This is a genomic window from Leptospira interrogans (assembly GCF_900156205.1).
Classification (GTDB): Bacteria; Spirochaetota; Leptospiria; order Leptospirales; family Leptospiraceae; genus Leptospira; species Leptospira interrogans.
In genome coordinates, this window is sequence record NZ_FTNA01000035.1 from 1 (window position 1) to 41147 (window position 41147).

Annotated in this window: 37 protein-coding genes and 1 pseudogene; 12 read left to right on the forward strand and 26 right to left on the reverse strand. The window is 37.1% G+C overall.

Annotated elements, in window-relative coordinates; translation table 11 throughout:
- Positions 1 to 203: 203 nt before the first annotated feature.
- From BW942_RS18600 to asd, 18 genes are all read right to left on the reverse strand, one after another.
- Complete coding sequence (locus BW942_RS18600) at positions 204 to 785, reverse strand: guanylate kinase (protein ID WP_080010664.1); 582 nt, start codon at positions 783 to 785, stop codon at positions 204 to 206.
- Entirely contained in the window at positions 782 to 1063 is a 282-nt protein-coding gene (locus tag BW942_RS18605; protein WP_000077420.1) for a DUF370 domain-containing protein, read from the reverse strand. Before BW942_RS18605 ends, BW942_RS18600 begins: the two co-directional genes overlap by 4 nt.
- Positions 1063 to 2115, reverse strand: coding sequence for a hypothetical protein (locus BW942_RS18610; RefSeq protein WP_000418455.1), 1053 nt, complete (start codon positions 2113 to 2115; stop codon positions 1063 to 1065). The genes BW942_RS18605 and BW942_RS18610 overlap by 1 nt, the downstream gene beginning before the upstream one ends.
- Positions 2116 to 2160: 45 nt before the next feature.
- On the reverse strand, positions 2161 to 2514 hold the full coding sequence (locus BW942_RS18615; RefSeq protein WP_001239630.1) for a hypothetical protein: 354 nt from the start codon (positions 2512 to 2514) through the stop codon (positions 2161 to 2163).
- A gap of 8 nt (positions 2515 to 2522) precedes the next feature.
- Positions 2523 to 4508 carry a FapA family protein gene (locus BW942_RS18620; protein ID WP_000535110.1) on the reverse strand — a complete coding sequence of 662 codons (1986 nt, stop codon included), beginning with the start codon at positions 4506 to 4508 and terminating at the stop codon, positions 2523 to 2525.
- Positions 4509 to 4533: 25 nt separating this feature from the next.
- Positions 4534 to 5334, reverse strand: coding sequence for an RNA polymerase sigma factor WhiG (gene whiG / locus BW942_RS18625; RefSeq protein ID WP_000039671.1), 801 nt, complete (start codon positions 5332 to 5334; stop codon positions 4534 to 4536).
- Between the two features lie 127 nt (positions 5335 to 5461).
- Positions 5462 to 5938 (reverse strand): hypothetical protein, encoded by a 477-nt coding sequence (locus BW942_RS18630; RefSeq protein WP_001053201.1) that lies wholly within the window; start codon positions 5936 to 5938, stop codon positions 5462 to 5464.
- Positions 5939 to 5941: 3 nt separating this feature from the next.
- Positions 5942 to 6856, reverse strand: coding sequence for a MinD/ParA family protein (locus BW942_RS18635; protein WP_002971107.1), 915 nt, complete (start codon positions 6854 to 6856; stop codon positions 5942 to 5944).
- 27 nt (positions 6857 to 6883) lie between these two features.
- Complete coding sequence (gene flhF, locus BW942_RS18640) at positions 6884 to 8164, reverse strand: flagellar biosynthesis GTPase FlhF (RefSeq protein WP_000393533.1); 1281 nt, start codon at positions 8162 to 8164, stop codon at positions 6884 to 6886.
- A gap of 52 nt (positions 8165 to 8216) precedes the next feature.
- Positions 8217 to 10334 carry a flagellar biosynthesis protein FlhA gene (gene flhA / locus BW942_RS18645; RefSeq protein WP_000412863.1) on the reverse strand — a complete coding sequence of 706 codons (2118 nt, stop codon included), beginning with the start codon at positions 10332 to 10334 and terminating at the stop codon, positions 8217 to 8219.
- 9 nt (positions 10335 to 10343) lie between these two features.
- Positions 10344 to 12284, reverse strand: coding sequence for an EscU/YscU/HrcU family type III secretion system export apparatus switch protein (locus BW942_RS18650; RefSeq protein WP_000709350.1), 1941 nt, complete (start codon positions 12282 to 12284; stop codon positions 10344 to 10346).
- On the reverse strand, positions 12281 to 13060 hold the full coding sequence (gene fliR / locus BW942_RS18655) for a flagellar biosynthetic protein FliR (protein WP_000455609.1): 780 nt from the start codon (positions 13058 to 13060) through the stop codon (positions 12281 to 12283). Before fliR ends, BW942_RS18650 begins: the two co-directional genes overlap by 4 nt.
- Before the next feature lie 6 nt (positions 13061 to 13066).
- Positions 13067 to 13330 carry a flagellar biosynthesis protein FliQ gene (gene fliQ, locus BW942_RS18660; protein WP_000137385.1) on the reverse strand — a complete coding sequence of 88 codons (264 nt, stop codon included), beginning with the start codon at positions 13328 to 13330 and terminating at the stop codon, positions 13067 to 13069.
- Entirely contained in the window at positions 13327 to 14130 is an 804-nt protein-coding gene (fliP, locus tag BW942_RS18665) for a flagellar type III secretion system pore protein FliP (protein ID WP_000783972.1), read from the reverse strand. The genes fliQ and fliP overlap by 4 nt, the downstream gene beginning before the upstream one ends.
- A gap of 32 nt (positions 14131 to 14162) precedes the next feature.
- Positions 14163 to 14984, reverse strand: a complete 822-nt coding sequence (gene fliO / locus BW942_RS18670; protein WP_001211503.1) for a flagellar biosynthetic protein FliO — start codon at positions 14982 to 14984, stop codon at positions 14163 to 14165.
- On the reverse strand, positions 14981 to 16045 hold the full coding sequence (gene fliN / locus BW942_RS18675) for a flagellar motor switch protein FliN (RefSeq protein ID WP_000503780.1): 1065 nt from the start codon (positions 16043 to 16045) through the stop codon (positions 14981 to 14983). Before fliN ends, fliO begins: the two co-directional genes overlap by 4 nt.
- Before the next feature lie 567 nt (positions 16046 to 16612).
- Positions 16613 to 16939: a DUF971 domain-containing protein gene (locus BW942_RS18680; protein ID WP_000057945.1), complete on the reverse strand. Its 327-nt coding sequence runs from the start codon at positions 16937 to 16939 to the stop codon at positions 16613 to 16615.
- Between the two features lie 362 nt (positions 16940 to 17301).
- A complete protein-coding gene (asd, locus tag BW942_RS18685) occupies positions 17302 to 19527 on the reverse strand; it encodes an archaetidylserine decarboxylase (RefSeq protein ID WP_000938817.1) in 2226 nt (741 codons plus the stop codon).
- Between the two features lie 62 nt (positions 19528 to 19589).
- On the opposite strand from asd, the gene BW942_RS18690 reads away from it, so the two are divergent.
- On the forward strand, positions 19590 to 20456 hold the full coding sequence (locus tag BW942_RS18690) for an LIC_11366 family protein (RefSeq protein ID WP_001202901.1): 867 nt from the start codon (positions 19590 to 19592) through the stop codon (positions 20454 to 20456).
- A 348-nt stretch (positions 20457 to 20804) separates the two neighbouring features.
- Here the strand turns inward: BW942_RS18690 and BW942_RS18695 are convergent, their stop codons facing one another.
- Entirely contained in the window at positions 20805 to 22001 is a 1197-nt protein-coding gene (locus tag BW942_RS18695) for a sterol desaturase family protein (RefSeq protein WP_001162079.1), read from the reverse strand.
- Positions 22002 to 22007: 6 nt separating this feature from the next.
- Positions 22008 to 22793: an SDR family NAD(P)-dependent oxidoreductase gene (locus tag BW942_RS18700; RefSeq protein WP_000167663.1), complete on the reverse strand. Its 786-nt coding sequence runs from the start codon at positions 22791 to 22793 to the stop codon at positions 22008 to 22010.
- Between the two features lie 186 nt (positions 22794 to 22979).
- On the opposite strand from BW942_RS18700, the gene BW942_RS18705 reads away from it, so the two are divergent.
- Together BW942_RS18705 and BW942_RS18710 are read left to right on the forward strand one after the other, a co-directional pair.
- The gene (locus tag BW942_RS18705) at positions 22980 to 23636 is read left to right on the forward strand and encodes a glutathione S-transferase (RefSeq protein WP_000593328.1); all 657 of its coding nucleotides are present in this window, start codon (positions 22980 to 22982) and stop codon (positions 23634 to 23636) included.
- Positions 23637 to 23709: 73 nt separating this feature from the next.
- Positions 23710 to 23946 (forward strand): hypothetical protein, encoded by a 237-nt coding sequence (locus BW942_RS18710; RefSeq protein WP_000433088.1) that lies wholly within the window; start codon positions 23710 to 23712, stop codon positions 23944 to 23946.
- 7 nt (positions 23947 to 23953) lie between these two features.
- Here the strand turns inward: BW942_RS18710 and BW942_RS18715 are convergent, their stop codons facing one another.
- A complete protein-coding gene (locus tag BW942_RS18715; RefSeq protein WP_000483795.1) occupies positions 23954 to 25909 on the reverse strand; it encodes a M3 family metallopeptidase in 1956 nt (651 codons plus the stop codon).
- 845 nt (positions 25910 to 26754) lie between these two features.
- Here BW942_RS18715 and lsa23 point away from each other — a divergent pair.
- Positions 26755 to 27366, forward strand: coding sequence for a surface adhesion protein Lsa23 (lsa23, locus tag BW942_RS18730; protein WP_000108058.1), 612 nt, complete (start codon positions 26755 to 26757; stop codon positions 27364 to 27366).
- Between the two features lie 227 nt (positions 27367 to 27593).
- Positions 27594 to 28772, forward strand: coding sequence for a MaoC family dehydratase (locus BW942_RS18735; protein WP_000161597.1), 1179 nt, complete (start codon positions 27594 to 27596; stop codon positions 28770 to 28772).
- Positions 28773 to 28912: 140 nt separating this feature from the next.
- On the opposite strand, the gene BW942_RS18740 is transcribed toward BW942_RS18735, so the two are convergent.
- Positions 28913 to 30829 carry a DUF1561 domain-containing protein gene (locus BW942_RS18740; RefSeq protein ID WP_001233606.1) on the reverse strand — a complete coding sequence of 639 codons (1917 nt, stop codon included), beginning with the start codon at positions 30827 to 30829 and terminating at the stop codon, positions 28913 to 28915.
- Between the two features lie 249 nt (positions 30830 to 31078).
- Here BW942_RS18740 and BW942_RS18745 point away from each other — a divergent pair, with 249 nt between their 5' ends.
- A complete protein-coding gene (locus BW942_RS18745) occupies positions 31079 to 32107 on the forward strand; it encodes a zinc-dependent alcohol dehydrogenase (protein ID WP_000822886.1) in 1029 nt (342 codons plus the stop codon).
- A gap of 554 nt (positions 32108 to 32661) precedes the next feature.
- Here the strand turns inward: BW942_RS18745 and BW942_RS18750 are convergent.
- From BW942_RS18750 to metK, 3 genes are all read right to left on the reverse strand, one after another.
- Entirely contained in the window at positions 32662 to 32982 is a 321-nt protein-coding gene (locus tag BW942_RS18750; protein ID WP_000168949.1) for an ATP-dependent Clp protease adaptor ClpS, read from the reverse strand.
- 118 nt (positions 32983 to 33100) lie between these two features.
- Entirely contained in the window at positions 33101 to 34063 is a 963-nt protein-coding gene (locus BW942_RS18755; protein ID WP_000501205.1) for a transketolase family protein, read from the reverse strand.
- 7 nt (positions 34064 to 34070) lie between these two features.
- Positions 34071 to 35231 (reverse strand): methionine adenosyltransferase, encoded by a 1161-nt coding sequence (gene metK, locus BW942_RS18760; RefSeq protein WP_000053346.1) that lies wholly within the window; start codon positions 35229 to 35231, stop codon positions 34071 to 34073.
- A gap of 170 nt (positions 35232 to 35401) precedes the next feature.
- Here metK and BW942_RS18765 point away from each other — a divergent pair, with 170 nt between their 5' ends.
- Together BW942_RS18765 and lipL32 are read left to right on the forward strand one after the other, a co-directional pair.
- Positions 35402 to 35800, forward strand: a complete 399-nt coding sequence (locus BW942_RS18765) for a ParB N-terminal domain-containing protein (protein WP_000702765.1) — start codon at positions 35402 to 35404, stop codon at positions 35798 to 35800.
- 231 nt (positions 35801 to 36031) lie between these two features.
- Positions 36032 to 36850, forward strand: coding sequence for a major surface lipoprotein LipL32 (lipL32, locus tag BW942_RS18770; RefSeq protein WP_000736494.1), 819 nt, complete (start codon positions 36032 to 36034; stop codon positions 36848 to 36850).
- Between the two features lie 1011 nt (positions 36851 to 37861).
- Here the strand turns inward: lipL32 and BW942_RS21595 are convergent.
- Positions 37862 to 38128 (reverse strand): hypothetical protein, encoded by a 267-nt coding sequence (locus BW942_RS21595; RefSeq protein WP_000933232.1) that lies wholly within the window; start codon positions 38126 to 38128, stop codon positions 37862 to 37864.
- Here BW942_RS21595 and BW942_RS18785 point away from each other — a divergent pair.
- The 4 genes and pseudogenes from BW942_RS18785 to BW942_RS18800 all read left to right on the forward strand — a co-directional run.
- On the forward strand, positions 38127 to 39887 hold the full coding sequence (locus tag BW942_RS18785; RefSeq protein ID WP_000572090.1) for an acyl-CoA dehydrogenase family protein: 1761 nt from the start codon (positions 38127 to 38129) through the stop codon (positions 39885 to 39887). The two genes, BW942_RS21595 and BW942_RS18785, sit on opposite strands and share 2 nt — an antisense overlap.
- Positions 39888 to 39954: 67 nt before the next feature.
- Positions 39955 to 40245 carry a hypothetical protein gene (locus tag BW942_RS18790; protein WP_002085931.1) on the forward strand — a complete coding sequence of 97 codons (291 nt, stop codon included), beginning with the start codon at positions 39955 to 39957 and terminating at the stop codon, positions 40243 to 40245.
- A 77-nt stretch (positions 40246 to 40322) separates the two neighbouring features.
- Positions 40323 to 40619 (forward strand): hypothetical protein, encoded by a 297-nt coding sequence (locus tag BW942_RS18795; protein WP_002145539.1) that lies wholly within the window; start codon positions 40323 to 40325, stop codon positions 40617 to 40619.
- Positions 40620 to 40856: 237 nt separating this feature from the next.
- Positions 40857 to 41147, forward strand: a pseudogene (locus tag BW942_RS18800) (transposase); the annotation flags it as partial.

Here is a 41147-nt window from a genome sequence, read left to right on the forward strand (position 1 = left end):
TGACTGGAGCTAAAGAGCCCGGTCCCGCCTGTTTCATTGAATCTTTCTTTTACAAACTATTGGAGGGATTCGCCCGGATTTTCTTACGCAAAATTCACATGATTAAAATGTAAACTATATTGAATCGAGTATTGTATTATGCAGTTTTTGAGTAGATGGTTTTTCTCACATCCAACGTCTTATTGAAATTGCAACAATCTGCTTTATTTTTCTGTCGTAGACTTACTCTCACTCTTTAAAATAATATTCTCCAACTCTGCCAGAGCACGATCTAAATTGTCGTTTACAATTTTATAATCAAATTCGTTTTGGCGTTCTAATTCTAACTTACCGTTTTGAATTCTTTTTAAAATGTTTTCCTCAGAATCAGTTCCCCTACCTCTAAGACGTTTTTCCCATTCTTTTTCATTTGGAGGAAGGATAAAAATGGTCACAATTTTATCGGGAAGTTTTTCTTTGATTATTTTCGCGCCCTGAACATCTATGTCCATAATTACAGAAGAACCTTTTTGAAAAGCCCCTTCGATAAATTTTAAAGGGGTTCCGTAATATTGGTCGTGAACAAGAGCCCATTCTAAAAACGCTGATTCAGAAATTCCTTTCTCAAATTCTTCTTTGGTTAAAAAGAAATACGTTATGCCTTCTTTGTCTCCCGGACGAGGTGCACGAGTTGTACAAGAAACCGAAAAAAGAATCTCAGGATGTTTTTCCCTGATCTTTTGAATTAAGGTAGATTTCCCTCCTCCTGCAACCGAAGAGAGAACAAAAAGTTTAGGGGAGTTCAGTCTAAATCTTCCTCTTCAGAAGCAATCGAATTATCTCTGGATTCAATTCTTTTAGTCAGAGATTCCACCCTAAGATTGGAAAGAATAAGATGATTGCTATCCGTTACAATAATAGAACGAGTTTTTTTACCCTGAGTCGCATCAATTAGGCTGTTGTTGCTCTTTGCTTCATTTCGAATTCTTTTAGCAGATGCAGAATCCGAATGAATGATGCTTACGATCTTAGAAACCAGAACGATATTCCCGAATCCTACGTTGAGTACGCTAAACTGGGACATCAGAACCTCCTATTTCTGTCCAACCTGAACCTTTCAATAATATCTACCTCACCCAGAGCGAGATCCAAAACTTCCGAAATTTCTTCATGAGTATATTTTCTTTTCAAAAGGAAAACAACTTTCTCTATTTTTGTAGAATCATCTCCAATTTCGAGTAACGCAGCTTCGGCGGAAATTTTTGTAGAATCTGGTTTGATAGGTTGATAACCTACAATATTTTCTTGTAGAATTCTACCGAAATCAGCTTCTTTCGGTTTTAGATTATCCTTAAAAACGAGAGAAGACGTTTCATTTAACTTTGATTCGGAAATGGGTGCAAATGGATTTTCATCCAATGAAATGTCCAAAGTAGAATTTCGAGTTCCAGGAAAAAAATCGTTCCCAGAAGTTTCATTTTCTGAACGAATTGTTTTGATTTCTTGAATACCAAAAAATTTACGAATTCCCTTACCAATCGTTTCTAAAACCAGATTGGAAGTAGAACCTTGTGGAAGAATCTCTGGTTTATTTTGGGATACAACTTCCTTTTTAACTACCTTAGAAGTAGTTTCTAATTTTTGAATATAAGAAGTATGAATTTTAGAATTAGAAACTTTCTGCAAATTAGAAAAATTTTCCGCGTCTTCTCTAGTCAGATCCAAATTTTCTTTATAGATATGACCGACCCCTTGTTGAACAGAATCGGAGACTCCAGTATGATTTCCATTTTTGAGGGGATATAAATTCTCAGATCTTTTGTTTTCATTATTAATTACAGAATCCTTATCTACAATTTGGATCTTTTCGAGAATATCTGGAGAAGTTGACTGTTCAATTCGTTTGACCAGTTCTTCAGCCTTAGAAGTGATCTCTTTAAAAGTGAGAATTCTCGCCCCCATAAGATCGACTTGTCTGAGAGATTCGGTTTCCAGCTCGTCTATAAAATCCCTAATTTCCTCGTTGATCTTTCCCAACATATGGGTACGAATTCTTTCGGTTACTTTTGAAGTAATCGTATAATATAAAACAACGGAAACAACCGCGTTGATCGCAAATACTGCAAATAGTTCCATACTTTTCCCCCGGCACGTCTCCAACAACATTCCTTAGGAAAAAGTTTAAGCGAAAAATTCGATTTTGCCTCGATTGGACGGAACGTTAGACGTCTTTTGACCATTAGAAGAATACGTATAAGACTTATCGTCCGAAGCCGATTTGTATGTTTTTAACCGATCTTTAATCTGATCTATTTTTTGATTTCTTGCCAAAGCCATTCTTTCCCTGGATTCAGGAGAAAGAGAAAAAACATCTGTATACAACTCAACTGCATACTTACGTGTGTCGTTATATTCTTTGACCACCCGAGAGGTTTCGGAGATCATATGAGGCATGGTGAAAGGATTTTCCACCTGTTGCTTCCGGATCATATCCGGAGCCTGACCATAACCTAAAAAAGTATCGCTCAGCCTCATCCTAAGGTTTAATTACCACGATTTCGTTTTTTTCTCCAGTCTTTTTTGTCCGGCTCAGGATCTTCGTAAGGAACTTGGCGAATCATCCCATTTTCTTCTACGAAGGTTTTGTTTTTAATCTCGTTTCTAGTTTTAAAATCAGAGTTTCGGATTCTCATAGTCACTCCACCGTAGAGAACTTTTTCGATACTGATCTTACCGTGAGAAGACTTTTCTTCCATGTAATTTTTAAGATTATTAATTTCCGTTTCAAACTCTTTGATTCTAGAATCGAGCTTATCCACTGCTTTCTGCATTTTAGAAAGCTGATTCTCGTGTTCTTCCGTAAAAGAAGCCGGATCAGATTCTTTTCTAGCCTGAAGAGTTTTCAAACTTTTGAAAACTTGTTCGTGTTTGGCCTGACTTTCATGCATCTTTGCTTCATAATCAGCAATCTGCTTTAGAACCTTAGGATCAATTCCCACAACAAGTTCAGTCGCCGGGTTTGCGGAAGAACCAATACTTCTGGCGGCGATCAATTCAGAAGCCCGAACCGTTCCACCTACAATTTGACCTCGTTTTCCATTGCAGAGAATTTTTCCTCCAGCACTTACAAAAGAATGTAAAACTCCTTCTTGAACCATAACGTCTTTTTCTGTAATCACAGTGGCACTCTGTATGAATTTAGCGATCACGTTTCCACCTGTGGATTCTACATGAGCCTCTTCTCTTCCGGAAATTCCTTGGCGAATGATGATGTCTCCATCCGCTTCTACTCGAGCCTTTTGAACCGTTCCGTAGATTTCAATATTGCCCGCAGCTTTGACGGAGTAATTATCTTCCACGTTACCCGTAATCACAATCGACCCGAGGAAGGTAACGTTACCCGTTTTGATTCCCACGTCTCCGTTGACTCTATAAACGGTTTCCACAGAAAGCCTTCCGGTCGCATAAACAACCTGACCGTTTACTTCCGCAGTCAATTTACTTCTATCCTCGGAAAGAATCGTTCCTTTTCCTTGTTTTAAGTCCGTATCTGCCCCGTCTTTTGCAGGTAGAAGTTCGTTAAAAAGAGTACGGCCGTATTTTCCTTTTTCTGCAGGAATTTTTTCGGCGAGTAGTTGACCCACTACTACGTTTTCGATCAGATCCAAATCTTTAAAGTCTACCCTTCCAGATTCGTCTTCGCGGAAAGAAATATTTTTAGAGGTCCGAACGTGATAGATGATCTGAGCATTTTTACCATTGATAGGATAATCTCCCTCCGCACCGATAAAAGGTTGGTTGTAAAATTCTTCTTCGAGTTTTCTTTGGATTTCTTCCTCTTTAAAACCGTATTTAACACCCGCATTTTTGAGATGATTGACTACGTCTCTAACTTCAAAATCCCTTCCACCGGGTCTAGGAGGAAGAATCGTGACTTTTGCTTTCATCTTATCAGGAGAAATATCTAAGATTAGTTTCGCTTCCATCCCCGGTCTAGGTTTTTGTTGAGAGATAAGAATCGGCTCCCCTTTTGCTTCCTTTACGATTTTGCGGACCAACTTGCCGTCCTCTCCGGAAACACCTTTTAGGGAAAGTTTTTTAAAAACCTCATCCAAATCCACGGGATGACCATCACCTAACGGTGCAAAGGTGGTAAGATAGACTCCGTTTCTAAGAATTTGAACCAGAGCTTTTCCGTTTTTGTCCTTGGGTTGAATCAGATCTTTGAGATCCTTAGAAACGAGTTTACCCGAACCGCCAGTAAGTTTTTGATCAAGTTCGGTCAACTCATCTAAAAAGTTATCTTCCGGAAGAATCGAAACACGAATATGCCAAGGTTCGTGACCAAAGAGTTTTTTCTTTCCACGTTTTAGAACTACATAGTCTAGTTCATGTACTTGTTTTTTAAGATGTTTCGCGGCGAGACGTAGGGAGTTTTCGAGAGTGTCTCCGTAAACTTCCACCTGTTCGTTCTGGATACGATCCAGTTCCTTGCTTTGGTCTTGTAAGAATGGTATTAGAGAACCCATATTCTCCGTCCTAGTAAATCAAAAATTACTTACGAGAAATGACGGACTTTACTTTACCGAGTTTACTTCTCAATCTAGAAACGGCTCTAGTATGTAACTGCGAAATTCTAGATTCAGTAACTTCCAGCACCTCGCCGATTTCCTTTAAAGTTAGATCTTCATAATAATATAATACGATTACTTTTTTTTCCTTTTCAGGCAGGGTTTTAATCGCTTCTACGATTACATTCTTAATTTCCTCTTTTTCTATAATCGTATCTGGATTCATATTCATAGGAGATTCTAAAGTTTCCATAAAAGAAACCTCGTCGTTTTCATCTCCTAAAAACCAGATGTCGTTTAACGAAACAAGAGAGGTTCCGCTAATTTTTGTAAGAAGGGAATTGTATTCTTCCATAGAAATTCCCAATTCTTTTGCAATCGCGTCGTCGTCTACTTGCTGGCCTTCTTTGTTTTCCAGCATTCCTATAATTTGTTCTAGTTGTTTTGCCTTTTGACGGATAGATCTAGGGATCCAGTCGATGGAACGTAGTTCGTCAAAGATACTCCCTCTGATTCGAGTCATTGCATACGTTTTGAACTTAATCAGTCTTTCTGGATCGAATTTTTCGATCGCATCTAAAAGTCCAAAAACTCCATAAGATACAAGATCGTCGAACTCGACGTTCTGAGGCATGCCTATAGCGATTCTACCTGCTACGTGTTTGACTAGCGGAGAATATTTTTCTACTAGATAAGAGCGGATGTCCTGATCTTTGGTTTCTCGATAGGATTTCCATAGTTCCGTCTCATCCTGCTGGTTATATTTCTCATATTTTTTGGACATAAGCTCGGATCTGGAAGACCTTCATTTAAAGTGTCGAGCTTCTCAGAAAATTGCAATAGCATTTTTTAGTGCAAAAACGGGGAAATCAAGCAGTTTTTTGTCTCATTCAATTTCTAAGATCAAACGATTACTTTTCGCCCATATCGTCTCGGGCCAACATAGTACGAATCGCTTCCGCCATGAGTTTGGGCTCGTTTTTGATCGCTATATTTTCGACCATGATATGATCCCCAAAGTTTCCATCCTTCTGACGTTTCGGAGCAGAAGAAGCAAAAACCTCGGAGTTACTGGAAGACCCTTCCGCCAAATCAGTATCACTTGCATTACTCGTATAATCTCGTCCTCTGACTACATTTTCCGAATCCGTAGCCTGAGTAGGAGGAATGTATTCTCCTCCTATATTAGAAAGAAAATCTAAAAACTCTGGAACTTTTGTTTCTAAAACTGCGTGTATTCCAAACCCTAAAACCGCAAAGGCGATCATAGAAAGAAAGGTTACAAGAAGGATATGACCAAAAGAATTTCCAATTAAAAATCCGCAAAGTGCGCTTATGACAAAAGCGACAATTACAAAAACACCAATAAATAAAATCTGAAGATTCAAAGACTATTCTTCTTCGTCGTTCTTGTCGAATTCTTTGTCTCGGACGTCCATAAAGTTAAAAAACTTTTTGAAAAAACCTCCGATTCCAGAGTCTTCCAAAGGCTCTATATCCTGATTTAAAAGTGAATACGTTATACGATTTAAGCAAGCTGCTGCCTTACTTTTAGGTGAATTGATAATATACGGTTTTTGTTCTCGAATACTTTTTTCCACCTCTTCGTCTTGAAAGATAAACCCCAGGTTTTCCACCTTTACTTCGAGGAATTGTCCGCTAATATCGATGACTCTATCCGCTACTTTTTTACCTTCGATTGCGCTTCGAACCCGATTAACCACCATTTTGAGATTTTTATCCCTACTTTGAGATACAATCGCCTTGATCAGTCCGTAAGAATCCGTGATTGCTGTTGGCTCTGGAGTTGTAATTACGATCACGTCGTCCGCGGGTAGAGTCAGCCCAATTACGTTAGAACTGATTCCAGCACCAGTGTCGATGATCATAATATCGTAATTATCTAATTCGGAAAATCCCTTGATCAGAGAATTTCTCTGAGTATCATTTAAGTTTGCAAGTTGAGAACATCCAGAAGCTCCCGCAATAATATCCACTCCTTCCGGAGTTTGAATGACTATGTCCTTCAGGCTTTTATGACCTTTGACTACGTGATAAAGATTGTATTTAGGAATGATTCCTAAAATTACGTTTACATTGGCAAGTCCTAGATCCCCGTCAAATACGAGTACTTTTTGCCCCACCCTTGCCATAGAAATAGCCAGGTTTACGGAAATAGTACTTTTACCCACTCCCCCTTTCCCGGATGCGATCGCTACAATCTTAGTCGTGGGTTTTCTGGATGACAGAACTTTAAGACTCGTATTTCCCTCGGTGAGTTTCCGTAAATGAGCCGCCTGATCCATTCTTTACCTCTTCAAAAGCCGATCGAATCAGTCACCCGCAACGGTGAAAACCTCTCCTCTCAGCTCAGCAATTTTCTCCGGAGTTACCACACATTCAGCCATAAGATTTTTTTCGGCAGAAAGAATGTCAAAGGGAACTTCCTGACCTACGCTGTAGTATGTGAAACTCTTAGAGTATGTATCGGCCAGTTCGAGAAAACCACCTAAAAAATCCGCCTCATCTAGTTTTGTGAGTAGAATTCTTCGGTAATTTAAAGACTCATAGGCTTTCAATACAGTGCTCGTATGATGGTAGGAAGAAGTGGACGAAAGGACAAGTAGATTTTCCACAGAGTCTTTTTCTCCAAAACAAGAAAGCAGACTATTCATCCTTTCTAGTTGTTCTAAATTTCTATGACTATACCCCGCAGTATCGATTAGAATGAGCTCGGAACCATCCCGAGCCAGGGTTTCCTTGAATTTTTTTATGTCTTTAACCGGATAAAACGGCATTCCCATCGTATCTGCGTAACGTTTGAGTTGTTCAATGGCAGCAATTCTATAATTGTCCGTAGTATAAAGAGAAACCGATTTACCTCGGTGTAAAAAGTATTTTGCGGCAAGTTTTGCCACACTTGTAGTTTTACCGGAACCAGTAGGTCCTACAAAAAAGATCACTTTTCTTTGATTTTTTCCGGTTCCCCGAAAAAGGTCTGAGTCCACACTCACTCTTTCTTTTAAGATTTCAATTGTCCTTTCTAAAACGGCGTGATTACGTCCTTGATCTAGAGGTGAAAGTCTTTCTTCTACTTTAGAAATAATCTCCTCCACATAAGACTGACTCATTCCTTCTCGAACTAATTTTTCTCCCAATCGGATTAAGGGGGAATCCTTTCGAACAGTAGAAGTTTCTCTTCTTAAAAAAGAATTTTTATCTAAAAGTTCTTTTTCAAAAGAGAGACCCACTCTGTCCGGCTCAGTAGTGATTTCTTCTATTTCCTCTTCGACTGCAATTTCTTTTTCTTCTAAAGTTTTAGAAAGAGGTTTTAAAGTTTGTAGAGTTTTTTTTCTTTCCGGTGAAGCATAAGATTTTTGTTTTAAAAGATCCTTTAAGTCTTGCAGTTTACGTTCTATCTTTTCTCGAGACGCTTGTTTCTCTGGGATTCCAATTTGTATTTCGATCATCTTTTTTGCAAGAAGCCCGGTTCCCATCACACCACCTTCGGTTACGACCGTTTGAGAAATTACAGTAGCTTCAGAACCGTATTTCATTTTCATTTCCATCAAACAATCTTGATAACTTTTGCCCCGAATTTTAGCAAACTCCATATTCAACTCCTCTAATTATTCCACTTTATAAAATTAGAATATTCTAAGTATTTCATGTTTCTTCCGAAATTCCGGCAGTCTGCGCCTGGGGAAGTTTGAGCTCAGCTTCAATTACAGAATCTACGGAAGAATGAATCTCCTCGTAAGCAAGAACTCCGAAATTGCGAGGAGGAAATTCCTTTGCAAGCATATACGAAAAAGGCAAACGTACCTCTCGATTTACTACAAAAATAGGAAACTTTCCTTCGGTCCTAAAATTTCTATAAAGTTCAGCCACACTATCAATCAACCTTCTGTAAAAATCTGGCGCAAGAGACAGAACGTCTCTGTTTTCGATTCTGTCCTGAGTAATGGATTTATTGAGTCGATCCAAAATTCTACTTTCGAGAGTGATCACCCTTAACTTTCCATCCATGGATAGATAATCCCGAACTACGGTTCTTGAAATGGACTGACGTACAAGTTCTGTGAGTATATATGGATTTTGATATTTAGACAAATTGTTCGCAATCGATTCTAAAATTGGAACCAAGTTTCTAATGCCAAGTCCTTCTCTTAAAAGATTTTGTAATACTTGTTGAATGATTCCTAAGTTACCTGGTTTATCCGCGTCCAATTCTCCAATCAAAGTCGGATAACTTGTTTTATAATGATCTAGAAGTTTTTTGACTTCTTCCCTTCCGAGTAAAGTGGACGCGTGCGTCGCAAGAAGTTCTTTCAAATGTGTCACTACTACCGTGGACGCATCTACTACTGTATAACCTTTTGCTTCCGCGTCAGATTTGTCTTCGGCAGAAATCCATTTTGCTCTTTGGCCAAAAGAAGGTTCTAAAAAATCCTCTCCGGCAATAGATTCCGCGCTTCCAGGACTAGTATTGAGTGCCATCAATTTATCCGGTTTTACCGTGGAAGCCCCTACTTCGGTTCCGTTAATTTTAATCGAATACGTATCCGGATTTAAATCAAGATTATCTAATATTCTCACGGGAGGAATCACTACGCCGTTATCCTGCGCAAACTTCTTTCTAAGATTACTGATCTGATCTAAAAGCGCCCCGCCTTGAGAAACATCGACTAAGGGTATAAGATGATAACCGACTTCAATTTCAATCGGATCGGTTCTCAGTTCTTCGTAAAAATCTTTTGGTTTACGATCCTGGCCAGATTCTTTTTCTTTTTTCTCAATCGACTCGAGTTGTTCTTTGACAGTTTGTTCCAGTGAATATCCTAAATAAGCAATTCCCGCAGAAAGCAGAACCAAAGGAATAAATGGCAGCCCCGGAATAAATGCAGCAAATCCTAAACTTCCAGCAACCACATATAGAACCTTTGAATTACTAAATAGTTGACTTTTAAACTGAGTTGCCAAATCGGACTCGGACCCAGAGCGGGTTACGATGATACCTGTCGCTACAGTCGTTAAAAGTGCCGGAATCTGAGATACGAGACCGTCTCCTATGGTGAATTTCCCGTAAGTTTCGATGGCTTGTGTAAAAGATTCTCCCCGAATTGAAGATCCAATAATTACTCCACCTAACAGATTGATGGCGGTGATAATCAGCCCGGCTCGAACGTCCCCTTGTACGAACTTACTCGCTCCATCCATAGAACCATAAAAATCTACTTCGGCTTCGATTCTTTTTCTTCTTTTTTTAGCTTCTTCTTCGTTGATATTTCCGGAAGAAAGTTCCATATCGATCGCCATTTGTTTTCCAGGCAAGGCGTCCAAAGTAAAACGAGCTGCAACTTCCGAAATTCGAGTCGCTCCTTTAGTAATCACTAAAATCTGAACGAGCACCAAAATGATGAATATGATAAAACCTACCACATACTTGGAAAGTCCAGACTCGCTTCCTATGATAAACGATCCAAAAGCGTCGATTACGTGACTGTTCATCGCGGGCCCTTTAGAAAGTATCTGTCTAGTTGTAGATACGTTCAACGCAAGCCTATATAAGGTAGTAATCAAAAGTAAACTTGGAAAGATAGAAAAATCTGCAGGTTCATTGACAGAAAGAGAAGTCAAAAGAACTAAAAGTCCGATCGCCAAACTGACAATAATCAAAATATCTAATATAAATCCTGGAAGAGGAATGACAAGCATCGCCACTACCGCCACCGCTCCAATTCCCAAAATTACATCCGACTGGTTCCACCATTTCTTTTCCATAACTTCCTCTTACACGGCTCTCCGGAAGGATTCCAAACGAGAGAGAATGGTTGCAATCGCGCGATAGAATTGTTGAGGAACTTCCGCGCCTAGTTCCACTTCCTCATAAAGCCCTCTTGCTTGAAGACGATCTTCCACGGTGGGCACTCCGTTTTCTCTTGCAATTCGAATGATCAGCAGAGCAAAATCGTCCACTCCTTTTGCAATCACAATCGGAGCCTTATGAATTCCAGGTTTATATTCTAAGGCTACCGCAAAATGGGTAGGATTTGTGATCACTACGTCCGCTTCTGGAACCTTAGCTAACATCTTCCTTTTATTCATCATATCCCGAGCGAGTTGTCTTCTCCTTGCTTGGAGAGATCTGTCCCCGTCGGATTCCTTAGCCTCTCTTTTTGCTTCGGAAGGAGTCATCTTTAAAGATTCTTCATATTCGTATCTTTGATATAAATAGTCTACAATACTGATCGCAAGTAGTATGATTCCAACGATTAAAAATATCTTAAAGGAACTGTTCATCACAAGCGCAACCGCTTGTTCTAGTCCCATTTCCCCAGAAAGAAGAATCGGAAAAAAATCTTTACTAATAATAATATAAGAAACCCAAGCGATTAATCCTACTTTTGCAAGAGACTTTCCCAAATTGAAAAGTGTCTGACGTGTAGGTAACACTTTCTTAAAGTTAGGTCTAATTCTACTAAAGTTAAAACTTAATGCACGAGGTGTAAATATAAAACCTACCTGTGCTACATTTCCGATGATTGCACCCACTAACGTAATCCCGAGCAAAGGCCAAAGAAGAGTAAATAAATCTGTGGAAGCATTTTTTAAAAGTTCGGTCACGGACTCAGAACTCATGTCAGTTCTAAGACCTACTCCGTGAATGTATTTGCGTAAAATGTAATACGTTCTCATGAAAAAATATTCTCCCATGAGATACACTAAAATGACTCCGGCAAGCAACACTACCGCCGCTGGAAGTTCAGGAGACTTAGGAACGTTTCCTTTTTCTCTTTCTTCCCTTCTTCTTCTTTCCGATCCGGGTTCTGTTCTACCCTCATCTTCGGCGGCAAATAACTGTAGATCTATTTTGAAATCGGCGGCTTCAGTCGATAAACATATATTAGGTGGGAAAATTTTAAATCGAAAGATACGTCGAACGATCTCAATCGTTAAGTTTATAAAACCAAATTGCAAAAAGTAACAAAACAAATTAGAATTTAAAAACTCTGTTAACTTGGAATCAATTGGTTCTGAATAACCTAGAAATTTTTTGACAATTTTTTTATAGAATAAAAAAATCCCGACAATGAAAGACTTTGAAAACTTTTTTTTAAAAAAAAGTTTTTTTATAATAGAAAAAAATCTCTCAATTGTTCGAAACATCCATAGAGAATGAGATGTTGATTTCTGTCCCCATCGATCAAAATGATGAAGGAAACTGAAAATAAAAGATGTAGGATGTACAACATCTTTTATTACAAGACCTTCTTGTCTGTTTTGTAAAGAAACAGTATTTCGATTAGAAAAGTGATCACTGTTGGACTCTGATTTTACGACGTTTTGTAAATTGTAGGAACTCTTACAAGATTTTCGATCTTGTGTAAATTGTGGGAACTCCCATAAGATTTTTGATCTCGTGTAAATTGTGGGAACTCCCATAAGATTTTTGATCTCGTGTAAATTGTGGGAACTCTCACATTTTTTACTAAAATCAGAAACTATATCATAGTACTGTTTCCAAAAAATAAACTTCCCGAAACGTTTCCCAAAAAGCATAAAACGATAAAATACGTCTAACACCGATTTTACGAAAGAATCCTTACCCGATTCACAAACCCAAGGAACCCTAGAAAGGTTCTTGTAGAAAATTCTTATAAAAAATCTTTTAGGATTTTGCACGAAAACAACCACCAGTTTTTTTGTTCTCGACCAAATCGCCTTTTTCATTTCGGCCACTCTTGTAACATTAAATTTACCTTATCAAAGGATAAATCAAAAGCCGCTCCCATTTGAGAGACCAGGTAAGGAGTGATAAAAATCATCACGATCAGACCAATCGTAACTTTAATCGGAAAAGATAATTGCAAAATGTTGAGTTGTGGAGCCGCCTTACCCATCAAAGCTTCGGAAACGGTTACGAGTAATATAATTCCCAAAACTGGAAGAGATAACCGAAACGCTACAAAAAACATTGCTCCTACCGCGTCTTCCATAGCCTTATAAATTCCGTTTTGAATTTCCGGAACAAATCGTAAAACCTGAATTTTTTCAAAAGAATAGGCAAGACTTTCGAACATGATTCGATAAGCACCTAACGTCAAAAAAAGCAACATTCCCAATAAATTCTTTAAAGTACTAATAACTGGTAAACTGGTTTGAGTCACCGGATCTAAAATCTCCGCATAACCAAAACCTAACTGAACGTTAAAAAATTCACCCGCCATCTGAAAGGCTGCAAAAATCAAACTGATCAAAAAACCTAAAAGAATTCCGATCAAAGCTTCAGCGATTACCACAAGTCCGTAACTCCCCATATCCCCCGGAACCGGAGGTAAAAAGCCTGCAATCACCGGAAATAAAATCACTGAAACTAAAAAGGAAAAAATCATCTTTTGAGGAACGCCAATCGAAGGATACGAAAAAACAGGCGCAACGGACAACAACCCCATCAACCTCGAAAGGATCAGTAAAAAAACCTGAAAGTGATTGATAAAGTATTCCATAATATACTAAAATTTTTCGATCATCAAAAAAAGGTTTCGGGTATAATCGGTCATCGTCTGGATCATCCAGGAAGAAAAAATCACAATCACGATAAAGATTGCTAAAAGTTTAGGAACAAACGCAATTGTAGGTTCCTGAATCGAAGTAGTAGTTTGTAATATTCCTACGATCAACCCCACAACCAAAGCCGTAAAAAGTATAGGAGATGAAATTTTTAGAGTAATATATAAAGAATCTCTAATCAAAGTCATAACGTCTAATTCCGTCATTTATAACTCCTTACGAGTTCATAAACGATTAGATTCCAACCATCTACAAGAACAAATAAAATCAGTTTAAATGGAAGGCTGACCATCACCGGAGGCAACATCATAAGACCCATAGAAAGAAGCGCCGAAGCCACTACTAAATCGATTACGATAAACGGAATAAAAATGACTATACCAATCCAAAACGCTTTTTTGATTTCGCTTAACATAAAAGCTGGAATCAAAACGTAAGAAGGAACGTCGTCAAAAGATTCTACTTTTTCTACCTTTCCAATTTTTAAAAAAAGAGCTACGTCTTTTGCACCGGAGGTTCCAATTTGGCGCATCATAAATTCACGAATAGGAATCATTCCTTTTTCAAAAAAAGCGTTCGTATCTATTTTACCCTCTAGATACGGACCGAGCGCCTTCTCGTTGACAGTGTTCAACGTAGGAGCCATGATAAAAAAAGTCATAAAAAGAGCGAGCCCCATCATTACCTGGTTAGGTGGAAGATTCTGAATCGATAAGGCCCTTCTTACAAAATCTAAAACGATCACAATTTTAGTAAACGATGTCAAAGACATTACGATCGCTGGGGCCAAGGAAAGAATCGTAACTAAAAATAAAACCATTAGAGAAAGACTAGTCTCTCTCGGACTCTTGGCCTCATTTACATTGATGTTTAAATTCGGAATCGGAATCCTAGTTCCTGCAGACTGAGCTTCTAGGGTAAAAAAAGTAGAACCCAAAGATAAACCCGCTAAAAGCAAGAAAATCCAGGTTATGCTCTTGATAAACTTTTTATGTCTCATTTTCATCTAAGAAACAAATTCTCTCATGATAACTAAGGTCATCTCAAATCGAAAAGCCCGCCTTCGAGCGAGCTTGTTTTTTCTTTGAGTTCTTCTAATTTTTTTCGAGCCTGCTTTCGTTTTTCTTCCCGAGCAGCCCCGCCCCCACTGTCCGGAGGACCCTCTGTATTTCCAGAAATCCTAGAATTTAAATCCTTAATTTGTTCGAGAACAGTAACCAAAAAACCATCTTCTGGAGGTTGAAAAGTTTCTTTCTTTTGTAAAATCCTATGTTTTACTTCTGGATCCGAAATCTCTGTAATCAAATTGATCCCATTGTCAGCAACTCCGAGAACTAACAATCTATCCGAAACTTCCACAATCTGAAGTTGTTTGTTTGGTCCTATAATCAGGCTGGAAAGAACGCTCATTTCACCTCGAACCGGAAGTTTACCTTCCCGATTCTTAGATACATATTTTAGAATATAATAAAGTGCTGCACAAAGTAGTCCTAATATAAAAACTACTCTGAGAAGAGTCCCTGCGATTCCGGGTCCTTCATCTTTAGGACGATACCTTTCTTCTACCGGGTTAGATTCCTGTTGTATTTCAGAAGAATTTGATTGAGAAGTTCCGTTTTGAGCTGACTTAATTTCTGTAGAAGAATTGGTGGTAGATCCGTCCGCTTTTTTTCCCCCGGAATTCGTCTCCTGATTTTTCTTTTGGGAAAAATCCCCCAATTCTTTTTTGAGAGCCTCGTCCATTAGTTCTCTTTCAGATTGGGCCGATAAAGAAATAACAGTAAAATTGAATATAATCAAAAGAGAAAGAACGGAAATCGTTTTCTTTCCATTACTTTGGGAAGTTTTCAAAAATCTCACTTCCCCTCCGGCTTAATCCGATCGATAGGACTTACTATATCCGTTACACGCACTCCAAAATTTTCGTCGATGACCACGACCTCACCTTTTGCAATCAGCTTGCCATTTACTAAAAGATCTACCGGCTCACCTGCGAGTTTATCCAACTCTATGATAGAACCTTCCCCTAAACCTAAAATGTCCTTGATATACATCTTGGTTCTCCCCAGTTCCACAGTAACGCTCATCTGAACGTCCATCAGTAGATTCAAATTGGGAGTATTAGAAGCACCACTCGCAGTTCCTAAATTAGGGAATGCGACCGATTTGACAGACATGGAACCGGGGGCCATTCCCATTCCGCCCATACCTCCCATCCCCATTCCACTCATATCACCACCTGCACTTCCGGAACGGCGATAAAGATTTAAAAGATCCGAAGCAGTAGAAAGTGAGAGTAAAAATTGAACTCTAAAAGAAGGTATATTTTCGATCGTAAGATTAAAGAATACTCGAATCAAAGTTTCCCCATCTGGCAAAACCAAAGCCGCAGGAGAAGTTACATTTCTAGTTTCGGAAGGAGATCCATTGACTCCTCCACCCGTTTTTGTACTGATCTGGGAAATCAAAGCTCCCATTACAGGAGTCAGAGAATCTCGAAGTGTTTGCATCTGAGCTTCGTCCAATTCTCCAGAATCGAAACCGCCCATCATTGAATTGGAAATTTTTACCGCATTTTCGGCAGACATTGCTAAAACTACTCTTCCATTTACACTTCCAGAAAGTGTAGAATACAAAAGAAAAGATCCGGATTTTAATTCGGATTCTATATCCTTTCGAGTTTTAGTTTCTACGTTTGGATTTAAAAATGCAGAAGAACGAGAAAGAACAGCGCCTAACGTGTTTCCTGCAACTTGAAAACAAGAAGCTAAAAGATCCGATAAAATATCCCGATCCACAGGAGACATCCCTGGAACTTCTTTTTGTGTGGCTGCAGGTGCCACAGTCCCCGGATCAAACGAATCGCTTGCTCCGGCGAGTAATGCGTCTATTTCTTCCTGTGATAGGGAACCTTCACCCATTTTGGGGATTCTCCGGGAGTTTTAAGTTAATGAGACATAAGAAAAGAGTTTTTGTCACCTCTTTTTTTCTTTCCAGTCTGTTTTCATCCAATTTTTAGGTGAAAACAACCTTTTTTTGGAAATAGAGAGAATACAAATTTTTGCAGTAGTTCCTACATTTTTGTAAAAATACAGACTTCACGGGAATACGATCGTGTTCAAACAAATGAGAAAACCTACTGATTTTAAAAGAAAAAGAATAATTTAAACTCAAACAATTACCACTTCACAAAAAGACACAAACCGAACATCAAGGCCGATTCATAAATTCAATTTTATAATATTAAAATATAAGAAACCTTTATGAAATGAATTTTTAATCTACCCACAACCACAGTATAAAAATTTGATTTGAAAATCAGTATTTTTAAATTAAGGTTGTTGAAAAATTCCATAGTGAAGATTTGTAAAATTGCTTCAATTGTCCGTTTCAATACAACGAAAACAGATCAAGAATTAATTTTTCAACAACTCTATTTTATAAAAATTTCCTCCGATTTTACCAAAGGTCTCTCAAAACAGTCCTTTTTAACTCAATTCTCCTCCCAATCCATCCGCAAACATTCTCAGAGAATCATAAGAATAAATCCCTGTTTGATGATTGTCGCTCCAGATCAGATTGATTGCGTATCTTCCAACTTTATTAACTGAACAGAGCCGAATCGATTGGATTGCCCCAGTAGTAGTTCCTATCTTACCTCCGTGCCCACCTTTACAAACTACACAAGGACAACGTTTTCTAAGATCCAATAAATCAAAAATAGAAGTGACTCCATCCTTCCACGTAATTTTTAGATGATTCTCATCAAAATCAATTTGATCGGGTGTAGTCGCTTTTAGACTGAGCTGAGCCATATTTTATTTATTCCGTTTTCTTAAGGGTAATTTCAAAATTATAGTTCGCATACCGATCATATTTTCTGAAAGTAAAATTTGAACTTCTAATACATTCATATACACCATCTATTACTGATCTCTATAAAATTGAGTACCGTTAATTTTATCACAAAACGCTGGTTCTATGTAAAGTATTAGGTACTTTATTATATAGTTATGAATAGTAAAAATAATTTCAAAATCATAGTTCGAATTTCCAGATACTTTTATTCAACATAGATGGAAAAAAATTTGATCGGATCTATATTCTTAAAACTAATTTTAATTTAAATACAACGATGTTTCAAGAACGAATAAATAATCTCTGAAATCATTTTTAATTATTTAGGAAGTTTACATTTTTTCTTTTTAAATTTTCCGATCGTAGTTCCATAAGTAATCTTTTCATTCACTGTAAGAGAATTAAACTGAAAAGTGTCCTTTTCCATCAGTAAAATTACAGTGGAACCCATCTCAAATCTACCCAGTTCCGCTCCCTTACCAATCATGATCGAAACTTCCTTATACTCTACCGTTCTTGCGGTTCGGATAAGGGTATTGGTTACGATCTTATTGTCATAAGTCACTCGAATCCGTCCAACGTTTGAGGCGCCCACTTTTATAACTGCAACCTTCCCGTATTCTGTCTGAAGATAAGTAATCAATCTTTCGTTTTTTGGAAAAAGTCCTCGAATCCCAAAAACGGCAAGTTCATTCACCGGAAACAACTTTCCAGGTTCATAATAATATCCTAATATTTTTCCATATGCAGGAGAATGTATTCTATGATAGTCTTGAGGAGATAAATAAAAAGTAATGTATTTTCCGTTGGTAAAATCTTCTAAATATTTTGACCCACCCAAAAGTTCCTTTAAATTGTAGTCTACTCCCTTAGCTTGAATGATAATTCTTTGATTGATGTCTCCGTATCCGGTAATTTTTGCGTCTACCGGAGATACCATTTCGTCGTCTGCAGAATCGATGATTCTAGATTCAGCCTTTAAGGCCCTCGTAAAGAATTCGTTGAGAGAATTGTATTCTTGAATTTCTAATTCGGCTTCGTCCACGTTAATCTTATATGCTCTCGCAAAAGCTTTTAAAATCGGAATCAAAATAAAACGTGGAAGTCTGGAAGAAGCAAGTAGCCCAAACAAACGTGAAAGTAGATTTTTAGGAACAACAGATAATATTAGAATATAAAAATCTTTTAATACTTCGTATCTCGCTCCGCTCTCCGTTAAAAAACGTTTCAACTCGGTTCTTGCAATTTTCTCGAGTAAAACCAAAGAAATCAAAACAGGCACTGCAGTTATAATCGAAAGAGAATAACCCAATCCAAAAGCTTCGAAAAGAATCTGTTCCCCATTTTTCACGTAAAGATACGCGACCGCAAGAATCGTAAATAGAAAAAGCATTCTAAAAAAGTTCGCAAACTTTTCTCCGAACACATAAAGAGCTTTTTGTTCTCCTGTATAAAACCAACCAGTAATCGAAACTACTCCAAACAATAAAAAAGAAACGAAAAAAGCTGCGTTTATAGGATTTGTATTCCCTTGAAACAAAGCGTTTAAAAATACAAGTTGCTCCTCCATTTTAAAAGCACCGTAAGAAGAAAGTGCGTAGACCACTAAAGTAGATATGATAAAACCTTCAAAAAAAGTAGCGAGCATACTTACTAGCCCTTGCTTGGCGGGATAATCCGTTCTTACAACTCCCGACAAACCCGCGCTTTTACCAATGCCAGTCTCTGTAGAAACAAAAAAAATCCCAGAAGCCATACTATAAACCCTTGCAAGAGCAAAACCTCCCCCCGTAATCGCCGCCCCAGGTTGAAACGCTTCTTTAAAAGATAACCATATAAAATCCTTAAAGTTCATTAGAGAACCTTTGAATAAAAAGAAATAACTCAAAAAAAACAAAAGGATTCCAATAGGAGCAAGATAAGCGGAAACTTTTCCCACTCTTCTTACGCCACCTAACACAATAAATACGAGAATCACGGATAATAAAAAAGGAACCGTCATTCCATTGATTTCGAAAACCCGATTTGCGATATGGGTTACATATAACATCGGAACCACACCACCCATTACGAGTACGGTAAGAAGTCCTACGGCTGCAAAACCTACAGCGAGCCATCTCGCTTTGAGAGCACTTTCTATAAAATACATAGGACCGGAAAGATACCTTCCTGAATCGGTTTTAGTTCTAAAACGTATCGCAAGTGTGGATGAAACAAATCGAAGTGGCATGATAAAAAACGAGGAAATCCATATCCAAAATAAAACTCCAGGGCCTCCGATCATCAAAGCCAAAGCCGAACCGATCACTGCACCGGGAAGAAGAGAGGAAGCGGTTCCGGAAAAAAAAGCCTGAGAATGAACTAATCTTCCCCTGGAACCTTTGTAGTCCATATTGCCCGAAAAAATTTTTATCGCGAGAAACAAGAATCTAAGCTGTGGAAATCGAAGACGAATCGTCAAAAAGACCCCGATAAAACTTAAAAAATAGAAAAAGAATTTGAGCAAATCCCAATCCAAAAACTGAAAAAAATGAAATTGCAACATGACCTACCTGTAGGAAAGAAAATCCGCTTTTTATAGAAGTCCTTGCTATAAATCCTGTAATTATGAGGGCTACCAGCAAAATTTTCGGGATCTTACTAAGTGTTTTATTTTTTTTATTTTGCCCCTATTCCATTTTAAAGGCGCAGTCTTCTAAAATAAAAACTCATTCTGTCAAACCCGCATTGGAAATCCCCAATCCAGAAGAAGAGAACTGGGAGCTGGGACTTAGAGCTGGTATTGGATACAAGGGAGAAGATAGATTGAATTCTTTCTTAAGAGGTTTTACAAACACATACGATCCTGGAGTTGCCTCTAAAACGGAACTGGATCCACCCAAACAAACCACTCAAGTAGAACTTTTCATTCGTAAAAGAATCGCTTCCGAAAGCCAGATCGGATTCATCGGAGGTTACAGAGAGTGGCAGAAATTCGGTTTAAAACAATTCTCTTCGGAGCCTTTTTATACAGATTTAAAATTTAAAATTTCCAATCCTTATGCACTTCTCATGTATTGGCACGAATGGAATTACAAACGCTGGATTTTTCAAGGTGGATTAGGAGCCGGAATGTCTCAAGTATATTGGGACTCAGAAGGTTACGCAACTTCCGGCAAAGAAACCTTTCGTCAAGAAGGTTTACTCAGCGGCACCGGTATAGAATTCCGTTTAGAAGGTGCGGTCAGCAGAAGAATTACAGAATCTGCAAGTATTCAATTGGGAATCGCATTTTCCTGGATTAATATTCCTTCCCTATCCGGAACCTTTAACGGAGAATCTGCAAGTTTTTATTTGAGAGAAAACGGAAGTATTACCCCTCTTACCGAATCAGACAATCAAACCTCAATGCTCGTCACAAATCAATTTTCTCGTAAATTGGAATTTCAAGTTTTGACTACCACTCTCTTTTTTGGAATTGCCCAGAAATTTTAAATATCATTTTTTGAATATAATATTTCTATAAAATTATTTTTTTTATTTATAAAAATTGAGAATTTCATTCCCAAATCCTTAAAACATACAATTTTCTAATAACTTAGAAATTGTCTAAAAAACCTAGAATGAAGAATCTCATTTTTAAGTCTTCTATAGACTGTGGTGTTGTTACGAAACCTATCTATTGTATGATTTACAATTTTTTCCAAAATCTCGTTTGAATATTTTAAAAATAGAATAGAGTTATTAAAAAATTCCATAGTGGAGCTTAATAAAACTGCTTCAATCTACCGTTTCTATACAACGAAAACAAATGAAGAATTCATTTTTCAACAACTCTATTCTTTAGACAAAAAATAAAATCCAGTAAAGTATCATTCCTACTAAAAGAAATAAGATGATACGAGCCTTTCCAATTGTATATCCATCCAAAACAAATCCAGTAAGTCTAAACCCATAAAAGAAAAATACAATCACAGGAAAAATTTTCCATAATTCAAAAATCCCAGATTTAAAATATTTTAATAATAATAGAGAAAAAACAGTTAATACTAAAAATTCCAAAAAACCTAAAACCATTCTTTGTTTAGATACAATCGGATCGTATTTTATATATCTATTTCGATCCACCTCTTCGGCATAAACCGATGACCCTAAACTTTCAGGCCTCCATCCAGGAGGTTTTAAGAATAGTAGAATTCTTTCTTTCCAATTATTTGTCTTTTGCACCAATGAAAAAATTTCTTCATAAACATGAACGTTCGTGTAAACCGGATCAAACGTAGTTACTGGTTTTGTAAGTCCATAAATCGGTTCCTCTTCTTCTCTTGCAAAGGAACCAAAAATTCTATCCCAAAATACTAAAATTCCTCCGTGATTCTTATCTATATATTTTGGATCTCTTCCATGATGCACACGATGATGCGAAGGTGTAATTAGAATTTCTTCTAAAAACCCCAACTTTCCGACCAACCGAGTATGTACCCAAAACTGATAGATTTTTAAAATCCCATGAGCTAACAAAAACGCCTGCCAAGGAACTCCACAAAACGCGATCGAAAGATTAAACATATATTCGAAAATTCTTTGAAAACTAGACTGTCTTAGAGCTACAGAAAGATTAAATTCTTCGCTAGAATGATGAGTCACGTGACAGGCCCAAAGAAAATTGATTTCATGTGTAGCCCTATGAAACCAGTAATACACAAAATCTACAGCCAAAAATACAAAGATCCATCCGACTAAACTTTTAAAATCGAAATGCCAACCTACAGGATCCGGCCAGATAGGAATTCCAAGTGGAATTTCAGGAACTCCAAATAGAGTTTGCAAAGAACAGAATATTCTAAATTTCTCATATATCCAAAGAGAAAAGATAGTTACACAAACCCCAGTCAGAGAAAACAAAATTCCAGTACTTAAATCCGCTACCGTATCGTTCCATCGATAAACTTTTTTTCCAACGATCTTAGAATACAAAACCTCGAACCCGATTAAAATCAGAAAAAATGGTACCGCTAAATCTAGAACGGATCCTTGCATTTTGTTTTAACCGTTTTGATTGAAAAATTTTGTAATCTTACGTGTGACAAATCTAGGAGTAATCCTTACACTCTGAGCTAATATTTTATTCAAAGCCCCGGCGATTACGACTGATTTTCCTTTTTTTAAAGCGTCGTATCCTATTTCCGCTACTTCTTTTGCTTCCATAATCGGCGCCATCGGATTGTCCAAAAGTTTTGACTTTGTGATCTCCGCCCTTTCAAAAAATTCGGTCTTGGTAGGCCCTGGGCAAAGAGCGGTTACGGTCACTCCGTCTTTTTTTACGTCTTCGTAAACCGCTTCTGAAAAGGATAATACATAAGCTTTTGTCGCATAATAATTCGCCATATTCGGTCCAGGTTGAAACCCTGCGATGGAAGCCACGTTCAAAATTTTTCCATTCTTACGTTCCACCATACCTTGTAAAAAAAGATGAGTCAACTCTACTAAAGAAGCCACGTTTACCTGAACCATCTGAAGTTCTTCTTTGAGATCCATTCGATCGAATTTTCCGTTTGTTCCAAAACCTGCATTATTTACTAAAACTTCCACAACCGCTTTTGTTTTTTTTGCGAAGTCGAAAATCTTTTTAGGAGATTTAGGATCAGCCAGATCCAGGGAAAGAATGTCCACCTTTACTTTGTTTGACGATTCAATTTCTTTTTTTACCTTCTTTAAGGTTTTTTCGTTTCTAGCGACTAAAATCAAATCGTAACCGTCCGCCGCGATAAGTTTACTCAATTCGTAGCCGATCCCCACCGTACCACCCGTAATGATTGCCGTTTTTGTCATTTTTAATTTCCTTTGCGGTCGAAATTAATTCTATAAAAAAAGAGAGAAAGACTTTTTTTGAAGAGAAATTGAACATTACGTTTTCATTTTAGATGAAATCGCCTAAATCCAATTTTTCGAACAAATTATAAAATCGTCTCGAAAAATGATTTCCCAAAGAACATAAGATTTGTATTTTTCTTTTTCATGATCAAACTTCACGGCGCAAGTATCAGTAATTACGTTAATAAAGTTAAACTAGGTATTTTAGAAAAAGGTTTAGAATACGAACAAATCAGAATCGCACCTTCTCAAGAAGAGGATTTTTTAAAAATCAGTCCTATGGGAAAAATTCCGGTTCTGGAAATGGATGGAAAATTTATATTCGAGTCGGGAGCTATTTTAGAATTTTTAGATACGATTTTTCCACAAACTCCTAAACTGATTCCGGAAGATCCCTGGGAAGCGGCAAGAGTTAGAGAAATCTCCACGATAATAGAGACCTATTTGGATATACCTGCAAGAAGAATCTATCTACCTGCGGCCAAAGTTTCTCCGGAAATAGTAGAAGAGGTTCATTCAACCCTAGTCAAAGGAATCAAGGCACTTCAAAGAGTGGTTCGATTTTCACCTTACATAGCAGGAAATGTTTTTACACTGGCGGATTGTTCTGGCTTTGCCCACCTATCCGTGTTAGACGAAGAACTACGTCCCTTTTATCCTAACAACCATCCCTTAGATCTATTAAATGGTTGGAAAGAATACTTTGTATTTATGAAAACCAAAGCAGGTCCTGCACTTGTAGAAAAAGACAAACAAATTCTTAAAAAAATTTTAGCAAGAGCCAAAACAAAAATCGGATAACAGCGGAAATTCTTAGGCTAATTTAAAATTGATTTGACTCTCTAAATCAGTAAAATAGCCTACTGTGGTCTTTATGGAACCAGAAAAAGTAATCTCCATCCCGATCCGGGAACTTCCTCATCTCAAAGTTCTTTTGGCAGGCTGGTATAATTTTCTAAAAGAAAGTTACGATCAGAAAACGATCGACCAAAGCGAATTCAAAGACGCTCTTAAAAGTAACGTTGTCTATAACATAGATCAGGATCAGGTAGAAGTACTTTTAGCGGGAAAAGAATCCTTACTGCAAAATTTTAGGAAAAGTCTTTCTTAATCAACTTTTAAGCCGCTTCCTTAAGCCCGTATAGTTTCAATAGAGATTTTACCTCTGGTTCTCTTCCTAAAAATCTTTTAAAAAGTATCATCGCGTTTTCACTTCCGCCTTTTTCTAAAATCTCTCTAAAGTATACTTCACTCAGTTCAGAATCAAAAATCCCTCTTTCCACAAAAGCGAAAAATGCGTCGGCACTCATGACTTCCGCCCACTTATAACTATAATATCCCGCAGCATAACCTCCCGAAAAAATATGAGAGAATCCGTTTTGGAAACGATTATATTCCGGAGGAATCACAACCGCTACTTCTTTACGAACGTCTTGAAGAATAGAATGTACCTCTTCTTCTGTATGACTTTTTAAATGAATGAAAATATCAAAAAGTGAGAACTCAAGTTGTCTTACGATTCCCATTGCGGAAAGAAAGTTTTTAGTCTCCTTGAGTTTTACGATCATAGAATCCGGAATCGTTTCTCCGGTTTTATAATGTTTTCCGAATATCTTTAGAACGTCCGCTTCGGTCGCAAAATTTTCCAAAAACTGTGACGGAAATTCTACCGCGTCCCACTCTACTCCATTAATACCACTTACGGGGGGCTCTTCTATTTTTGTACAAAGATGATGTAAAGCGTGTCCCATTTCGTGAAAGAAAGTTACCACGTCCCTATGTTTTAAAAGAGATGGAGAATCTTTTGTAGAAACAGGAAAATTACAGACCACAAACGCAGTTGGAAGAACTTCGCGTCCATTCATTCTATTTCTGGAATGCCAGTTGTGCATCCAAGCTCCGCCCTGTTTGTCCTTACGAGTTTCCAAGTCCAAATATAAACGAGAGAGAAGTTTTCCTTCCTTATAAAGATCATAAACTTGAACCTTTTCTTCCCAGACTTTAGCGGAAGTTTTGCGAAATTCAATTCCAAAAAGCATATTCAAAAATTGGAATGTTCCGGAAATGACACTGTCCTTTTCAAAATATGGACGAGTTTCCTCTTCATCAAAATTGAATTGGGACTTCATCATCTTTTCACTTACAAACGCAGTATCATAAGCCTGAATAGAATCAATTCCCAAAGTTTTTGCAAAATCAGAAAGATCTTTAAATTCTTTTTCTGCAATCGGTTTAACTTGTTTGGCGAGGTCTCTTAAAAATTTTAAAACCGTAGGAACGGAATTGGCTACTTTAGTGGCCAAAGAAAGTTCCGCGTAGCTGAAATAGTCTAAAAGTCTTGCAAGTTCACTTCTCAAAGAAAGTATTTCTTGGATCAGTTTTCCATTTTGAGGAGCACGTGTAGTATAAGCCTTATATAATGATTCTCGAATATTCCGATTTGGACCATGAGTCATATAAGCGGTATAACTAGGCATCTGAAGTGTAAAACAATATTTACCGTCTTCTGTTTTAGCAGCGTTTAGATCGGATTCTGGAATACCTTCTACGTCTTCTGGGCGATCCAAAATCAATTCAAATGTGTTTGTAGCATCCAGAAGATTTTGAGAATATTGATTATTTAAATCGGAAAGTCGAATTTGAATTTCCTGGATCCTTTTTTTAATCTCTGGTTTTAAACCAATACCACTCAACCGAAATTGTAGAATAGAATCTTGAAGACTTTTATTTCGGGGAATACTCAAGATATTCTCTTCATTCTTTAGAATTTCCTGATATACAGAGTTTAATTCTTCGTTTTGTCCTAAGTCAGAATAAAAAGCGGTAATTTCTGGAAGCACTTCCGTATAATACGTTTGGATCTCCTTAGAATTTTTTACGCTATTTAGATGGGCAAGAACGGTAAACTCTACCTGCATTTCTTGCACGAGATCGTCTAAAGGACGAATAACGTTCTCGTAAGACCTTTCTTTTTGAGAAAGTAAAACCGGAATTTCATTTCGGATCTTTTTGATTTTTTCTAAAATTTCGTTCTTAGTGAGTATTACTTTATCTGCTTCAAATTCAGGAAACATACTTCCAATATCTTTCCCACCTTCGAAACTTCATCCATTTTTTTGACTTATGTAAAATTAGAATCATGATTGAGTCCTCTTTTAAAAACTCTAAATATTTTTGAAAATTTTTATTCGGAGTTTTGCCGTCCGAAAACGGCCGGCCGCGCTGCTACGGGCTCGCGAATTCTCGCTCGGGCTTCGTCTAAGACGAAGACTTCCCCTACACATCGCTAAGCCACGTATATTTTAAAATTTATATAAGTTGTTACAATCTTTTTGTAAAATGTGTTAGTTCCCACGTTTTTAAAAACTTGCCCTTAAAACTTTCATAAAATTCTATTGATCCCTATCCAATTGAACATCTAAATGTTTATCACAAAGTGTAAGCACTTCATTTCGGTATAATTCCATGCGAAAGCAATTAAGACTCGGAACGGTCTTTCAAACTAAAGCCGTCTCACTCCTTGAAATGCCGATCCTTAGAGAAACATTCCCTGAGTTTCCGGGGTTCCAGTCTTTCGGATCGTTCGACAAATCGCGTTCTATAACAAATTGAATTCAGGAAAAAATTTTGTTTTCGAGCGAACCCTCAATTTTTTAATCGAGACTGAAAGCGCGGTCGATTGAAGCAGTTTTGTTAATAGCCACTATGAAATTTTTCAAAAACTCTATAGAAGTGCAAACGATTGGATACTTCTATTATACAATTCTGAGTAACGTAAAATCAACTGAATGTTGAACTCTTAGTTTCGAATTCAATCTCAACAGTTAAAAAATAAAATTGAATCCTTTTTAATAATTAATCGATAAGATTTCTTTTCAAGTTTGACTACAAATTGTTAAGTTGTAAAACACGAAAACCTATGTCGACCTCTACCATTTCTTTTTATGGATTTTTGATTTTTTTGTTAAGCGGGTGTTCTCCTATAAAAGCAGAACTTCCTTACTTTTCCCCTAACTTAGAATGTTCTAAAGAAGAGATTCCACTTTTTATTCAACCCGCTCAAGATGTTGAAACTGGAAACCGTTTGGAGATGATTTATTGTAGTAAAACGGAAACTATTTCAGAAAAAAAAATTGAACTGAGTCTTGTTTTTCAAGACGAAAGACATCCATCGATTTGGAAAGATAAGGTCTATCGGATTTATAGAGGTTTTAAATATGGAAGACATAAGGATATTGAAACACTTCTTCTCGAGTTTTCAAAAAAAGGAGAACTACTCAATATTCATCTCAAAAACGTTTACTCAGGAGAACAAAGATTTGCAGCAGATCCGGTACATCATTTTGATTCCATTTTAAAATCAGAACAAATCATGAGAGATGAAGGGAAACCAGTTTTATTTATTAACACTTGGAATCATATGTTTTCAGAAACGAACATGAACCCAGAACTTTCCGAAAAAAAATTAAATTCTATTGAACTTCGAACCGGAAGCAGAGAAAAATTAGATTCCTTCTATTTGGAAAAATAAGATTAGCTTTTCCAAATTCCTTCAACTGAACTAAATTCAGTAAATGCCTCTAGTCAACATTCTGGTTCTCATCTTTGTTACACAAAGAGCACGCTCTTTTATCTAGGAAAAGTGTTTTACTGAGTTCATTCGATCCGCTCTCTCTTCTATGGTGCTCGATAATAAAAAACTTTTCCGTGTGATTATAGACAAAATACTGGGAAAATCGAAAATACCAAGAGGCCTATATGACCAAAATTCCAAACAAACCTTTTGCAGAGTTGGCGCCAAACACCACAGTTTCAAAAGATCAAGTAAAACGAAATATTTACGGAAGATATTTAGAGGAATTTACAGAAGGAGAAATTTTCGAACATCCCAGAGAAATCACAATCGATAGAGCCTTTGCTCAAGAATTTGCTACAACTTTTATGGACGCAAATCCTCTTTTTTTATCTGCACCTTATGCAAAAGCACACGGGTTTCAAGATATGTTAGTTTCTTCCCTTCAGGTTTTTAACATCGCTCTTTCTCTTGGAGTACAAAACGATTCCGAAAAGGCGCTCGCAAACTTAGGATACTACAACGTTCAATTCTTAAAACCGGTCTATCCAGGCGATACACTTTCCGCAAAAACTAAAATTCTCAAAGTGGATGATAAAGGTTCAGACAAACCCGGAATCGTAAGCGTTCGTACAATCTGTTTAAATCAAAACAAAGAACTGGTTTTACAATATGAAAGAAAAATTATGATCTATCGTTCTAACGGAAAACCAAAAGGAAATCCAAAGCCTGTAATCAAAGACGCTTTTTTTCCAGAAACGGATTCCCCAGTTATCGAACTTCCATCTCTTAAATTTCCGGTTGAATTCAAAGCCTCTACTGGGTCAGATACTTATTTTGAAAATTTTCAACCAGGTCAAATCTATATCCACCAAAATGGAAGAACAATCACTGACGAACATTTTCCTTGGACTTATAGAGTTGGAAACACCCATCCACTTCATTACGATAAATTGTATTCCGCAGGAATTTCCGGACCAATGGGAGGAGAACCTGTGGTCTACGGAGGGCTCGTCTTCGCATGGTTATGCGGAATGGCTTCTAGAGATATTACAGAAAATATGATCTGGGATTTAGGTTTCACTGAAGGTTATCATACACAACCTTCTTTTAGCGGAGATACAGTCACGGCGATCACGCGAGTTCTTGCAGTAGAAGACCGCGGAACTGATTTCGGAATTCCTGCAGGAGCGATTCACCTTCAAATCATAGGTTTGAAGAATATCAAGGCAAATGACGCTTTCGAAAAATTTGGCGAAGATCTATTTCTAAAAGAAAACGATAAGAAAAAACACGGAAAAGAAAAACTCGCTGAGAAAATTTTCGAAATCGAAAGAAAAATTCTAGTTAAGAAAAAAGGTTAATACTTTTAGAACCAAAATATAAACCTTCTAGAATTTGAAATATCAATTCAATATAAGAGCGTTGACAAAGTAAATTTACAGTCAACGGCTCTTTTTTTAATTCGATGCGAAGAGTTTATTCTTCTCAATTCAATTATTGATCATTGTAGAGTGCATCTACCTTCTAAACATTGATTTACGAGTGAGCTGGTTGGATATTCCCCTGTTCCTCTTCTATCCTCCCCTTCTCCTGTGCAATTTCTGTTAGAGATCATAAAATCAAAAGAGTTTTGATAAGATCCTACTAGTTGTATTGTTATAAGTCTTATAAGAGCCCTATCCGATCTTCCTAATTGATTATCAACTACCTGGATCGGATCTGTGGAAGGTGTTAAAGATTGTCTGTAAAAACTAAGTGACGCAGAGATTAAGCTAGTTCGCATTACTACTAATCCTTGAGAGGTCCTAAGAATGGGAGCCGCATGCCAACCTAAAGTTCCATCTGGACGTCTCCTTCCCAGTATTGCAATCCAAAGGCTTCCGTGGGAAGAATCGATGAGTGAACTAACGTGCGATAATATCTCAGAACGAGTAGTGAATTCAGCAGAGATAGCCCAATTGTACTGAGGTAGAATAGTTCTAGCAGATGCAAATGTCACTAGTCTGTTTCTGTTGTCAGCTGGAACAACATTAATGGAACTATACGCTCTCGGTATATCCGTCAACAATCTATCCAAGAACGGATAACGTTGTCTAAACGAGATAAAAGGATCAGTATTTGGAGCTGTATCGAAAAAATATCCACCGCTCTGAAGAGGCTCTTGAGAATGATACTCCTGAAGTTCAGCTACCATCTGAAAAGCCTGAAGCGTACAAATGCCACATATCCCACTTCCCTGGGTCGTATCTACAGTTGAAATCGCTATTTGATAAAGTCTCCGAATCCATGCCTCGGATAATTGAAAGTCTGGCGGTAAGGTCCTGACTATTCTTTTATGCCCCAAACTTACGTGATTACCTGCTGGACAATACTGTTCCGTCTTACCCAGATTAGACGACACATAACGCGTCCAATTCAGTAAATCTTTAGTAACTACAAACAAAGAAGTGGGACTATTCCGAATATCCGTCTTTACAAAATCAGGTTTGGCTGTATAAACAACACCCCAATTGGATCCATATCTAGTGACCCTCAAAATATTCCCTTGATAATCCGTGATGATCCCTCCTTCATCTGTTCCCAAAGACACGTTCCAAAAAGCTGGATTATCCTTACTGATCACTGCGTCATTACACAATGCCCACTTTACCCAATTCCAATTCGATCTTCCCATCTGAGAATACATACAATATAAAGATCCGCTAATAGAATTGTATTGAGCAAGATGACCACTTTCAGGATTGTAGTAGAGAAGAGTTGTATTTTTACCGGAACCTCCCCCACGAATAAAATAACGTTCATTTCCCCAGCTATTGTTCAGATCCCAAGCGATAGAAGTTTGAAGACTGATGTTTCCGGGAGTAGCCACGGTCTTCACCCAGTCATTCATCGAAGAATCTAAAGTATGATTATAGTTATCACCAGAATTTCTAGAGATATAGCCGTACCAATTTATATCCTTCAATCGATAGTTTCCATCTGCTGTCCAAAAGGCGTTTCCTTGTAAAACCCATCTTTGCAGAGAGTCATTGATCGTACAAGGTCTAAGGTGAACATAGTCCCAGATTTGTTCTGCTTTAATTACTTTTTCTGGAGCAGTAATACACAACCACGTATTGTTAATGTTATACGAAATTCTTTGAAATACATCATATCTTGCATTCATAACGTGTTGTTCCGAGCACTGTTCAACTATAATGTAACTTTCACCTCCGCTAAAAATAGGACCGTAACAGAACTTTCTACCGTCATGAATAACGACCTTGATCGCTTTATCTTTTGGTGAATCAGTAGATTTTTGAACAATCGAACCAGTAACACTCGATGGGATAGGTGTAAATGCAGGATTCACTCCATAAGAGTAGTCAGCTCTAATAAAAACGAACAAAACTAACAAAGACACTTTCCATTTACGCATTTTTCTTTCCTTTTGTAAGATTAAAGAAAATCCTCTTTATTTAGTATATTCTAATGAACTGATAAATTATTTATTATAGGCTTAAATTTTAATTATATTAAAATTCTAATTCGTATTTTTTCTAAACTCCGAAGATCAATTTATTATTTTCACGTGTTCGGCATAAGAAATATAATGTGATTCTTAATCTTAAGAATTAAAATATAGTATCCATATTTCAATATTCTTATTAAAGTAGTTATGTAATCTATGAAACGAATCGTATTCAAAAAAAAGCATATATTGGAATGGGAAAACGTTCCCGAACCAAAAATTCAAGGAATCAACCAAGCAATTGTAAAACCAATCGCGGTTTCGCGTTGTGATCTGGATCTTCCGATAGTAAACGGTTATACTTTATTTAGACCGGGAATTCCAATCGGTCATGAGTTCGTAGGAATGATCGAAGAAACGAGTCCTGAAATCGCAAACCAATATCCGAAAGGAACCAAGGTAATCATTCCGTTTCAAATTTCCTGTGGAATTTGTCCAGATTGTACACTAGGACGTTCCAAGGCTTGTACTTCGGTCCCTTACGCAAGTCATTACGGAATGGGACCTTCCGCAAAAGAATTCGGCGGTGCCTTGTCAGAAAAAATTTGGATTCCATTCGCCAAACAGATGTTAATCCCCATGCCTTCGGATATGGACGTGATCTCACTCGCTTCGATCAGCGACAATATAGTGGAAGCGTGGAAATTGGTAGGACAATGGCTGGAGAAAAAACCGAATTCTCCTGTAATGATTTTGGGAGGTTTAGCTTCAAGTATCGGTTTGTATTCCGCTTCTCTCGCAGTAGGAATGGGTTCTTCCGAAGTTTTGTATCTGGACAACGATTCAGAAAGACTTAAAATTGCGGAAAGCCTAGGTGCTAAAGCGGTTTCGTATTCCGTTCTTCCCAAGGCTTGGGAAAGAAAATTTCCCTTAATCGCGGATTGTCACGGTTTGAAGGAAGGAATGGATTTCGCATTAAAATCTCTTTCTACGGAAGGGATCTATGGTTCTGCATCCATTTTCTGGACAAATAAATTAGAAATTCCTTATTTAGATTTATATAATACTGGAGCAACCTTGAAGATTGGAAGAGTAGACTCAAGGGAATATATTCCGCATATCCTAAAAAAGATTTCTGAAAAAAAGATTAAACCAGAAAAAATTGTGACCAAAATCTGTTCTTTCGAAGAAGCTACAGAAGCCTGGCTCGAACCGGCGATCAAGTTGGTGGTTAAAATGGACTGAATCACATTCCAATTTCTGAATCAACCCAACTAACCAGTCCACAAAAGTCCGCTTTTTTTAGTTTTTCTATTCTATCTAGAATAGATTGGGCTTCCAGTGAAATAGCACGAAACTTTTGCAAATCTATTCTTATGAAAAACTTGTAGTAGTTCCTACAAAAATTCCTGTCGGTAATTCTACTTGAACGTGAGTTCGGTGTAAGAAAAAATTTTCTAAAAGTATGAGTTCCTACAATTTTAGAATTTGTTCGTAAAATCGTGATTTGTTGTAATTCCTTACATCATTTTACAGACAAACTTAAACTTTGTGGTAGTTCCCACACTTGAATACGATAGATTCAATTGTTATAAATTTCTATTTTATCAATTGTGGTAGTTCCCACATTTAAAGAATCGATTTGTAAAATTTAGATTTCAACTTTTTCAGAATCATGGATTTTTACGCCAAACTCTCATTACTTTACAAAAACACGTTTCGGTTCGGTTCGGAGTATCTATCATCTGGCTGGGCCTTAAATTTCATGAAAAGAAATTTGTCAGAATTCAAAAAGTTTCTTATCTTTCCAATGTAGCACTCATGGAACCTTTAGAATTGGACATTCTAGGATCGGCTCCATAATTTAAAATTCTCTCTTGAACATGTTCTGCGTGTTCTAATTCTCCCGAAAAAACGACTGTTCTTTTTTCTTTATCTACTTGAACCGCATGTAGAAATGCTTTTTCTACAGTCATCATACAGATTTCAACGAGCATTTCAATTACATACTCATAAGTATGTTCGTTATCGTCCCAAAGTACAACTCTCCAAGGTCCTCCCGTTGATTTCGTGGACTCCTCAGTAATTTCATTTAGGTCTGGAGTTTGTGTACTCGCCATCTCGCCAAAAATCTTACCAAGAAATGAGTGTAAGAAAAATTTCTTTTCTTACAAAAATCTTCGCTCTTTGAAAAAGAAAAAAGATTATATGAAATTTCATTCTCACCGATCTAGAATTTTATTTTTTGAGAGTCTTCGCCTTCTTCACAGTTTCAACGATATTTTTAGAACGAAGACCAAAATAATCTAAAAGTTCCTTCCAAGTTCCGGACTTTCCAAATTGATCTTTCATACCCACTTTTAAAACGTGAACTGGATATTCTTCCGATAAAAATTCGCTAACTGCGGAACCAAGTCCACCGACCACGTTATGTTCCTCGCAAGTGACTACTATCCCACATTCTTTAGCGTATTTTAAAATTGTTTCCTTATCGATTGGTTTGATCGTAGCCATGTTCAAAAGAGTCACTTGAATTCCTTCCTTGGACAATTCTTCCGATGCTTTGATCGCCTCGTTTACAAGAACCCCATTAGCGATGATGAGTACATCCTTACCTTCTCTCATCACTTCCGCTTTTCCGATTTGAAACTTATAATTTTCTCTTTCGATAATAGGAACATTGGGACGTCCTACTCGAACATAGACCGGACCTTTATAGTCGGCGATTGCATGAATTATCTGTTTGCATTCGTTGTAGTCCGAAGGACAGATTACAGTCATTTCAGGAATGACCCTCATAATCGCAAAGTCTTCGATACATTGATGAGAAGCCCCGTCCTCACCTACGGTAATTCCTCCATGAGAAGCAACCAGCTTTACATTTAAAAATGGATAAACCACACTATTTCGAACAATTTCCCAAGCTCTTCCTGAAAGAAACATTGCAAAAGAAGAAGCAAATGGAACAAGTCCTGAAAGCGCCAAACCGGCTGCGTGACCAACTAAGTTCTGTTCAGCGACACCTACGTTAAAAAAACGATCTGGAAAAGCTTTCGCAAACTTATTGGTTTTTGTAGATCCAGAAAGATCTGCATCTAAAACGACCACATCCGGACGAGAAGCACCTAATTCATGCAGCGCGTCTCCATAACCATCACGAGTAGCTTTTTCAGTCGCAGTCGATGTGCTTGGAGCTCCCATTTTTATATTATCCTTTTAAAGCAGAGGCTTTGTCGGTTTCTTCCCAAGTAAAAGTGGAACCCTTTCTTCCGAAATGCCCATAAGAAGCGGTTTCTCTATACTTTCTTCCTTTTTCGAGAAGTTTGAGAGATTCTATAATTCCTCTTGGAGTTAGTTTGAAATTAGCTCGAATTCTTTTTACCAATTCTTCTTCGGAAATTTTTCCGGTTCCAAACGTGTCCACATGAACTGAAACTGGTTCTGCAACACCAATCGCGTAAGCAAGCTGCACTTCACATTTGTCAGCAAGTCCCGAAGCCACTACGTTCTTTGCAATATAACGTCCCATATAAGCCGCTGAACGATCTACTTTAGAAGGATCCTTACCGGAGAATGCACCTCCTCCGTGTCTTCCATATCCACCGTATGTATCCACAATGATCTTTCTACCAGTTAACCCCGCGTCTCCATGAGGTCCCCCAATAATAAACTGACCAGTAGGGTTAATAAAATATTTCGTATTGTTCAGAAGATTTGCAGGAATCACTTTCTTGATACATTCTTCGATCAAAGCTTCTTCAATTTGTTTATGAGTTACATCCGGAGAATGTTGTGTAGAAATTACCACCGTGTCTATACGAACCGGTTTTCCGTCTTTATATTCTACCGTAACCTGAGACTTTGCATCGGGTCTTAAAAACTTCAGTTTATTACCATGTCTTAGTCCAGCTAAATGTTTAACTAGCTCATGAGAATAGTAGATTGGCATAGGCATCAATTCCGGAGTTTCATTGATTGCAAAACCGAACATCAAACCTTGATCACCTGCACCTTGTTCTTTGAAAAGACCTTCTCCCTCAGTTACGCCTTGAGAAATATCCGGGCTTTGTGCATGAACATGCGCGGAAACTACCGCAAAGTCGGCATCAAATCCCATCGTAATATCATTATAACCTATATCTCGAATTACATTTCTTGCAATTTCTTGTGCGTCTACTTTTCCCTTACTTGTAATTTCACCTGCAATTACGACCAGATTTGTGGTCACTAAGGTCTCGCAGGCAACTCTAGATTTTGGATCCTGTTCAAGATAAGCATCTAAAACTGCATCGGATATCTGGTCACAAACCTTGTCCGGATGACCTTCGCCAACTGATTCCGAAGTAAAAATAAAATCTTTTAAAGACATCTGTTCTTCCTGAAGGTGAAAAATTAACGGAGAAGTTCCGCTCTGATCCCAAAAACCTACGGATTGCCTTGGTGTCAAGAAGATCCAAACTATGTTCCTTTCGAACAAATTGAACGTCTGAAATTAGAATTGAATTGAAGCATATACGTCCCGAATATTTTTGAGAAACCATGAAAATTCGAGTTTCAGACATCAAAGTAAAAAATCGGATTCGTAAAGACTTAGGCGATCTTCAACCTCTCAAAGAATCCATTCAAAAATTAGGACTTCTACATCCGATTTTAATTGATCTAGAAAATACTTTGATCTCCGGAGAAAGAAGACTTGAAAGCGTAAAAATTTTAGGCTGGGAATACGTAGACGTTCGAATCGTAGACATTCGAAACAAAAAAGAAAGAGTTCAGATGGAAGCGGAGGAAAACAATATCCGTCTAGAATTTACTTCGGAAGAACAAGAAAGAGTCAGAGAATTATTGAAGAGATACTCTTATACTACCGTCTTTGGAAGAATTTTCGCATGGATTTTAGATTTGCTGGACTGGTTGAAGCGATTTTTTCAAAAAAAATAATCAATTTGTGTCTGAGATTTGAAAACGCTTGTTTGATAGTTTTTTAAGAATTTCTGATGTTTCAATCGTATAGAAATTCTAAATTTAGAAATCATCCTTTACTTTTCTCTAAGACTTATATAACAATCGCTTTAAACTCAAATTATAATCTTTCAGATAAAAAATTATTCAATATTGATTTACAAAAAATTCCTAAGTTCATACCGTGATTTTCCTAACTAAGGAGAGTCTATGAAAAAACTTTCGATTTTGGCTATCTCCGTTGCACTCTTTGCAAGCATTACCGCTTGTGGTGCTTTCGGTGGTCTGCCAAGCCTAAAAAGCTCTTTTGTTCTGAGCGAGGACACAATCCCAGGGACAAACGAAACCGTAAAAACGTTACTTCCCTACGGATCTGTGATCAACTATTACGGATACGTAAAGCCAGGACAAGCGCCGGACGGTTTAGTCGATGGAAACAAAAAAGCATACTATCTCTATGTTTGGATTCCTGCCGTAATCGCTGAAATGGGAGTTCGTATGATTTCCCCAACAGGCGAAATCGGTGAGCCAGGCGACGGAGACTTAGTAAGCGACGCTTTCAAAGCGGCTACCCCAGAAGAAAAATCAATGCCACATTGGTTTGATACTTGGATCCGTGTAGAAAGAATGTCGGCGATTATGCCTGACCAAATCGCCAAAGCTGCGAAAGCAAAACCAGTTCAAAAATTGGACGATGATGATGATGGTGACGATACTTATAAAGAAGAGAGACACAACAAGTACAACTCTCTTACTAGAATCAAGATCCCTAATCCTCCAAAATCTTTTGACGATCTGAAAAACATCGACACTAAAAAACTTTTAGTAAGAGGTCTTTACAGAATTTCTTTCACTACCTACAAACCAGGTGAAGTGAAAGGATCTTTCGTTGCATCTGTTGGTCTGCTTTTCCCACCAGGTATTCCAGGTGTGAGCCCGCTGATCCACTCAAATCCTGAAGAATTGCAAAAACAAGCTATCGCTGCTGAAGAGTCTTTGAAAAAAGCTGCTTCTGACGCGACTAAGTAATCTGTTTAAACAATTTTCTAGGTTAAAAAGCCACCGAAAGGTGGCTTTTTTATTTTTATAATTGATTAATATATTTTAAAAAGTTTTTAACTCGATCGATCCTTCAATTCCACTTACTCGCTTTTATTTTTACAAGCTTCAACCTACTATAAACTCAAACATTAGATTTTCCTAAAACTACATTTGAATATTTATTTCTGATTTCTCTGTTTAGAAAAATTACGTTTAACGTATCACATTTGTTTTAAAGAATCGATCGAAACTTTTTAAGTAAGGCGAGTTCGGTGTATAAAAACGAGAAAAAATTTTCTAAAAGTATGAGTTCCTACAATTTTAGAATTTGTTCGTAAAATCGTGATTTGCAGTAGTTCCCACGCTTGAATACTACAGATTCAATTATTATAAACTTCTATTTTATTAATTGTGGTAGTTCCCACATTTTAGAAATTGAGATTCCAACTTTTTTCAGAACCATGAGTGTTTTCCTCAAACTTGCGTTAAGTAAGGCGAGTTCGGTGTATAAAAACGAGAAAAAATTTTCTAAAAGTATGAGTTCCCACATTTTAGAATTTATTTGTAAAATCGTGGCTTGCAGTAGTTCCCACACTTGAATACTACAGATTCAGTTATTATAAACTTCTATTTTATCAATTGTGGTAGTTCCCACATTTTAGAAATCGAGATTTCAACTTTTTTCAGAACCATGAGTGTTTTCCTCAAACTCGCGTTAAGTAATTAGAGTTGTTGCAAAATTCTATAGTGGCAATTAACAAACTGCTTCAATTACTACTCGGACGCATGAATAGAATACTTGTGTTAGATTGTTTCAAAAATTTGAATATTTTGGTTCTGCTTTAAAATGCCGTAAATTCCGAATTTGCGTTATTTTTTAAGTATCACTAGTTTTTCGTAAATTAGGCCGTTAATAACTTGGTACTATTTTCATGCGTCCGAGTAGTAACCGTTTTTACTCATAACTATATAATAAAGTACCTAATATTTTGCATAGGATCAGTGTTTTGTGATAAAATTAACGGTACTCAATTTTACAGAGATCAGTAATGGAGAATTTATGACTCTATTTTTGAAAATAAATTTTATTTGTAATTGCATATTTCCTATAGAATACAAAAAGATCCTTACCAAATCTACTTGCAACCATGTCAATTTTGAGTGTAAAATTAGAATTACGAATTGAACTCGTCTCAGAAGAATTTTAATTTTATAAGCCATAAAAAGATTCAAAAATAATAAAATATTCAAAAAGAGATTTAACATGATCGAAAATAATTACTTTTTAGAAAACCAAGATTTACAGGAAAATTTTCAATTTATCATAGATTGGAAAGAGATCATAGATGGTTTTGAAGACGATTTTGCTGATCATAAAATCTTTCAAAAAAACGGAAATGAATCCTTATCGATGGCTCCCGGTTCCCATGACGAAGCATTAGAATATTATAAATCTATTTTAGAGTCCGGTGGTGAAATAGCAGGAAAACAAATCGCACCTATCTCAAAAGATATGGACTCGGAGGGTTTAAAATATTCATCCGGAAAAGTTACTTTTCCAGAAACTATGATCAAAGGGATAGAACAGGTAAAAAACTCAGGAATTCTTCCCTACAGCATAGGAAGAAAACACGGCGGACTCGGAGTTCCTGCAACCGTTCAATGTATGATGTTGGAGTTATTTTCCAGAGCCGATGGCTCTTTTGCGATCGCACTTGGATGTCTCAACTTGGCAGAAACCATAGAACGTTTTGGTTCCAAGGAAATGATAGATGAATACGTTCCTAAAATGGCAAACGGAGAAATTTTTGGAGCCATGGCTTTGACAGAACCGAACTACGGATCGGATCTTCCGAATCTACAAACCAAAGCCATAAAAGACGAAAATGGAATCTGGAAACTCACCGGAACCAAACGTTTTATCACCCACGGTTGCGGATTTGCTAATATTCCAGCTGTAATTTTGACACTTGCAAGAACTGGAACCCCCACAAGCGGAGCTCGTGGTCTTTCTTTTTTCTTAGTAAAAAGTTCGGACGTTTTTATTGCCGGAATCGAAAAGAAAATGGGACTCCACTGTTCTCCTACTTGTGAAGTGGTCTATGAAAATACTCCCGGAATTTTAATTGGTGAAGAAGGATATGGTTTAGTCCGTTATTCTATGGCAATGATGAACGGTGCTAGACTTTCGATCGCTGCACAAGCAATGGGAATTGCAACAGCCGCTTATATGGAAGCTAAAAAATATGCCTCCGAAAGAGAACAATTTGGAAAAAAAATTCAAAATATTCCCGCCGTCCATAAAATGTTATCCTTTATGGATAGAGAAATTGCTGGAATGAGAGCAATTTTATTGGAAGCCTCTCGTTCTATCGATCTCTATCACTGGAAATCAGAAAGGATGAGAGAAAATGGAATAGAAGAAAGAGAAATCAAAAAAGATGAAACAATTCGCAAATGGGAAAAATTAGCTAATCTTTTTACTCCATTATCAAAATATTATATTACAGAACTTGCAAATAAAATAGCATACGATGCCCTTCAAATTCACGGAGGAGCGGGTTTTACTTACGACTACGACGTTTCTAGAATTTATAGAGACGTTCGAATTACAAATATTTACGAAGGAACAACTCAACTTCAAGTTGTTGCGGCAATCGGAGGAATTGTATCCGGTATGTCTCCCAAAGGTCATTTACGTCAGTATTTTGAGGAAGAGTTTTCTAAAATTGGTGGCGGTTCTACTTTGTTAAACGAAAACAAGGATTCTTTAGAAAAGATAGTAGAATCCTATTCTTCGATCGAAAATTCATCCTTAAGAGACGAAGTCGCTTTTGAAGTGGTTCAATCTGCTGCAAGAATTTTGATAGGTTTACTTTTGGAAAAAGGAGCTTCCAAACTCAACGGCGAAACAAAGAAAAAAAGAGAAATTCTCGCCAGAGATTATAATCTCGAATCAAAAGCCATTCTTCTTTCAAATCGAATTATAATTGAAAATCGTCAAACTCAACTAACGTTTGTATAATCAATGAAACTTAAGATTTGTTTTATGATGACACTTTGATAAACTATTTCTCTATAGAAAATTCAATTTGAAACCTAAAGTAGTAATTCAAATCTACAAAAGTAGGCTCGTCTTATCTAAAGAAGATCGTGGTTTTCAAAATAGACCCGTTCTGAAATGGCCGGATTCTATTGAATCTTCTACATCTAAAATAGAAGACGATTGTGTCCGCTTTATTTCCAATCTAGATTTTAGTACAACAGAATCGTTTGCAAATTCAGAATTTTTCGTTACTTTAGATTATCATCCAGAGACTAAAATTCCCAAAAACCAGTTCATGACGATCTTAACGAAGTTTCATTTAACTTTTCAAAATTAACTAGATTCAAATTTGATATCTTCGAATTTGAAAAAATGAGTTCGGATTAAGTAAATTTATTTTTTAATGGAACAAATTTGGGCATTCCTAAAAGACAATCTTTTCAAATAGCCAGCCTAAGTCTAAATTCACCGGTTAGAATCAAAATCAATTGGAAAAGCGACTTTTCTTTTTCTCAGGGAAAAGAAAGACAATTTTACGAACTAGATTATATCGTTGAATTTAAAGGTATATTTGAAACTTTTTTGAGAGAAAATCCCAAAACAGAAACCTTTCTCAAATATATCCAAATATCGAACTGTAAGGAAATAGATCTTAGAAAAATTCTCAATGAATACGTGTTTGATGCAAAAAAATTAGATTTTTTAAAGTAACAATTACTATAATTTTGACGAAGCCTTACTTTAATATTATAGTTTTTGAATATTAAAACAAAAACTTTTGCATTCATTTTTATTTCTTATACCAAGATGAACTTTTACGAAATAATACTTTATTTCATATTACTTAGGAAGCATAAAGTCTTATTCAGACGATTTATAACACGCAGTATGACCTAGTAACATAAAAGTAGACACCTTTTTTTCCAAGAATAGAGGTAAAAGGTGAGAATGAAAGGAAGAAGAAAATATTCGCCGGAGTTTCGGGAACAAGCGGTAAACCGGACGTTAAACGGATCGTTTACAATAAAAGAAGTAGCAGAGTCCTTAGGAGTTAGCTACTTTGTATTGAGACAATGGAAGGCCGAGCATTTGAAAAAGAAGGAAACAGAGCAACCACTTCCGGATAAACAGCTAAAGGAAAGCGAAGAGTTGAAAAGACTTCGTAAAGAGAATCTGAGATTAAAGGATGAGAACGCGATCTTAAAAAAGTTTGCGGCCATGCTTTCCCGCGAACAGAAT

Excerpts from the sequence above, each read along its gene's own strand:
- BW942_RS18740 (WP_001233606.1), bottom strand. The coding sequence starts at position 30,829 with ATGCGTAAATGGAAAGTGTCTTTGTTAGTTTTGTTCGTTTTTATTAGA.
- fliR (WP_000455609.1), bottom strand. The coding sequence starts at position 13,060 with ATGGAATACTTTATCAATCACTTTCAGGTTTTTTTACTGATCCTTTCG.
- fliP (WP_000783972.1), bottom strand. The coding sequence starts at position 14,130 with ATGAAAATGAGACATAAAAAGTTTATCAAGAGCATAACCTGGATTTTC.
- BW942_RS18745 (WP_000822886.1), top strand. The coding sequence starts at position 31,079 with ATGAAACGAATCGTATTCAAAAAAAAGCATATATTGGAATGGGAAAAC.
- BW942_RS18680 (WP_000057945.1), bottom strand. The coding sequence starts at position 16,939 with ATGGCTCAGCTCAGTCTAAAAGCGACTACACCCGATCAAATTGATTTT.
- BW942_RS18650 (WP_000709350.1), bottom strand. The coding sequence starts at position 12,284 with ATGAAAAAGGCGATTTGGTCGAGAACAAAAAAACTGGTGGTTGTTTTC.
- BW942_RS21595 (WP_000933232.1), bottom strand. The coding sequence starts at position 38,128 with ATGTTAAATCTCTTTTTGAATATTTTATTATTTTTGAATCTTTTTATG.
- BW942_RS18755 (WP_000501205.1), bottom strand. The coding sequence starts at position 34,063 with ATGGGAGCTCCAAGCACATCGACTGCGACTGAAAAAGCTACTCGTGAT.
- whiG (WP_000039671.1), bottom strand. The coding sequence starts at position 5,334 with ATGTCCAAAAAATATGAGAAATATAACCAGCAGGATGAGACGGAACTA.
- BW942_RS18695 (WP_001162079.1), bottom strand. The coding sequence starts at position 22,001 with ATGCAAGGATCCGTTCTAGATTTAGCGGTACCATTTTTTCTGATTTTA.
- BW942_RS18615 (WP_001239630.1), bottom strand. The coding sequence starts at position 2,514 with ATGAGGCTGAGCGATACTTTTTTAGGTTATGGTCAGGCTCCGGATATG.
- asd (WP_000938817.1), bottom strand. The coding sequence starts at position 19,527 with ATGTTGCAATTTCATTTTTTTCAGTTTTTGGATTGGGATTTGCTCAAA.
- BW942_RS18715 (WP_000483795.1), bottom strand. The coding sequence starts at position 25,909 with ATGTTTCCTGAATTTGAAGCAGATAAAGTAATACTCACTAAGAACGAA.
- BW942_RS18735 (WP_000161597.1), top strand. The coding sequence starts at position 27,594 with ATGACCAAAATTCCAAACAAACCTTTTGCAGAGTTGGCGCCAAACACC.
- BW942_RS18690 (WP_001202901.1), top strand. The coding sequence starts at position 19,590 with ATGAGGGCTACCAGCAAAATTTTCGGGATCTTACTAAGTGTTTTATTT.
- BW942_RS18785 (WP_000572090.1), top strand. The coding sequence starts at position 38,127 with ATGATCGAAAATAATTACTTTTTAGAAAACCAAGATTTACAGGAAAAT.
- BW942_RS18635 (WP_002971107.1), bottom strand. The coding sequence starts at position 6,856 with ATGGATCAGGCGGCTCATTTACGGAAACTCACCGAGGGAAATACGAGT.
- BW942_RS18705 (WP_000593328.1), top strand. The coding sequence starts at position 22,980 with ATGATCAAACTTCACGGCGCAAGTATCAGTAATTACGTTAATAAAGTT.
- flhF (WP_000393533.1), bottom strand. The coding sequence starts at position 8,164 with ATGGAGTTTGCTAAAATTCGGGGCAAAAGTTATCAAGATTGTTTGATG.
- lsa23 (WP_000108058.1), top strand. The coding sequence starts at position 26,755 with ATGTCGACCTCTACCATTTCTTTTTATGGATTTTTGATTTTTTTGTTA.
- fliQ (WP_000137385.1), bottom strand. The coding sequence starts at position 13,330 with ATGACGGAATTAGACGTTATGACTTTGATTAGAGATTCTTTATATATT.
- BW942_RS18750 (WP_000168949.1), bottom strand. The coding sequence starts at position 32,982 with ATGGCGAGTACACAAACTCCAGACCTAAATGAAATTACTGAGGAGTCC.
- BW942_RS18710 (WP_000433088.1), top strand. The coding sequence starts at position 23,710 with ATGGAACCAGAAAAAGTAATCTCCATCCCGATCCGGGAACTTCCTCAT.
- BW942_RS18605 (WP_000077420.1), bottom strand. The coding sequence starts at position 1,063 with ATGTCCCAGTTTAGCGTACTCAACGTAGGATTCGGGAATATCGTTCTG.
- fliN (WP_000503780.1), bottom strand. The coding sequence starts at position 16,045 with ATGGGTGAAGGTTCCCTATCACAGGAAGAAATAGACGCATTACTCGCC.
- flhA (WP_000412863.1), bottom strand. The coding sequence starts at position 10,334 with ATGGAAAAGAAATGGTGGAACCAGTCGGATGTAATTTTGGGAATTGGA.
- BW942_RS18700 (WP_000167663.1), bottom strand. The coding sequence starts at position 22,793 with ATGACAAAAACGGCAATCATTACGGGTGGTACGGTGGGGATCGGCTAC.
- BW942_RS18610 (WP_000418455.1), bottom strand. The coding sequence starts at position 2,115 with ATGGAACTATTTGCAGTATTTGCGATCAACGCGGTTGTTTCCGTTGTT.
- lipL32 (WP_000736494.1), top strand. The coding sequence starts at position 36,032 with ATGAAAAAACTTTCGATTTTGGCTATCTCCGTTGCACTCTTTGCAAGC.
- BW942_RS18620 (WP_000535110.1), bottom strand. The coding sequence starts at position 4,508 with ATGGGTTCTCTAATACCATTCTTACAAGACCAAAGCAAGGAACTGGAT.
- BW942_RS18765 (WP_000702765.1), top strand. The coding sequence starts at position 35,402 with ATGAAAATTCGAGTTTCAGACATCAAAGTAAAAAATCGGATTCGTAAA.
- metK (WP_000053346.1), bottom strand. The coding sequence starts at position 35,231 with ATGTCTTTAAAAGATTTTATTTTTACTTCGGAATCAGTTGGCGAAGGT.